Raw genomic sequence first — 57,671 nt, forward strand, 5'->3', positions numbered from 1 at the left:
TCCCGACCAATGGATCAAGGCTGCGGACAACGCACCACGCGCCGCTGACGTCGCTGCGTTCACCGCCAGGCTCACCATCGATGTGACGCCCGAACTGCGCGGACGGATCAAGATCGCCGCGTTCGGGCGCGGCGTCACCGTCGCCGACATGCTGCGCGAGCTGCTCGCGCGTGAATTCCCCTCGACACCAGGAGACCCCACATGACCGGCACTGCGGCTCCCCGCATGCGCGGCGGCCCGCTGCCGTCAGCGCTCCCCCATGACAGCATGACCCACGTCGAACTGACGTGGATCGAGAAGAAGATCGAATACTGGATCAGGTTCGGCCGTGAGGCGCATGAACAGATCCTCGACCGCCGCCGGCGTGTCGTCTCCTTCCGTCCAAACACCGTATTCGCGTTCGTGCGATGGGCGGCCAACGACTTCGGCACGATCATCTCGCGCGTCGACATCGTGCGCGCAGTCGAGCCCGGAGAGCCCTACCAGACGCTGCCTTTCGTCCGGCCGGGCGGTGAAATCCTGCTCAGGATCGACGGATGGCCAAAGGTCGAAGACGTGCTGCGCCACGTCGATGCAATTGAAGCGATCGGCACCGAGGCGGACGCCGTTTCGCCGGAACACTGGCGTCACGTCCACAACCGGATGGCGGCTGGACATCAGCCGCGCACCTATACGCTCGACCAGCATCGCGCCTTCCTCCTGCGCCGGAGGACGTGGTCGTGACGCGCGCCGGTCTCTTCCTCGTCATGGCTCTCGCGACCACGGGCATCAGCTATCCGGCGCTCACCCCGATGCCGATCAAGCTCCTGTGGAACGCATCGGCGAGCGCCCCCATCGGCTTCTACACGATCGACGTCGATGGCCCGTTCGACGTCACCGATCTCGTTGCCGTCGATGCGCCCGAGCCGCTCGCGACCTTCATGGCCGAACGCGGCTATCTTCCCAAAGGCGTCCCGCTGCTGAAGCGCATTCTCGGCGTTTCCGGGCAGACCGTTTGCCGCTCGAACCTCTCCGTTACGATCGACGGCCTCGAGATGGGCGATGCGCTGCCGCGTGATCGCGCCGGGCGTGACCTCCCGGTCTGGCAGGGCTGCCGCCGTATCCCGACCGGCGAAGTCTTCCTCATGAACTGGCAGGTCCGCGACAGCCTGGACGGTCGCTATTTCGGCCTGACCTCCACCGACCAGATCATCGGCCGCGCCGTCCCCCTGTGGACCGACGAGGACGGAACGGGCCGCTTCGAATGGCGCGCACCGACGCGATGAACACCTCGCCATCGGCGGGGGGCGGCGCCCACCGATGGCTTTCCCAACGTCGCCGCAAAGGAAGTCATCATGCCTCAGATTGGTCAATTCACGCGCCAGGACACGGGCTTCGCCGGCAAGCTGGAGACGTTCACGCTCTTCCGCGATGTCGTCATCGTGCCGGCAGAGCCCTCCGATGCCGAGAACGCGCCGAATTACCGCGTTCACGCCAGCGACGATGGCAAAGCCGAAGCAGGTCCGGAAATCGGCGCGGGCTGGAAACGCACCGGCGAGCGCGCGGGCGAATACGTTGCCGTACTGATCGACGACCCTGCGCTGCCGCAGCCGATCCGCGCCAATCTGTTCCGCGACGATGACGCCGGGAACGCCTGGTCGCTGCACTGGTCGCGCCCGCGCGACCGCGCCGGGAAGGACTGACCGATGTCCGGTCCTCGACCAACGATGAGCCGTAGGGATGCGCGCGGGCGGCATCACGCCGTCCGGCGCATGGCCTTCCTTCTCCTTTCCGGCCTGGCCCTCGCAGCAGGCGCACCGGACGCCGCTCTTGCCCAGTCCGTGTCGGCTGCGCGCACGGCCGCTGGCGATCCGCACGCCGCCTTCGTCACCGAAGCCTCGCAGCGGTTCGGCATTCCCGAACACTGGATCGTCGCCGTCAAACGCGCCGAAAGCGCCGGCGATGTGCGCGCCATATCGTCGGCTGGCGCGCTGGGGTTGATGCAGGTCATGCCCGATACCTGGGCCGCGCTTCGCGTTCGCTATGGGCTCGGGCGTGATCCCTACGACCCGCGCGACAACATCCTCGCAGGCGCTGCCTACCTGCGCGAAATGTTCGACCGCTATCGCACGATCCCCGCAATGCTGGGGGCCTACAATGCGGGGCCTGGCCGCTACGACGAATACGTCCAGACCGGCCGCGCCCTGCCTGCCGAAACGCGGGCCTACATCGCGCTGCTGGCTCCGCAGCTAGGCGCACCATCGCCGGCGAGCACGCCATCAGTTGCGCCGCCACCGCCGCCGGATTGGCGGGAAGCGCCGCTCTTCGTCGTGCGTTCCGCCGACGCTCGTTCGGCATCATCGCCATCGGAAAGCGTGCGGTCGAACGACAGCCGCTCCTCCGTCGCGGCGCGCACTCCCGATACCGCCGAAGACTCGAACGCCCCGATCGTGGTCGCTCGCTCTGACGGGGGGGCGCCCCGATGAGCTGCGGAAGTATCCTTCGCACTCTGTCGCATTCCGGCGTGACATGGAGGGCACAAGGGGGAGAGGCAGGCACAACAACCGCACGATGGCAGGATAAAAGGCCGCACATTGCGCGGCGGTCGGGCGGTTGTTTTTGCAAGAGGTTTTGGCGCGCTCCACACATTGCCGTGCTCATCGGCAATGTGCGCCTGACGCCCAATTGCCTGTATCAGCGTGATTTTTCGCACATTGCGGCCTTGCGTCATGGCCGATGACCACGAGTTTCGTGTTCGGCCTGGGCGCATCCGGTCAAACCGTGCGCAGTCGGCTCGGCCCTTCATCGCGCAGGCGCTGGCCGCCGCGAAGAAGGCGGGCGGCGGCGTCTCGCGCTCCGGGCGCGTCGCTCCCGCCAATCGCTCGCGCTTCGGCCGCGGCCAGCGCGCCAGCATCCAGGCGAACCGCCTCATCACTGCGCGCACGCGCGGCGCAGTCATCAAGGCCCGCGTCGTGCGGCACTCCGGCCGCACCGCGCCGCTCGGCACGCATCTCGATTATCTCCGCCGCGATGGCGTGACCCGTGATGGAGAAAAGGCCCGGCTGTTCGGGCCGGGAACGGAGGAAGCTGATGGCCGCGCCTTCGCCGGGCGATGCGAGGATGATCGCCATCATTTCCGCTTCATCGTCTCACCGGACGACGCCGTGGAGATGTCGGACCTCAAGTCCTTCACGCGCGATCTTGTCGGCCAGATGGAAAGGGACCTGGACACGCGGCTCGATTGGGTCGCGGTCGATCACTGGAACACCGAGCATCCTCACGTCCATCTAATCGTGCGCGGCGTCCGCGACGACGGCCAGGACCTCGTGATCTCGCGCGACTACATCAAGGAGGGCATGCGCGATCGCGCGCGTGACCTCATCACACAAGAGCTTGGCCCTCGCACAGATCTCGATATTCGCCGCACGCTCGAACGCCAGATCGAGGCGGAGCGCTGGACGCAGCTTGATCGGCAGCTTGTCCGCGACACTGGAAAGACCGGCGTCATCGATGTCGCCCCGCAGGTCGGCAGCCAGCCCGACGCCTACGCCGTCGAGAAGGTCGGCCGCCTGCGCAAACTCGCAGCCCTCGGCCTCGCCAGTGAAGTCGGCCCTGGCCAGTGGATGATCGACGATCAGGCTGAGGTGACGCTGCGCCAGATCGGCGAACGCGGCGACATCATCAAGCGCATGCACCGCGCGCTCACCGAACGCGGTATCGACCGCGGCTCGGGCAACTACGTCCTGGCAGGGGAAAGCCTCGATGTGCCGGTCATCGGCCGTCTGGTCGAGCGCGGCCTTGATGATGAGCTGAAGGGAACGGCCTACGCCGTGGTCGACGGCGTCGATGGCCGGACCCACCACATCCGCTTGCCGCATCTCGATGCGGCAGGCGACAGCGCGCCGGGCTCGATCGTCGAGCTGCGCAGCTTCGAAGATGCTCGCGGCGAACGCCGCGTCGCGCTCGCCGTCCGCTCCGATCTCGATCTCCAGCATCAGGTGAACGCCTCGGGCGCGACCTGGCTCGACCGGCAATCCATCGCCCGCGAACCCGTCGCCATGTCGGAGGGCGGCTTTGGCGCCGAGGTGCGGCACGCGATGCGACAACGGGCGGAACATCTGGTCCACGAAGGTCTCGCCGAGCAGCAAGGTCGCCGCGTCATCTTCAGCCGCAACCTGATCGAGACGCTTCGGCGCCGTGAGGTCGACGCCGTTGCCGACCGGCTCGCGAAGGAGACAGGCCACCCGTTCAAAGCGGCCGGCAATGGAGAATATGTCGCCGGCACCTATCGCCAGCGCATGACGCTCGCATCCGGCCGCTTCGCGATGATCGATGACGGCCTCGGCTTCCAGCTCGTGCCCTGGTCGCCGTCCCTCGAAAGCCAGCTCGGCAAACACGTCTCCGGGGTCGCCCGCGGCGACGGCGGTGTCGACTGGAGCTTCAGCCGAAAGCGGGGGCTCGGCCTCTAATCACCGAAGTAGAAAGGACCGCCGCAATGTCCGCGACCAAAATCCTGTGGGGCCAGATCGCCATCGTCTTCCTCATCGTACTGCTCACCACTTGGGCGGCGACGCAATATGTCGCATGGAGCCTCGGCTTTCAGGCGCAGCTCGGCGCGCCCTGGTTTTCCCTGTTCGGCTTGCCGATCTACTATCCGCCGGCGTTCTTCTGGTGGTGGTATTTCTACGACGCCTACGCGCCGGAGGTCTTCGCCAAGGGCGGGATGATCTCGGCGTCGGGCGGCTTCATCGCCATAGCCGTCGCCATCGGCATGTCGGTCTGGCGCGCCCGCGAAGCGAAAAGCGCTGCGACCTACGGCTCCGCCCGCTGGGCCGGAAAGGACGAGGTGAAAGCCGCGGGCCTGCTCAGTCCCGACGGTGTCGTGCTCGGCCGCTATGATCGCGACTATCTCCGTCATGACGGCCCCGAGCATGTGCTTTGCTTCGCCCCGACCCGATCGGGCAAGGGCGTCGGCCTGGTCGTGCCGTCCCTGTTGACCTGGCCGGGCTCGGCCATCGTCCACGACATCAAAGGGGAAAACTGGCAGCTCACCGCCGGTTTCCGCGCCCGGCACGGCCGCGTTCTGCTGTTCGACCCAACCAACCCCAAATCGTCGGCCTACAATCCGCTGCTCGAGGTGCGCCGCGGCGAATGGGAAGTCCGCGACGTCCAGAACATCGCCGACATCCTGGTCGATCCCGAAGGCTCGCTCGAAAAGCGGAACCATTGGGAGAAGACCAGTCATGCCCTGCTGGTCGGCGCCATCCTGCATGTGCTCTACGCCGAGGACGACAAGACATTGGCCGGCGTCGCCGCTTTCCTGTCCGATCCAAAGCGCCCGATCGAGTCGACGCTTGCCGCGATGATGAAGACCAGCCACCTCGGCGAGGCAGGGCCGCACCCCGTCGTCGCCAGCGCCGCGCGCGAGCTGCTCAACAAATCGGACAACGAACGCTCGGGCGTGCTCTCCACCGCCATGTCGTTTCTCGGCCTCTACCGCGATCCTGTCGTCGCCGAGGTGACGCGGCGCTGCGACTGGCGGATCAGCGACATGGTGGGCGGCAAGCTCCCGACCACGCTCTACCTTGTCGTGCCGCCGTCCGACATCAACCGCACCAAGCCGTTGATACGCCTGATCCTCAATCAGGTCGGCCGCCGTCTCACCGAGGATCTGCAAGCGAAGGCCGGGCGGCATCGCCTGCTGCTCATGCTCGACGAGTTTCCCGCCCTCGGCCGCCTCGATTTCTTCGAGTCCGCGCTGGCCTTCATGGCGGGCTACGGTCTCAAGAGCTTTCTGATCGCTCAATCGCTGAACCAGATCGAGAAGGCTTACGGCCCGAACAACTCGATCCTCGACAACTGCCATGTGCGCGTTTCCTTTGCGACGAACGACGAAAGGACCGCGAAGCGGGTCAGCGACGCGCTCGGAACCGCGACCGAGATGAAGGCGATGCAGAATTACGCCGGGCATCGGCTCTCGCCCTGGCTCGGTCATTTGATGGTATCGCGCTCGGAGACCGCGCGACAGCTCCTGACACCAGGCGAGATCATGCAACTCCCGCCGAGCGACGAGATCGTCATGGTCGCCGGGACGCCGCCGATCCGGGCGAAGAAGGCCCGCTACTATGAAGATGCCCGCTTCAAGGAACGCATCATGTCACCGCCGGGGCTGGCGCGGCCTGCTGAAGGTCGGCCCGACGATTGGAGCAAGCTGCCGACCCCCGCGCGCCCGGACATGACCGAAAACGCTGCGCCAACGACCAGCGGTGACGATGAAGAGGATTCCACCGAGTCCGAGCGTCGGCATCAGCCCGAACTCAACCGGGTGAACCCCATCGAAAAGAAGGCGCCGATCGATAATGAGTTTGAGATCGACTTGCCTGACGACACAGAGGACGCAGCCGCGCGCAACCAGCGGCTGACCCGCGTCATGCGCGGCGTTGCCCGCCAGGTCTCGCTCGATCCCAATGACGGCATGGAGTTGTAGCACCATGCCCGGACGCAAGAAGAAGGTGCCGATTTCCGTATATCTCGACCCCGCCATCATGGCGACACTATCGAACTATGCAGGCCGACGCGAACAACCGCTCTCCCTGATCGCAGAGGCCGCCATCGCGTCCTTCCTGTCGCCAGACGACGCGGAGCGGCGTGAAGCCGTGGTCGCCAAACGCCTCGACCAGATCGATCGCCGTCTCAACCGCATGGAGCGCGACATCGGGATCTCCGTCGAGACCATGGCCGTATTCATCCGGTTCTGGCTCAACACGACGCCGGCGCTGCCAGAGCCCGCAGCCCAGGCAGCGCGCGCCATGGTCGGGAAGCGCTACGAGGCGTTCATCGCGGCCCTTGGACGGCGCTTGGCCCAGGGACCGAAACTTCGGCAGGAGATCGTTGAAGATGTCGGCGAGTCGCCGTCCAGCCCGACAGAGAGCGATCCATAGGCTTCAGCGCGCGTGGATCAATCGCATCGCCCAACCGCCGTTCTCCTGTATTTGCACGCCACGCTACTACGACGACCGATACTTGTTGAATCAGCCTGATTCACGGCTCTTTTAATCACCCCGATCCGGGGACCGTCGTTTTCAGCCCCGTCAGAAAGCGGGGCCGAAATGACCACAACCAGCCAGAAGCCGGAGGCGTTCGCGCGCGGTGCGCGCATGCTTCGCACCGCGCTCGGCTCGACCATCACCCATTTTCTCGAAGACCCGGCCGTGGTCGAAATCATGCTGAACCCGGACGGTCGTCTCTGGGTAGATCGCCTCTCCGAAGGGCTGGCCGATACGGGTGAGACGCTGTCGCCTGCCGATGGCGAGCGCATCGTGCGGCTGGTCGCTCACCATGTCGGCGTCGAGGTGCATCCGCGCAGCCCGCGAGTCTCCGCCGAGCTTCCTGAGACGGGAGAGCGGTTCGAGGGCTTGCTGCCGCCCGTTGTCGCCGCACCGGCCTTCGCCATCCGCAAGCCCGCCGTCGCGATCTTCACGCTCGACGATTATGTGGCCGCCGGAATCATGTTCGCTGACCAGGCGGCGACGCTACGCGCAGCCGTGATGGCGCGCGCCAATATCCTTGTCGCGGGCGGCACTTCCACCGGCAAAACCACGCTGACCAATGCGCTTCTGGCCGAGGTCGCCAAGACGGCGGATCGCGTCGTCATCATCGAGGATACCCGCGAGCTTCAGTGCGCCGCGCCCAATCTTGTCGCCATGCGGACCAAGGATGGAGTGGCCACGCTCTCGGAGCTGGTTCGCTCTTCGCTACGCCTGCGCCCCGATCGCATTCCAATCGGCGAGGTGCGCGGCTCTGAAGCTCTCGATCTCCTGAAAGCATGGGGAACCGGCCACCCCGGCGGCATCGGCACGATCCACGCCGGGAGCGGCATCGGCGCGCTGCGCCGCCTTGAACAACTCATCCAGGAGGCCGTCGTCACGGTCCCGCGCGCCCTGATCGCCGAGACCATCGATCTTGTTGCCGTCCTTTCCGGTCGCGGCTCCGCGCGTCGGCTCGCCGAACTCGCCCGCGTCGATGGGCTCAGCCCGGACGGCGACTACGCCATCACCCCCGCAACCCTTGACCGCACAGGAGCGCCATCATGATCTGCACCAACACCATGCGCGTTCGCCGCTATGCCGCGACGGCCGCCGCCTTCACCTACATCAATTTCGTCCTCGTTCCCGCCGCCCATGCTTCCGGCTCGTCCATGCCGTGGGAAGCACCTCTCCAGAAGATTCTCGAATCCATCGAAGGGCCGGTCGCCAAGATCGTCGCCGTCATCATCATTATCGCCACCGGCCTGGCGCTGGCGTTCGGTGACACATCCGGCGGCTTCCGCAAGCTGATCCAAATCGTCTTCGGTCTCAGCATCGCGTTTGCGGCGTCGAGCTTCTTCCTGTCGTTCTTCTCGTTCGGCGGCGGGGCGCTCGTCTGATGGCGGCGGCATTCGAACAACTCGACGCGGTGCCGGGTTTCACCGTCCCGGTTCACCGGGCGCTGACCGAGCACATTCTGCTCGGCGGCGCACCGCGCGCGCTCGCCATCCTGAACGGCACGCTGGCCGGAGCCGTGGGCCTTGGCCTGCGCCTCTGGCTCGTCGGTCTGCTGATCTGGGCCGTTGGCCACATCGCAGCCGTGTGGGCTGCAAAGCGCGATCCGCTCTTCGTCGAGGTCGGCCGCCGCCACCTGCGCATCCCCGCTCATCTGTCCGTCTGAGGAGGCGTATCGTCATGATGAATCTTGCCGAATATCGCCGCACCGCAACCCGCCTCGCTGACTATCTGCCCTGGGTCGCGCTCGTCGCCGATGGTGTCGTGCTCAACAAGGATGGCAGCTTTCAGCGCACGGCCCGTTTCCGCGGCCCTGATCTGGACTCCGCGGTCGCTGCCGAACTGGTCGCCGTCGCCGGGCGGCTCAACAACGCTTTCCGCCGTCTCGGATCGGGTTGGGCCATCTTCGTCGAGGCGCAGCGGCACGAGGCGTCGATCTATCCGGCAGACCTGTTTCCCGACGCAGCCGCAGCGCTCCTCGATGCCGAGCGCAAAGCCGATTTCGAGGAAGCCGGCGCGCATTACGTCTCCGGCTACTATCTCACCATCACCTATCTGCCGCCGGCCGAGGACGCCGCGCGTACCGAAGCCTGGCTCTATGAGGGCCGCGAACGCGCAGGCATCGATCCGAAGGAAATCCTGAACACCTTTGTCGACCGCACCGATCGCGTGCTGGCGCTGCTCGACGGCTTTATGCCGGAATGCCAGTGGCTCGATAGCAGCGAGACGCTGACCTATCTCCATTCGACCGTCTCGACCAAACGGCACCGCGTCCGTGTGCCCGAAACGCCGGTCTATCTCGACGCGCTGCTCGCCGACCAACCGCTCACCGGCGGCCTGGAGCCGCGTCTCGGAACGGCGCATCTGCGCGTTCTCACCATTGTCGGTTTCCCAACCGCGACCACACCCGGCATCCTCGACGATCTCAATCGGCTCGCCTTCCCCTATCGCTGGTCGACGCGCGCCATCCTGCTCGACAAGACCGACGCGACCAAGCTGCTGACCAAAATCCGCCGCCAATGGTTTGCGAAGCGCAAAAGCATCGCCGCGATCCTGAAAGAGGTGCTGACCAACGAGACGTCCGCGCTGGTCGATACCGACGCCTCGAACAAGGCGGCGGACGCCGATCTCGCCCTTCAGGAACTCGGCGCTGACTACGCCGGCCAATCCTATGTCACCGCGACGATCGCGGTATGGGACAACGATCCCCGCATTGCCGACGAGAAGCTTCGCCTCGCCGAGAAAGTCATCCAGGGCCGCGACTTCACGGCCATGACTGAAACGATCAATGCCGTCGATGCCTGGCTGGGCTCATTGCCAGGACATGTTTACGCCAACGTGCGCCAGCCCCCGATCTCCACGCTGAATCTCGCCCACATGATCCCGCTCTCGGCGGTTTGGGCGGGGCCGGAACGGGACGAGCATTTCGGTGCGCCGCCCTTGCTGTTCGGCAAGACCGAGGGCTCGACCCCGTTTCGGTTTTCTCTCCATGTCGGCGATGTCGGTCACACGCTCGTCGTCGGCCCGACCGGCGCCGGCAAATCGGTGCTCCTCGCCGTCATGGCCTTGCAGTTCCGGCGCTACACCGGTGCCCAGATCTTCGCCTTCGACTTCGGCGGTTCGATCCGCGCCGCCGCGCTCGCCATGGGCGGTGATTGGCACGATCTCGGCGGCGATCTCACCGAGGGCGTGGACTCCTCGGTCGCGCTGCAACCGCTCGCGCGCATTCACGACACGCCCGAACGCGCCTGGGCGGCCGACTGGATCGTCGCCATCCTGATCCGCGAAGGCATCGCGATCACTCCCGAGGTGAAGGAGCACCTTTGGTCGGCGCTGACCTCGCTGGCATCGGCACCGGTCGAGGAACGCACGATCACCGGCCTCACGGTGTTGCTCCAATCGAACGACCTGAAGCAGGCGCTGCGACCGTATTGCGTGGGCGGTCCCTATGGGCGGCTACTCGACGCCGAGGCCGAACATCTCGGCTCGGCATCGGTGCAGGCGTTCGAGATCGAGGGACTGGTCGGGACTGGCGCGGCACCCTCCGTCCTCGCCTATCTCTTCCATCGCATCGGCGACCGTCTCGACGGCTCGCCGACGCTGCTCATCATCGACGAGGGCTGGCTCGCACTCGACGACGATGCCTTCTCCGGGCAATTGCGCGAATGGCTGAAGACGCTGCGCAAGAAAAACGCCAGCGTCATCTTCGCCACGCAGTCGCTGTCCGACATCGACAACAGCAACATCGCCGCGGCCATCATCGAGAGCTGCCCGACAAGGCTGCTCCTGCCGAACGAACGCGCGATCGAGCCGCAGATCACGGAGATCTATCGGCGCTTCGGTCTCAACGACCGCCAGATCGAAATCCTCGCGCGGGCCACTCCCAAGCGCGACTATTACTGCCAGTCGCGGCGCGGCAATCGCCTGTTCGAGCTGGGCCTTTCCGAAGTCGGCCTCGCGCTCGCCGCCACCTCCTCCAAGACCGACCAGTCAGAGATCGCGCGCACCGTCGCCGAGCATGGCCGCGAGGGCTTTCTCGCCGCCTGGCTGCGCCTGCGCGGCGCCGAGTGGGCTGCAGACCTCATCCCTGATCTCACGAACCTCACTCCCCAGCAGTCCCAGAAGGAGTAATGACCATGAATACGCTTCGTTCACGCCCGCGCGCGCTGTCGCTCGCGGCCTTCATCCTGGCGATACCGCTCGCCGCATCGCCGATGCTGACCGCGCCAGCGCACGCGCAATTCGGTTTCGGCGGTATCGTCTATGACCCTACCAACTACGCCCAGAACGTCCTGACGGCGGCGCGTTCCCTCGAGCAGATCAACAACCAGATCCGCTCGCTTCAGAACGAGGCGCAGAGCCTCATCAACCAGGCCAAGAATCTGGCGAACCTGCCGTACTCGGCGCTCCAGCAGATTCAGCAGAACGTCCTGCGCACCCAGCAGCTCCTCGGCCAGGCGCAGAACATCGCCTTCGACGTCGAGAACGTCGATCGGATGTTCCAGCAGCAATATGGCAGCGTCTCACTGTCGTCATCAGACGCCAAGCTCATCACCGACGCTCGCTCGCGCTGGCAGAACACCGTCGGCGGCTTGCAGGACGCCATGCGCATTCAGGCCGGCGTCGTCGGCAATATCGACAGCAATCGCACGCAGATGTCGAACCTCGTCAGCCAGAGTCAAGGCGCGCAGGGTGCGTTGCAGGCGACACAGGCCGGCAATCAGCTTCTCGCGCTGCAATCGCAGCAGCTCTCCGACCTGATCGCGCTGATCTCCGCCAACGGCCGGGCCACGGCGCTGACTGACGCGGAGCGCGCGGCGGCGGCCGATCAAGGCCGGGAGCAGCGCCGCCGCTTCCTCACGCCGGGCGCGGGCTATCAGCCCGGCAACGCGCAGATGTTCGGCAACGGCAACTGAGGTCGCGGCCATGGACGGCAAGATGCTGGCCCGGCTGGGCGCCATCGTTTTCGTATCGTTCGCCATCACGGCGACGGCGATCGAGATGACCCGAAAGGACGCGGCCCCTGAAACGGAGCACGTCCACGCTGTCGAACCCAAGCGCGATGCGCTCCGCGAAGGGCAGCGCCGGTGCCAGCAGCTTGGCCAGGCAGCGGCGAGCGATACCGACTGCATGCGTATCTGGGCCGAGAGCCGCGATCGCTTCCTCGGCCGCCCCCCGGCGCCTGCCGTCCCGACAATAGAAGGACGGTGAACCATGGGCGGCGCAGGTGTCATCGACAATTTCCTCGGGGTCTTCACCTCCTACATCAACAGCGGGTTCGGACTGCTCGGCGGCGAGGTCGCGTTCATCGCCACAACGCTGATCGTCATCGATGTGACGCTTGCCGCCCTGTTCTGGAGCTGGGGCGCGGAAGACGACATCATCGCCCGGCTGGTGAAAAAGACGCTCTTCGTCGGCGTCTTCGCCTATCTGATCGGCAACTGGAACAACCTCGCCAAGATCGTCTTCGACTCGTTCGCGGGCCTCGGCCTCAAGGCTTCCGGCACCAGCTTCACCGCACAGGATCTGATGCGACCCGGCAAGGTCGCGCAGACCGGGCTCGACGCCGCGCGCCCCTTGCTCGAATCCATCTCCGACCTGATGGGCTGGATCGCGTTCTTCGAGAACTTCATCCAGATCGCCTGCCTGCTGTTCGCCTGGGCGTTGGTGCTGCTCGCCTTCTTCATCCTCGCGATCCAGCTATTCGTTACCCTGATCGAATTCAAGCTGACGACGCTGGCCGGCTTCGTCCTCATCCCGTTCGGCCTGTTCGGCAAAACCGCCTTCATGGCCGAGCGCGTGCTGGGCAATGTCGTCTCTTCCGGCATCAAAGTGCTGGTGCTCGCCGTCATCATCGGCATCGGCTCAACGCTGTTCAGCCAGTTTACGGCCGGCTTCGGCGGCGCAACGCCCACCATCGACGACGCCATGGCGATTGTCCTTGCCGCGCTATCGCTGCTCGGGCTCGGCATCTTCGGCCCCGGCATTGCTGCGGGTCTTGTCAGCGGCGGACCACAACTCGGCGCCGGTGCGGCGGTTGGCACCGGGCTTGCCGTCGGTGGCGCAGCACTCGCAGCTGGTGGCGCGGCGGGCCTTGCCATGAAGGGAGGAGCGGCTGCGATGTCCGGCGGCGCTGCCGCCGTGCGAGGCGGGGCAGCAGCGGCAGGCGGAGCCGCCGCTGCCTACAGCGTCGGCTCGCTCGGCCAGTCCGGCGCTGCCGGTGTCGCCTCTGGTCTCGGCGGTGTCGCCCGCGCTGCCGGAGCAGCCACCGTGTCACCCCTGAAACGCGCGACGGCGCGCGCCGCCGACGGCGTCAAGTCCAGCTTCTCCGAAGGTGCGAAGGCGGGCTTCGGGGCGACGGGCGGCTCCTCGACAATGAGCACGATACCCGGCTCAGGCTCCGCAGGCGAAGCCGCCGCCGCAGCGCCCCGCGACGATCCGCCCGACTGGGCCAAGCGCATGAAGCGCCATCAGTCCCTCAGCCACGGAGCCACCCTCGCAGCGCATGCCGTCAAATCCGGCGACAGCCATGGCGGCGGCTCTTCCGTCAACCTCTCCGAAAGTAACCGCTCATGAGCCTCTTCAAACGACCCGCCGCCCACTATGGGAAATCGCCCGAACCCGAAACACCCTATCAGCGCGCCGCGCAGGTCTGGGACGATCGCATCGGTTCGGCCCGCGTCCAGTCCAGGAACTGGCGCATCATGGCATTCGGCTCGCTGTTCCTGTCGGCCGGCTTCGCCGCCGCGCTGGTCTGGCAGTCGGCGCGCGGCACCGTCGTTCCCTGGGTGGTGCAGGTCGATCGACTCGGCCAGGCGCAGTCCGTTGCACCGGCGTCGGCCGACTACCGGCCGACCGATCCGCAGGTGGCCTGGCATCTTGCCCGCTTCATCGAGCAGGTAAGGAGCATCCCGGCCGATCCGATCATCGTGCGCCAGAACTGGCTGCGCGCCTATGACTGGACCACGGATCGCGGCGCCGGCGCGCTCAACGACTATGCCCGCACCAACGATCCTTTCACCAAGGTCGGCAAACAGCAGATCGCCGTCGAGGTTTCGAGCGTGATCCGTGCATCGGCGGATTCCTTCCGCGTGGCCTGGACCGAGAAGCGCTACGAAAATGGCCAGCTCGCGGGCACAGAGCGATGGACCGCCATCCTCACCATCGTCATCCAGACACCGCGCGACGCAGACCGGCTGCGCGCCAATCCGCTCGGCATCTACGTCAACGCCATCAACTGGTCGCGGGAGATGTCCCAATGAGCACGTCTCTGCGCATGTCCGGCTCTCCGGCTTTCCGTAAATCCGCTTTGGCGATGATGCTGCTCTCGGCAACGATGCTGGCGGGCTGCGCGACCTTCAAACCACCCACCATCAGCTACGACAGTGACGTGCCGCCGCTCCCAGCCGTGCCGGCGCCAGTCACGGAACAGCCGCCGCGTCCGCTGCACACGCCTCCTGCCTGGACGGTCGCGCATGGTGGAACCGCCGCGAATACGCCGAGCGGCCGCGTGGAAAGCGCCAATGCTGCGGCGCGTGTCGAACCGCGACGCGAGGGCTATTATAACGCCATCCAGATCTATCCCTGGAGCGAAGGCGCGCTTTACCAAGTCTATGCCGCGCCCGGCCAGATCACCAACATCGCGCTCGAGCCGGGCGAAAGCCTGACCGGCGCAGGTCCAATCGCCGCCGGTGACACCGCCCGCTGGATCATCGGTGATACCGAAAGCGGTTCCGGCCTCTCGCGGCGCGTCCACATCCTCGTCAAACCGACGCGCCCCGACATCACCACGAACCTTGTCATCACGACCGACCGCCGCATCTACATGCTTGAGCTGAGGGCGGAGGCGAAACCCTATATGCCGGCCGTTGCTTGGGCTTATCCCGCGCCACCGGCATCGCAACGCGGGACGGTCCCTGCGACGCCTATCCTTCCCGCTGCCGGCGCGCGTCACTACCGCTACGGCCTCACCGGCGACACGCCGCCCTGGCGGCCGGTCGCCGTCTATGACGACGGCAGGCGTGTGTATGTCGAATTTCCACGCGGCATCGCTCAAGGCGAGATGCCGCCGATCTTCGTCCTCGGCACCGACGGCGAGCCGCAGCTCGTCAACAGCCGCATCTACCAAAACATCCTGATCGTAGATCGCATCTTCGGAGCCGCCGAACTGCGCCTCGGCAGCGGCAAGCAACAGCAGACCGTCAGGATCGTGCGAACCGATGGGAAACCTGCATCATGAACGACACCGACCACGACAATGCCGAACCGCTGGACCAATCGACGCCCGTCGTCGATACGTCATCATCCATGCGTCTGCGGGCGGAACCTCCGCGTGTCACCCGGCTGTCCCGCAAAGTGCTCGCCGGCGTCGCCGCGGTTGCCCTCGTCGGTATCGGCGGCTCTCTCATCTACGCGCTCCAGACCCGCGATCCCGGCAAGAGCGCCGACGAACTCTATTCGACCGACAACCGCACCACGGCCGACGGCCTAGCCGGCCTGCCACGCGATTACACCGGCCCGGTCCTCGGCCCGGCGCTGCCTGGAGACCTCGGCCGCCCAATCGTCAGCGCGCAAAATCAGGGGCATCCTGTCGTGCCGCCCGCCATGGCGGCGCCGGGGCCTGATCCCGAGGAACAACGTCGCCTCGCCGAATTGGAGGCCGCACGCACCAGCCGCGTGTTTTTCCAGGCCGGTCCGGCCGCAACGTCGGCGACCGCTGGCCCGAATGTCCCGGGATTTGCCGGCGTGGGAGCTGGCACACAACCTGGTGCCGAGACGGCTCAAGATCGACAACTCGCGTTCCTCAATGCTCCCGTCGACCGCCGTACCATTGCGGCCGACCGCATCATGGCGCCAGCATCGCCCTATGTTCTCCAGGCGGGCGCGGTCATCTCGGCCGCCCTCATCACCGGAATCCGCTCCGATCTGCCTGGACAAATCACCGCGCAGGTGACGGAGAACATCTACGATAGCCCGACCGGCCGCATCCTCGTCATCCCACAGGGCACCCGGATCATCGGCCAGTACGACAATAGCGTCCAATACGGGCAGAGCCGCGTGCTTCTCGTCTGGACCAGGCTCATTCTCCCGAACGGCCGGTCCATTGTGCTCGAACGTCAGCCCGGAGGCGATACCCAGGGCTATGCCGGTCTGGAGGACGGCGTCGATTACCATTGGTGGGATCTCGCCAAAGCGGCGGGGCTCTCGACGCTTCTGTCAGTCGGGTCCGAGCTTGCCATCGATGACCAGGACCGGCTTCTGCGCGCCATCCGCAATGGCGGCCAGGACACGATCAATGACGCTGGTCAGCAGATCGTTCGGCGCCAGCTCAACGTCGCGCCGACGCTGACGATCCGGCCAGGCTTCCCTGTCCGCGTGATCGTCACCCGCGATCTCGTCCTCGAACCTTACGGAGGCTGACATGACGAAATTGAAGCTCGGCCCGATCACCGAGGAAAAGCCGGTGAAGGCGACGCTGGAACTGCCCGCTTCGCTTCACCGGGATCTCGCGGCATATGCCGAGTTGCTGGGAAGGCAGACCGGCCAGCCCGTGCGCGATCCCGTCCAGTTGATTGTACCGATGCTGGAGCGCTTCATCGCCACCGATCGCGGGTTCGCCAAGGCCCGCCGCGCGAAGCCTGCGGGCGATGTTAGTTCATAAATCCACGCCCTGACGACGCGCCATCGTCTTCGCCATGCTGACAAAGCGCCTGAGCGCCGGATTGTCGTTCTTTGGCGACCACACGCCGTTGAAGGGAAGGACTTCGCCGATAATCGGCCGATAGCAGATGCCCGGCACATGGGCTGCTGTCGCCGCCTCGCTCATAACTGTAAGCCCGCTGCCGATCGCGACGAGCGTCAACAGATTGTCGCGCCCGACAAACTGCGCCTGAATCTTCGGGTGATGGCCGAGATCGGCGACCCGCTGGACCAGATAGTCATGGACTTCCTGGCCCGGCGGTACATCGCTGACGATGAAGGTCTCGTGCGCCAGATCATGCCACCTCACCTCCTCCTTCCGGGCAAGGGCGTGTGCTTCCGGCAGCACCACGAAAACACGTTCCGACCAGAGGTAGGTGGTCTCGCATCGGGGCCACTCCAACGTCCCCGTCAGAAAGGCGATGTCCAACCGGAACTGCCGGATCGCGGCGACATGCTCCGCGGGATTGCCGTCAGCAACCTCGACATGCACGCCGGGGTGCTCTGCGGCGAAGGTCCGGAGAAGATCTGGCAGAAACCCCGAGGCCAGGGACGAGAAGATGCCCACGCGCAATTGACCTTCCGTGCCGCGCCCCACCGCGTCCACGATCTCCGCGCCTTCATTGATGTATCGAAGAACCTTTTGGGCTTTCGACAAAAGCCGCTGTCCGGCAACGGTCAGGCATACACCGCCACTGTGACGGAGAAACAGTGCCGAGCCGAGCCCGTCTTCCAGGTCGCGTATCCGGCGGCTGATCGTGGACTCCTGTACGCCCAACGCTACGCCCGCCTTGCGGAAACTCCCATGCTCGGAAGCCGCCACGAAATACCGCAGATGTCGAAAATTCATACTCACACCTGGAAATCGTCCGGGGAGCCCCCTTATCCCGAATGCCTGACAAAGACGCTGCGAGGCTTGTCAAAGCGATTTCCCAGCGTGGCGACAAAGTTCGTCGGCGCTCCCCGGCCATACCAGAGAGCGCCGACCGGCTATCACTCTACGGATTTCTCTATGAATCCAAGTGTATTGGCATTCTCGACCAGCGTCCGAACCTTGGCGCGATCGAGACCCTCCGGCACTTCGGCGTCAATCTCGAGCCGGATCTTCACCTGGCTGCCCGGCAACGTGGTGAGTTGCTCGACGATTGCTTCGACGATCTGATGGATGTCTCGGGCCGGACGCTCCGGTGAGATCATCACGGCGCCGGAGAACCGCGTCGGCTTCTTTTCCGGTTGCGGAGCCGAGGGCACGTCATCCGCAGGCTGCCCATCGGGCGCCGGCGTGCTGCCGCCGGTTCCTGGGGTAGCGTCGCCGGACCCAGGCTGCACGGGAGCCGGACGATGCGCCTCGGCCACCTCAGGCCTCACAATGACGCTATCGCCGTCGATCACGACCACGGCGCTTACCGCGCGCTCGATCGCCAGCCCCAGATAGGTGTCCGACTTCTCGTCCCATCGCTCTGCATAGGCGAAGGGGCCAGGCAACATGCCGTTCACGGCAGCCTGCACAGCCTTGATCAGGACGCCCTGATCCTTGACGCGCGGCAGATAGATGTAGCGGTTGAGATATTCCCGTAGATCTTTCAGCGACAACCACGGCTTGTCGTTCCAGATATATTTCTGGAGGTCACGGTCGAGGCGCGACGGCCCCAATTCCGTGAGCAGGCCCTCCTCGGCCACCAACTTCTTGCTGGCCCGCGCCAACAACCCGTCCTGAGCCGGGATTTTGCCCGACACCCACTCCCAATCGGCCTGGGCGCTCTCCTGGGCCGGATAATGGAGATAGCACCAGGCCTCTTTCAGGCGGGTCTTCATCGTCTCGTTCGCTTCGGCCAGTTTCGTCTTGGCCAACGCGCTATCGCTCTGGGTAAGGTTCAACCGCTCGGTGTCGCGGACGATCTCCCCCCAGGCCAGCGAAGCACGAACTGCGTCTTTCAGATGATCGAGCTGACGGCTTTCCGCGGCAATGAACACCAGCATGTTGCGATAGACGCGCGGCGTGCTGCCGCGCTGCGTGAGAATGTCCTTGGCCTCGACCAGCGCGTCAGAGCCATCGCGGCCATTGTGGGGATATTTGACACCCAGCACGACGGCGCGAACACCGCCGGCTTCATCGGGAACTTCGGCCGACGAGGCTGGCGCGACCTGCACGGCATCGAAATGCCCGCGATCGGCAAGGCCGTTCACATATTTTCCGAGTTCCGCATCGATCGTCATATCGACCAGCGCTGCCTCGATCTGCGCGGCCTTATCTGCCGCGATACGATTGAGGCTCGCCGACATCGAGTACCAGTAACGGCCAAGATCGGCGTGCATGAACTTGGCCTGGTTGGTCAGCCGCCTGAGCGCATCGCCGAAGATCGTCGGGCGTTCGCCAGGCTGTACGACGCCGAGGTTGATCTGCTTGTCGTCGAGGCCGGTGTTCTGTTGCTGCGCCGTGGGCGCGGTGCCCATGAAGATCGCGCGTGCGACGCGCCGCGTCGCCGAATAGCGGTTCAGGTTGGGCGCCGACTGATCGACCTTGTAGGGCGTGGACGTCGTGCCATCGACATCGCCGGCGATGATCGCCTGCCAGCTCACGTCAAGATAATGGAGCAGTTCCGGCTCCACGCGCGGCGAACTTACCGCCACGCTGCCGGGCATGATCATCACCGACGGATCGGCATTCATCCACAGCTCGTGAATGGCCTGTGCCATCAGGCGCAGCACGCCGCGTGTGCGCTGGAATTTTTCGAGCGAACCCCAGCTCGTATAGAGCTGATCGAACAGCTCGGGATGGATTGGATATGCCTTCTCCAGCTTGCGCCGGTAATCCTCGTCCGCGCAGCCTTGCGGGAAATCGTTGGCGTTCTCGCGGTAGAGCTTGGCGAACTGCTTCAGCGTGTTGTCACGGTGATGGAACTTGTCGCCGGGGATGTCCTTGAACAGCCGCCGCCTGACGATCTCATAGCTCTCCTCCTGGCTCGCTGGCCGCCACGAGGACTCCACGCGGCTGAAGGTCTGCTTGAGACGCGCCAGCGCTTCCTGACCTCCTTCGCCGCCAACCTCGATCTGCGAGGCCGGCAAAGATGCGACCAGCAGTGTGCCGGGACTGGCCTTGACCGCCTCGGTCAGCGACTGGACGAAGGACAGGTTGGCATCGAACGACCCCGAGGGCAGCCCCTCGACCTTGTAGATCTGTCGCAGGTAAGCGACCCATTCGTCGATCAGGATCAGGCAAGGCGCATATTTTTTGAAGAGCGCCTCCAGCAGGTTCGAGCCCGGCGCGATGCCGCTGGCGTCATTTTCCGCCACCATTGCATAGGCATCGGCGCCGCCGAGCTGCCAGGCGAGTTCACCCCATGTCGTGCGAATCTTCCGATCGCCCTCGGCGTGGAGCACGTCCTGCGGTCCACGCGATGTGCCGACGAGCACGGCGCGGTTGATGGCATTCGGCACGCTGAGCCCCTGCTTCTCCAGCAGTTGATCGAGGCCGGAGAGGTCCTGGACCGGGGTCGGCCCCGCCATGTGATAGAGCGCCAACATCGAGTGCGTCTTGCCGCCACCAAAGTTGGTTTGCAGTTCGACCACGGGATCGCCGCCGCTGCCGGACAACCGCTTCGCAGCCCCGACCAGCAGGGTGCTCAAGCCCTCCGTCAGATAGGTACGGCTGTAGAACTGACGCGGATCGCGGTATTCCGGCGGCGCGCTCCCCGAATGCACCTTGGCGAGGTCGGCCGCGAACTCCGCCTGCTGGAACTCGCCGGTGGCGACATCCTGGTGTGGCTCGACGATTTCACGCCACGGCAGCAGTCCCGCCACGGTCTCGACAGAAATCTCAAGACGCTGGGTTTTCCGCCGCTCCTCGTTGCGTTGAAGCTCGGTGAACTTCGTGCGCAGGATGGTGTCGCGCATCTTGCCGAGCTGCTCGGCTGTCTCGCCGGCGCTGATCGCCTCCATCAGACGCCGCATAGAATCGAGCGCGCGTTCGGCATCGTCGTAGGTGAAGGTCTCGTTGTGCGAGAGCTTGTTGCGGACATCGCCCAGCTCGTTGACCAGCGAGCGTTCGGCGCGGCCAAGCACCGCCTTGAACGCCTCGGCCCAGAAGCGATCCATCGCGTTGAACAACGCGGCCTGGTCCCAGCCGACTTCGCCGCTGCTGTTGGGACGCAGGTTCGGCAGCTTCTCCAGCACCTGTACCTGCCAGTGCCCCTTGAGCGAGGTTTCGAGCCGCTTTTCGACGAATGGGATCAGCGCCGAAGGCAGCAGCTCCATCCCTTCAAACACATATTGGCGGGTGCTTTTTGCCACGTTCAGTTCCCCCTTAAATATCCAGCCGGATCTGACGATCGCCGCTTGTGTCGTGGATAGCCGCAGCCGCCTTGGTCAGCTCGGCCCAATCGGCGATCAGGGCGTTGTAGGCCGTGGCCTCTTTCGCATCCTTCCGCTTATTGGCGCTAATGTCGTAGAGGCAGTAGGCAAGATCCTTCACGGCCTCGGCTTGGGTGTTGATCTTCTTGAGCAGAACGGCGGTGTCGTGGGAAATGCCGTCCTTCTCATGCTGTCGGACGAGGTGCTGAAGGCACTCCCACACCGTCAGGTGGCGATCGTCCTCCGGGTCCCAATCCTCGTCGAGTTCGTCACGCACGAGGATACGGACTTTGCCGGCGGCGCTCTCGACGATGCCCGCGTGCTTAACGCTATCGACGGAAATGCCGCGCGCACGGGCAAGGTTGTCAGCGACACCGTAATCCGCCTTGCCGGTCCCGTTCTGCTCGAACCAAGTGATGGCGAACCGCGTGTCCGCGTCGAACTCACCCTGAATGCCGCCGAGATATTCGTCGAGTTCCCGATTGATGAGCTGGAGTGCGGTCTTCACGCTCATCGGATTGTCGTCCGACTCCAGCACGGCCTTGTAACGCGAGAACACACCCATGCCCGGGCCGATGGCTGATTGTGGCATATCTGCTGGTGCGATGGTGGCCGCCTGAAGCTCTGAGATCGCTGGCGGCAATTCACGTTTCAGGGCACGGATGAACTCGGCACGGGTGACGACCTCGGCCGTGCCCTCCTTTTTCCGGCACACCAAGACGACCGAATTTGCGAGAGCATTGGTGCCAGTAGCAATTGTCCGGGCTGAGCGCTCCGTGCGAACGGGCCAAGTTCCAACAATCGCGTAGCCCGCTTCAATCACAGCCTGTAGGAAGGTTGCCCATCCAGTCGAACTCAGGCCGTCTTGCTCGACCTCGCTTTGCTTAAAGGCATAGTAGATTGTCGCAGGAAACGATGAAGACGATTGACGGGCGAGGCTGGATATCGCCGCCGTCATACCCGTCAGGAAATGCTCCTCAGCATTCGCTTTCCCGCCGTGTCGATAAGGTGTCGCGACCAACTCTTCTTCTTTAGGAACAGAAATAGTGCTTCCAAGATCAGGGTAAACATCCTTGATGTTACGCCTGAGCCATACATAGAAATAATCGGACAGATCAGCGTAGCCGATATTGTCGTAGTATGGCGGGTCAGTCGAGACGACTGCTCCATTCGGCAAACGCACATTCTGCGCGTCGTGCTGAATCTCAGTGCCGGCCGCGTTTGGACTTAGCCCGGAGAGAGCCTTCCAGACCCAATCAACGGCGCCGAGATAGTTTCCGGTACTATCGCTGAAGACATTACATTCAGCGAAATCCCAAGTCATCGGGATCGCCTGCCGAGCAAACGTGAAACGGATGAACTCCGATGACGACCATGTGGCGATCGAACTGCCAGCATCCGCAAGCCGGTCAATCGCAAACGACAGATACACGCTGACAGCTTCAGCGTAGGCTTTGGCACCTATGCCGCCATCGCGCAGCGGGGTCGGATCAGAAGAGAGCCCGGCGACCAATGCGTCGGTTTGAATCTGGGTTCGCGCTTTTTGGACCAGCTCGCTGAAGGTATTCAGCGCTACCAATTGTCGGTCCGTGAACAAGTCACCGAAGGTCGCCAAACCGTAGTCCACAGTCCAGAAATTCCGTGGATCGTTCGGCAAACTGGTTCCCGGTTTCCACTCCGGTTTTGCCGAAAAGGCCAGACGCTCGTGCGCCTCTTCAGGTGTGACATACGCCCGGCCACGATTGCCTTCCGCAACAATCGCGATCAGCGTCTGACCCATGTTGCCAGCGCGGCCATTGCTTTTCACATAGTCAGGAGTGATCGCCGTATCCGACATAAGGCAGCGGAAATTCGCACCGCGACCGGCCTTGGTACCGTCCTTGGCAGCAGAGAGTTCGGCCTTTGTGCCGCCGCGCCTGATGCGATAGGAGATAGTCTTCGCCTGCTTGTTGACAATCGGCTCTACCCACGTTTCCTTCCCGGCCTTGGTGCTGAGCAGGAAGCTCGATGCGATCGGGACCTGCACGTTGGAGAAGGCAGGATCGGGGCTAGGCACCGTTCGTGCCCAGATCCAGGCGATCACCGTCCCCTTGCCGCCGCCATGCTCCTTCGGCAAGTCCACCTGCGGGTAGAGATGCCCGATGCGTTCCCACGCCTTCTCGCGCATCCACTCGCCATAATATTTGACGTCCTCCGCTAGGCCCTCAGCGTTGCGATAGAATTGCCGATCCTTCACGCCGGGATGGATCGGCTCCTTGTCCTTGAACTTCGGCGGGATCTCGATCATCGCCTTGCCGATCATCACCGCGACCGGGTTCAGGTCCGAACCATAGGCAGGCAGGCCGAGGCGCTGCGCCTCCAGCGGGATTGACCCGCCGCCCGAGAACGGATCATAGACCGGGGGCAGTTCGCCGCCGCAGCTCTTGCGGATTTCAGCGCGGGCGCGTTCCAGTACCTCCTCGTTGGTCGAGTTCTCCCACTTCACCAGGTCCTCGATGATGGCGAACAACCGCTTGCGCTCGGCCTCCTGCGCCTCGGGCGTCGGGAACTTTTCAAGGTCGCTCGACGGATCATCGACAAGCTGAGCGAACAACACGGCCCGGCACGCAGCCAACGGCCGTCGCGCCCACCACAGATGCAGCGTGGACGGGTGTCCATGTCGGATCGATTTTTCGCGTGCGGAGGCGGCGTTGATCGCTTCGAGCGGGATCGCAACCTCGATCAATTTCTTCTTGGTGTTAGTCGTCGAGGTCATAAACAAGCCTGTACGTTGCGGGATGAATGGTCAGTTCGCCGCCGTCGCGCAGTGTGCGCAGGCGAGCGCCCGTCATCTCGACGGGACCACCCTCCGGGTTGATGAGAATGAATGAGTAGAGTTCCGGCTTCTGGTCCAGCAGGCCCCAGACGTCGGCTTCGAGCTGGAGCGGTTCGTGCTCCAGGCAGTGGTCCTTGGGGTAATAATGCCGCAGGATCTCGCCACCGGCCGAGCGACGCTCCCACGGAAAGCGCGCGCCATTGGCGCGGCCTATCCAGCTTCCGTCCGCATGGAAGAAACGATCCTCGCCATCGGCCTTATAGCCCTGGGCCGCCGCAAATCTCGCCATGACGCTCGGACGGGGCGGTTTGGGCGCGGCGCGGGGCCTGGTCGCCAGCTCCGTTTCGATCAGTTTACGGTCGGGCTCCCCCGTGGGCAGCGTGGGTACAGGCTGCGGCGTGGCTTCGTCTTCCGCCGTGAGTAGATCAGCCACGCCTGTCAGCTCGGCATCACTCTGCGCGTCTTCGGCAACCTGATCGACGCCGTCGTCATCGCCGGGTTCAGCAACGGGCTGCGTCGCCACCGTCGGTGCGACAACAATATGCTCCGGACTAAGCGTGAAATTCTCTTTGAGATATTCCCTGATGTCCTCCGGCGAGCGCTCGAACGCATAGGCCAGCGCCGCGCGAATATCCGAACTCAGGTTCCTGCCGATCTCTTCCGGCACCCGCTTGGCGAGCTTGGCCTTGGACAGCGGGCTGACAAACAGCTTGCGCTCGAGCCATAGAATGTCGGTGAGCCGCGCGGTGCCAGCCGGGACTCCATCGAGATACGGAACGACCTCCAACTTTGGGGTCTGGACCCAGCTCGTCGCAGCGATCGCCTCCGCCAGCGCCCGCACACGCTCGGTCTCGCCGGCGTCGGCAAGCTCAATCCGTCCGAGTTGATTTCCGAACGCGGTGAGCCAGGCGCGGCGATCTTCCATGCCGGCCAGCAGCGACGGCTGATTGAAGTGTTCCTCGACAAGGTCCGAAAGCGCCGGCAATGCCGAGAATGGCGGCGCCTGCACGACTTCTCCCGATAGCCGTTGAAAATCGGCGGTCTTGCGCTTGACCCATTCGTGCAAGTGGCTCCACCGGAACAGGGTCTGCATGCTCAGGCCATAGGCGAGCGTCTCGACCGGCGCCCACTCGCCCACGAGGTTCAGCCAGTGTCCGCACTCATCCCAGATGCGCGTGGGGTAACGGACCAGCAGGGTGCGAACCCGCCGGGCGTCGTCGGCCGACAGCCCCTTTCCCGAGGCCAGTGTCCCGAGCCATTGCAACGCCAGATCCGCCGATGGGCGATCGGCGACACCGACACGATGCCACAGGCTGAGATCGAGCACCGACGCGCGCACGACCGCAGCGCCGGGAACATCCTCCTCGTCCGCTGTCAGGAATACACCGCCGGACGTCACCCACGTCCCGTCCTGGGCGAGGATCAGCTTCTCCGTCTTGAAGGCGGCTCTGATGTTCTGTGCGTCGGCGGTCGAGCACCCGTCGAGCATCTGATCGAGGCGGCGATACCATTTCTCAACCTCATAGGCCGGAGCCTTGTCGGATTTGGCCAGGGCGCGCAGCCGGTCGAGCAGACGCCCGGGACCGCTCGGGGTGCTGCGGACGCCGAGAAGGTCGAGCAGCGGGCGGGTGGTTTCGCGATCGACCAGCCCATGCACAAAGGGCTCGACATCGATCAACGCCTCCGTTTCCGGCGTCCTGCGCACGAGATCCGCCGGAAGCTGGACCATGTTGCGGGTATCGGGAAGGCAGGGCTTGGCCCGCAGCTTCAGCAACCAGTCGGTCAGTAGGCGCTCTGATGAAATCGATCGCGTGGACCCGGTGGTCGCAACCTGCAACAGCCGAGCGCTGACGGCCCGCGACCAATAAGTGTCGCGCTGATCCAGTATCTTGCCGACGATCTTCGTCCAGATGCCTGCGTCCGTCTTCGCCAGCACCTCCCAATGCCGCCAATAGTCCGCAGGGAAATCCCAGTCCTCAATAACGAACTGGTTGGTGACATAGGGATAGTAGAGCGCGCTGCGGGCGCCGCGCGCCTGCGCTTCCGCTGTGAGTTGCTGTCGCCCGTAAAGGCTCTGCCGCTTCTGGACCAGGGGTGCCATCGTCTGAAGCCCCGAACGGCCAGACGACACCCAGCGCAACCAATCCTCCCGCGTGCAGGATTTGAAACTCGCGACATAGTCGCCATGCAGAAGTTGCGTCTTTCGGACCGCCTCCGGCAGCAACTCCTCCAGCGCGCCATTTTCGTCGAACAACACGCTCTTACTGATCACCCGCAGTGTTCGGTCAGCGCAGGCATATCGGAAAGAGTCGCCGATCGTGACACCAAGCTTGGCCGCGATCTGGGCAAGCTGGACGCACTCGACGAGTTTCGCCTGACCGGAACCGAAATAGTCGGCGGCGACCCGCTCGATCACCGCGTTGACGTCGCTCGTCCCGTCGAGACCGATCTCCTCCAGCACCGCGAAGGCCGCCTCGACGGGATCGTTGCGGCTTCCGCCCTCCGCCTTGTCCCGGCGCTGATCGGCGAGGAATCGAGTCCAGTTCTGGTTGAGGACGATCAGATGGCTGGCAAGGAATTCCCAATCTTCCTCCGATTGAAGCAACTTCTTTTCACCGAGCCGGACGATCTCCGACGTCGCGTAGAGCACCTCCTTGCCCTGCACGGGCACGATCCGCAGGGCGTCGGCATCATGGCACTGCCAGCCCGTCACCTCTGGCGCGATATAGGTCCACAGGTTCAGAAGATGGCGCCAGGTCGCAGGTTTCGGCAGATGCTTGCTGCGCAGACGCTCAAGCAAGTCCGACTTCGAGAACTCCTCGATCAACCCCCAGTGAACGAGCTTGGTCCGGTTCTTGGCTGAGACATGTTGGCAAAGCGCCGGCCGGGACTTGGTATCGAGCAGCGCCATCGCTTGGTCCGCCGGCCAGATGTCAAAGATCTGCCGTGGTACGGTGATCGCGGCCTTGGCCTCGACCAGGCCCCCCTCCTCGGTCAGGAGGATCGATTTGCCTTCTACGGCGGCGTCGAACGCCAATTCGACGATCGCGCCACATGCCCCCTCGAGCGTAGCGGCCTCTCGATCAACGTCCGGCAGCAGACCGTAGGCGTCCGCCCGGTCCTGCGAGCCGGTCTTCGTCTGCTCCAGCCACTCCATCATAGCGCTGGCGGCTAACTCTCCAGCGCGGTTCAGGAGCCAGCGATTGGTTGGCGAGGTCTCCGGATCCTTGATCTTGAGACGTGCCGGATCCTGGATGAAGGGCGCATTGCAGGCGAAAGGCAGCGCCGTTTCGACGCCGGTCGGCAGCACGACATAGAGGCGGCCCTTCGCGCCCAGCACGATCTCCACCCGGCAGGGCGGGAAATCACCACCATCCTCGGCCCCCAGCATCCGCTCCTGGCGGATCTCGCCGAGCGCTTCCGACGGAAAGGATTCCTCTCCCGAACGCACGAGGAGCAAGGGATCTTCGGCTTTCTGATCCAGGGCCATCCATTCGCTCTCCGCGATGGGGCCGGGTCCGAGACTCTGCCAATGCACCTCACTATCGCCGATCTGAAGGCGACGGATCTTCTTGAAGAACAGCAACGACACGGGGCTCTTCTGGGCACCATTTGTTCTCCCCGGCTTAGTCCGGGGAGATCCAGCAAGCGGCTGGTTTTACAGCATAAAATCATCGAAAATCGCTGGCAACCGTCCGGGTTGATCCAGCCGTATTCAGTCAAAGAGACACGAAAAGAGTCTCTTTTTGTGACTGCTGGATCGCCCGGGGAAATCCGGGAACACGATGATGCTGACACAACTCAAGATCACCTCCGCGAAACCCAAGGCAAGCCCCTACAACCTGTCTGATGGCCAAGGGCTGGCCCTCGTCATTCAGCCCACTGGCTCCAAGCTGTGGCGCTTTCGATATCGGTTCGCCGGGAAGGCGAAGACCCTGCACCTTGGGCCATGGCCTGGCACTTCGCTGGCCGATGCCCGGGAAAAATGTCGCGAGGCGCGCAAGTCCATAGATACGGGCCTGGATCCGGTCCTGGAGAAGAAGCGTGCGAAGGTCACTGCCCGGTACGCCAATGCCACGACCTTCAAGGAAGTCGCGCAGGAGTATCTGGAAAAATGCGAGCGAGAGGGACGCGCAACCGTAACCCTCGACAAACTTCGCTGGCTGTTAGGGTTGGCATATCCGCTGATCGGTACACACCCCATCAGTTCCATCACACCGACAGAGGCACTTGCCGTACTGCGGAAGGTCGAGGGGACAGGCCGTTATGAGAGCGCGCGCCGCATGCGGAGTGTCCTGAGCCGTGTGTTTCGGTACGGTATCGCGACCGCGCGTTGCGATCGCGATGTCGCCGCCGATCTGCGCGGTGCGTTGACGACCCCAAAGGTTCAGCATCACGCGGCTGTCACCGACCCCCTAGAGGTCGGCCTCCTGCTCAGGACTATCGACACCTATACAGGCCAGGAAGCCACACGAATGGCTTTGCGACTATCTGCGCACTTGTTCGTCCGTCCGGGCGAATTGCGTCAGGCAGAATGGAGCGAGATCGACTTCGAGAAAGCGGTCTGGATCATACCGATCGAGAAAATGAAGATGCGCCGCCCGCACAAGGTGCCGCTGTCACGTCAGGTGCTGGCGATGTTCGAGGAACTGCGCGAAGTTTCTGGCCACCGACAGCATCTGTTCCCCTGCATGGGTAGTCCAAGGCGCCCCATGTCCGAGAATTGTGTCAATCAGGCCCTTCGCCGATTGGGCTATGCCACCGATGAGATGACAGCTCACGGATTCCGCGCGATGGCGGCAACCCTTCTCAATGAGATGGGGCAGTGGAACCCCGACGCGATTGAAAGGCAACTGGCACATCAGGAAGCATCGTCGGTTCGCCGAGCTTATGCCCGCGGTGAATATTGGGACGAGCGCGTTGCCATGATGCAGCACTGGTCCGACTATCTCGATGACCTGCGGCAGGCTGCCGATACGGTCAGAGAGCCGAGGCCTGTCCGCAAAAAGCCCGGCACGCGGAAATCGAATGCCGGGCGTCCTCGTGGTCGGCCGAGGAAATAAGAAACTCACATCCTGCAAGGCGCGCGACATATGTGTCGCCTTGCAGGATGTGCCCGCTTAGATCATTCGTTCTGAGACGTCAGCGCCTTCAGGCTCGCATATTGTATCAATGTTGCCCGGCCGACTTTCACGACATCGAGATCGCCGGACTGGATGAGTTCGTAAATGCGGGATCGGCTGATGCCCGTGATGCGAACGGCGGTGGCGATGCGAACCGTCAGTGGCTCGAGCTTTTTCTCCCAGCCGCGCTTTATCATTTTTGCCCCCGAAGCGCCGCTTCACGGGCGCGGACAAAGTTGCGGTCGCCTTCAAGGAAGGCCGTGAGCATGGCAGGAACGAGGTCGGCAACCGGCTCCTCGACGCCATAGGTGCTGGCGTAAAGGCCCGCATAGGCCTGAAGAGCCGACTGCAGGTCGGGCGTGATGATGATCGTCAGCTTGACCGGGGTGCGGTCGGGCAATCTTGCCAGTTTCAAATCTGCCATAATGCCTCCTTCATTGGCGCCAAGGCGCGAGGATCAGATCCTTGTGAACCACCAACCGCACGGTCGCGCCGGGCCGGATGGTTATCGTCGGCTGGATGTTGAGGTTGCGCGACGTGAGTTGATCTCCGGCCCGCGACACGTTCTGCTGCGTCGATTGCCGGATCGCCTGGACGAGATCGCTCTCGCCTGTGATGGTCAGCTCCGATCCCACCCCGAGCAGGCTCGCCAGAGCCACGCCCTTGAGCAGCGCCCAAGTGTGGAAATCCACCTTGTCCTGAAGCCCGGCATAGCCAGAAGCGTCAGTGGCCGGGACATTGTCGATCCGCAGCGAACTGCCGTCTGGCAGCATGATCCGCTGCCAGACGACCAGTGCCCGCTTCTGTCCGAATGCGACGACGCTATCGTAGCTGCCGATGAGACGCGATCCCTGCGGAATGAGCAGGATGCGGCCTGTAGGGCTGTCGAATACATGGGCCGTCACCTGTGCCGTCACCAGCCCGGGGAGATCGGACCGCAGCCCGGTAATGAGGCTTGCCGATATGACGCTGCCAGCGGAAAGCAGATAGGGCGAAGGCGCGGCGGTAAGCTGATGCGGGTTAGTGTCGCCACTTTTGTCGAGCGTGCCGACGAACGCTGCCTTGCGGCCCTGCGCGTTCGGATCACGGTCGAGATCAAGCTGCGTCGTCGTAGCGGTCGCCTCGGTGGGCGCGGCAGTCTGCAGTGTGATCTGCGCATCACTGCCAGCTGGCGTGGTCCGTCCTTGCACCAGCAGACCGGACTCCCGTGCTGCCTTCAGCTCGGAGAGCTGACGTTCACGCTCCTGCGCCGCATGCTGGGCATTGGTATCCGCTTCGGTGCCGACACCGGCTTCGGTCGCCATCGCTCTCTGATGGGCGAGGATCGGACGTCCCAGATCGCCGGGCAATGGCGGGCCGAGCCGAGGCGCCTCACCATAGCTGGCGGGCAGACCATTGAGAGCATCGGTCGAAGGGCGATTGCCCAGCTCCGACAGTTCCCGGGGCTCGGTCATCGCCGAGAAGACACGCGGCTTCAGCGCGACCCATGCGACCGCCATCAGGCTGACAGAACCCAGTGCCGCGATCGTGATGATAACGCCGCGACGAAACCGGATCGCGCGCGCGGGCTTGGCACGGATGGCCAGTGTTTCCGGGTCGATCTTGGCGGTGGGAGAGGTGACGGCCTCGCTCATGAGCGCTTGCCCTTCCGACCCACGCTCCCGTCAGCAACGCGATCGATCCTTACGATCTGGGGCTTTCTCGTCCCGAGCCGCAGTTCGGCCACGTCGAAGATGCGGTCGATGACATAGAAGCGCCCACGCACACGGTAGTTGACCAACTCGGCTTCGCCGGACGGCCCGATGATGAACAGCGGCGGGGCTTCGCCGACCGCGATGCTGGCGGGAAACTCCACGAAGGTCTGCCGACCATCGTCGAACGCGCGCAATGGTCGCCATGCGGGTCGGTCACCGCTGACCGCATAGTCGAAGTGGAGACTGTCGACCGCCAGGCCTTCGGCGACCGGCGCCGTGGCGGCGGATTGCTCGGCCGCCTTGCGCAGGGCGATCAGCTGGTCGGCCGGATAGGTCCAGGAGAGCGCGGCCATTGCCGTGCGGGATGTCGCGGTCAGCTGGAGGTGATAGCTGCGGCGGTCGGTCGTTACGACGAGGTTGGTCGCAAGGCCGGCGGCAAATGGCTTCACCAATATATGCGTGCGCTTGTCAGCCCCTGTGCCGCTGGTGGTATCGCCGATCACCCAGCGCGCCGTATCGCCAGCTGCGACCGCGATCAGCGTTTCTCCCGCCTGCAAGGCGATATCGGTCACGGCGCCGGGCGCGGTATAAACCTGATAGATCGCGCCATCGCTGAACGGGAATAGCTGAACCGCGTTCACAAAGGCCTGTGCCTGCGGCTCCTGCGTCGCCGCGCGGTTGGCTGCAGCTACGCGAGCGACATTGGGGCTCACCGGCTTTCGGAGGGCCACACGGCGAACAGGCCGCTTCGGCGTCGGAGCCGTGATAACCGGAGCAACCATCGTTGCCGGAGATGGCGGCGCTGCCTGTTGGGCCGCTGCTGAAATGGGCGCAAGGGCGATAGCCAATGCCGCGAGGATGATTTTCATAGGCGTGCCTCCTTGGCGGGCTGCGCTACGGCAGCGTTGTCGGGATCAAGGGGTGAGCCGAGCGGCAGCGCGGTCGGGGCCGCTGGCGCGATCGGCGCGGAGGGCTTCATCTGCGCGGGAGGATCAAGCTCGCGGCTCCAGTCGATCGCATCGACATAGACACCGAGGGGGTTCTTCCTGAGCGTGTCGGCATTAACCGGTGCCTTGATCATGACGGTCAGGATCGCGGTCCAGCGCGAAGTCCCCGCCTCGGCCCCGCGCTCATAGGCGGTCTCGGTCCATTTCACCTGAAAGGATCGGTCCGACGCCCGCACCACGCTCGTTACCTGCACCGACACGGTTCGCTCGCCGATGGCGGCGAAGGGATTGGCCCCGCGCGCATAGTCACCGAGAAACTGACTGCCCCGCTTGGTGGTGAAGTCATAGGCTTCAAGCCAGTTCTGCCGCACCAGCACCGGGTCGAGCGATCGGCCCCGGACATTGGCGATGAACTTCGAGAGGTGCCAGGCGACCTGTGGGTCGGTCGGCTGGTATCCTGCTTCGGCTTCGGTGATGGCGCGGGCCTCGCCGAGCCGGTCGACCTCTATGACATAGGGCGTGACCCGGCTCTGGAGGGACTGGCAGACGAGGCCAGCCGACAGTCCGCTGGCGAGAGTGAGGCACCCAAATGCCATCAGTCGCCAGTTGCGGGCCTGCACCCGCGCAGACCCGATCCGCTCATCCCAGAGTTGCCCGGCACGCTGGTAAGGCGTCTCCGGCTCCGGGGTCTGCCCATAGCGCTGGGTAGCGCGCTTGAAGATCATCTAGTCGTCCCTTTCCTTGATGTCGGGGGTGGCGGAAGCGCCGCCACGGTCGCCTTGCTGGATCGTATGCAGCGCGATCTGGCGGTGATGACGGGCGGTCTGCTGGCCGCGCATGGCGCGAGCCCAGGCGGGCACAGCGCCGTCGTCGCCCGATGGTGCTGACTGGCTACCGCTATTGCGATTGAGCGCGTTCCAGGCTGCGGCCCGGCCTTGCGATGCGGCTTCACCAAGCCCGAGGGCGCTCGAAGCCCGGTCACGGGCCGCATTGCCTGCGGCGCGCGCCACGCCGCCAAGGCCAGCAGTCATCGTCGGCTCCGGCGCGGCTTCCTTGCCGAGCGAATACGCCGTCGATGCTGCCGACCCCATCGACGTCCCGGCCCGCACCGCGCCAATCGCCGTGCCGCCCAGAGCACGCGCGCCACCAATGGCCGCGCCGCCAGCCACCATGCCGATCCCCGCCGCGCCAACGGCGGTGCCGAGCGCAGCGCCCGCGCCAAGTTGCGGAGCGCCAGCGACCAGCCCGGAGGCTATACCGGGAGCAAAGATGCCAAGGCCGAAAATGGTGAGGCTGGCGAGCATCAGGCTCATCGCCTGTCCAACGTCGGGTTCCTGCCCCTGCAGTGCAGTCGTGAATTCGGTGAAGAAGTTCGAGCCAATGCCGACGATGACGGCGAGCACCATCACCTTGATGCCCGATGACACGACGTTGCCGAGTACCCGCTCGGCGAGGAAGCTGGTGCGGTTCCACAGCGCGAACGGCACGAGGATGAAGCCGGCCAGCGAGGTCAGCTTGAACTCGATGATCGTCACGAACATCTGCACCGCGAGGATGAAGAAGGTGATGATGATGATCGCCCAGGCGAACAGCAGCACCGCGATCGTCAGGAAATTGTCGAAGAAGGTCGTGAACCCCATAAGTTCGGAGACTTGTTCGAGCAGCGGCCACGCTGCCGAAAATCCGGTGCTTGCGAGATGGCCGGGCTTCAGCAGGTCGGCGGCCGACAATGTGCCGCCACCAGCGGTCAGGCCCGCCTGCGCGAAGGACCGGAAGATGATGTCGGCGAGCGTCGAGAAGCTGTTCAGGATGAAGGCGAATGCGCCGACATAGAGGATCTTCTTGAGAAAGCGGCCGATGACATTGTCTTCGCCGCCCATCGCCCAGAACAGCCCGGCCAGCGTGATGTCGATCGCGATCAGCGTAGCCGTCAGGAAATGCACATCGCCACCGAGGAGGCCGAAGCCGGCATCGATGTAGCTGATGAACGCCTGCATGAAGCGGTCGATGACATTGAGATCGTTCACGGGCTGGGATGTCCTGGCAGAGGGAAAGTTGCCGCGAGGCGGAGCCGGGGAGTGAAGCCCCGCCCCGCGGCGAGCAACGACGGCAAGGCGAAGCCGTCGTCGCCCATCCGGCGGCGCTATCGGGGCGTGTAGGCCGAGCCGGAACCGAGGAACTTCGTGGTGGCGGCGCGGGCATCGATCTGGGCCTGCGCGCGGCGGGCCTGCTCGATCGTCTCGGCGCGATATTGCGCGGCCATCATGTTCTGAATCTGGAACTGCTGCTTGGCCGTCAGCGCCAGCAACTGGTTGGTGGCCTGCTGAGCCTGCAACGATCCTTCAGCGCCCTGGCTCTTGGCCACGATCGCCGACAGGGTCTGGGCATCGGCAGCGACATTCTCGACGACCTGCGCCTGCACCGTCATGGTCTGCTGATAAGCGGACATTGCCGTATCGAGGCGACTGCGCGCTGCGATCACCTGCTCATTGGTGCGCAGCGCAGAGGAGAAGGCTTTCGGGAAAAGCTGGCTGAACTGCTGGTCGAGGCCAGATACCTGGAATCTTATGCCCTGAGCCTGGCCCATCAACTGGTCGACCTGCCGGAGGGTCTGGGTCAGCACCTGCAACTCGGGGAAATCGATGGTCGTCAGATTCTTTGCCTGATTGATCAGGCTGTTCGCTTCGTTCTGCAGGGACTTGATCTGGTTGTTGATCTGCTGAAGTGTGCGCGCGGCGGTCAGGATGTTCTGGCTGTAGTTGCTCGGATCGAACACAGTGAGGGCCTGAGCGGGCGTCGCTGGCAATGTCAGGCAGAGGGCCAGCGAACCGCTGGCAGTGAGGGCGAGGGCACTCGCGATAAGATGTTTGTTGATTGAAAATTTGCGATGGGCGAACACAGGAAGACTCCTCGATCAGGGAGCCATATTTTTCTTCATTTGAGAGACTGGCGGCAGAACCTCTCTGGTGACGCCGTGTACTGTTTCAGTGCCACAGGCACAAATAGCCCGATCAGCGGGCATGACTTGGTCGGAGACACAACTGCCGTTCTTAGGACATTTTCCGAACCGCAGTTTTGTCAGGCGAGTAAGCATGTCCTCATCGTCGATCCGTCCAGCGCGGCAATTTCCGCTCCGAACTATCTGCTCCGTTGCGTGGGGGCGCCGTTTGGCTATGTTCCCTTGAGAGAGGGGGAGATATGCGCATCGATTTCGTTGAGGTTGCCAATTTTCGGAAGCTGATTTCGACAAGAATTGGACTGTCGCCTGAAAAGACTGTGTTCGTTGGTGCGAACAATAGCGGGAAAACCTCCGCTATAACCGCGCTTCGTTACTTCCTTGTCGATTGGGAGCGCTCGAGTTTCTGCTTCAACGACTTCACTCTTTCGCACTGGCCGGCCATTAATGCGATGGGCGAGAGCTGGGAGGATGCGCATGTCGCGGAAGCGGCGCTGCCGGCGCCAGCTTGGGACGAAGTCCTGCCATCGCTGGATGTCTGGCTCCACGTCGAGGAGCATGAGGTTCACTACGTCCAGAAGATCTTGCCCACCCTTGATTGGGCAGGCGGGCGCCTGGGCGTCAGATTGCGCTATGAGCCGAATGGACTTGTAACGGTTTTGCGCCGGTCACCTGAGCGATTAGAGCTCGCAATAGGAGACCGACGAGATGATCAAGCATACAGAAGAGTTCAAGCATGAGGCGGTGCGTATTGCGCTAACCAGCAGGTTGCCTCGCGACCGGGTCGCATCGGATTTGGGGATAGGGAAGTCGACGCTGGGCAAGTGGGTGTCGCAGTATCGGCCCAGTGATCTGGTTTCAGCGCCGCAGGCAGATCTGGCACGTGAGAATGAACGCCTTCGCCTTGAGAACCGTGTGCTGCGGGAGGAGAGGGAAGTACTAAAAAAGGCCACGCAGTTCTTCGCGAGCCAAAGGCCGTGAAGTTCGCTTTTGTGCATAGCTGGCGGCACCGGTGGCCCGTTGAACTGCTCTGCCGTGTCATGCTTGTCAGTGAGCGCGGCTATCGATCCTGGCGCTCGCGACCGATCAGCCAACGTGCGCGCACGGATATGAAAGTGCTGGCACATATCCGGGAACAGTATCGCCTCAGCCTTGGCAGCTATGGTCGTCCGAGGATGACGATGGAGTTGAAAGAGGTGGGGCTTTATGTTGGCGAACGCCGTGTCGGGCGCCTAATGAAGATCAACGGGATCAAGCCCGTTCGCACACGCAAGCACAAGGTTACGACTGACAGCCACCATCGTCTCGGCGTCGCGGCAAACTGGCTGGACGGTAATTTTGCCGCCGATGCCCCCAACCGGAAATGGGCGGGCGACATCACCTATATCTGGACGTCGGAAGGCTGGCTCTACCTTGCCGTCATTCTCGACCTGCATAGCCGTCGCGTCGTGGGCTGGGCAGTCAGCGACAGGATGAAGAAGGACCTGGCAATCAGGGCGTTGGATATGGCGGTGCGCCTGCGCCAGCCTCCAGAGGGCTGCCTTTTCCATTCGGACCGCGGCAGCCAATATTGTTCTTACGATTATCAGAAGAAGCTGCAGGCCTATGGCCTGCGTCCATCGATGAGCGGCAAGGGTAATTGCTATGATAACGCCTCTGTCGAGACGTTCTTCAAAAGCCTGAAAGCCGAACTCATCTGGCGCCAGAGCTGGCCAACGCGGCGTCAGGCAGAAGCTTCCATCTTCCAGTACATCAATGGCTTCTACAACACCCGTCGCCGCCATTCATATCTGGGCGGCATCAGCCCGCTCGCGTTCGAAGCCAAGGTGGCATAATGAGATAGGTGACCGGCACAAAACCGTTACAAGTCCAGAAGGATGGGGAGCAGCTTCAGAAAGACTATCTAAGTGCCCGCAGCGACGCGCGTAAGCTGCAAGCCGCCGGAGCAGCACTCGCGCAGGAGAAAGGCGAATCGCCGGAAAACTTCCAGGTCGCTATCTGGCCCCAGTCTCTGGTCGAATTTCTGCAGCGTCGTGTCTCGAGTTATTTCGGGGTCAAAACCTATGTTCTCGACCCGGCAGCCTGCGTCGAACCCGAACACGGGCTGGCACGACCTCAGCAGCTCCTAGGTGCCGACCCGATCGACGGTGACCCCTTCAAGGGCCTGATCCGTATTCACGAGATCAGTGCCCAACGCGGTTTCGGGCATGCAGGTGAGCAGGTGAACACAGAGGGCGAGACGAGCGCGAGCAGCGCGACCTCGCGGCGGCTGTCGGTGCAGCTACGCCAATATTACTCGCGTCATCTTGACCCGTATGAAAATCCGGATGCTCAGGATCTGCTGGCGCTGAGGGCAATCGAGGAAGCGCAAAAAGCGTTCAACCTGCGGCTGACCGACGGTTTCAAGAATCCCCTCACCGAGATGGACACGCTTGGATATCCGGGGGTCACCGACCCGAAGCTCAGTATTTCGACGCGCATCCGACCCGTCGAGGGCTTGAACCACGACGCAGCGGTGCAGTTCGTCGTTCCGATGCAGGACGGCGACAATTCGGTCGATCTTTTTCTGCCCGAGGATTCGAATGGCCTCGGCTACCAGAACCTGATCTCGATGGTCTTCAGACTGATGGCGTTCCGCGACAGCTGGATGCGGGTCGGCAAGGCGCAGCACAAGGCTGCCGAAGACGACATTATCGCCCCGTTGCACCTCGTCCTGATCGAGGAGCCCGAGGTGCATTTGCACACGCAGGTCCAGCAGGTATTCATTCGGCAGGCGTATAAAATCCTGCGCAACCATGAGCTATTGCGTGCCAATCCAAATTTTGTGACCCAGATGGTCGTAAGCACGCACTCAAGCCACATCGCGCATGAATGCAAATTCGAGTCGCTCCGGTATTTCCGGCGACTACCCGGAGGGCAAAAGACGATCCCAACCTCCTGCGTCATCAATCTGGAAAACGCGTTCGGCGGTGACCTGGATACCAAGCGGTTTGTTACACGTTATCTGAAGGTCACCCACTGCGACCTGTTCTTTGCCGACGCCGCGGTTTTGATCGAGGGACCAGCGGAGCGTATCCTCGTACCCAGTTTCGTGAATTCCCATGCCGAGTTCGCGAAGCTGTCGGAAAGCTATATTACTTGGCTGGAAATCGGCGGCAGTCATGCGCACAAGCTGCGCAGTCTGATCGAGAAGATCGGGCTCACCACGCTGGTCATCACCGACATCGATTCCAAGGATGCCGATGGTGACACCGCGGCGCCTGTGCGCGGTGCTGCGCACACGTCCGGCAACTACACCCTGCGCAACTGGTGGCCGGCCATCAGCGATCTAGACGCCCTTCTGGACAAGCCCGAGGCTGAGAAGGAAAAAGCCTATGACGCCGAACGCTTCAAGCTCAGAATTGCTTATCAGTGCCCGGTCGAAGTAGAATTCAAGGGAACGACGACCGAGGCTCTTGCCTACACCCTCGAGGATGCGATCGTGGTCAGCAATCTCGACCTGTTCGCCGACCTTCCCGGGGCCGGGCTGATTGCGAAGTTTCGGGGAGCGATCGCCGATAGCGCCGATTTTGCTGCGCTCAGCGCCGCAATGAAGCAAGCGCTGAAGGGCGGGAACAAGGCTGAATTCGCGCTGGACTTGCTTGAGATCGAGGACCCCAGCGACCTTAAGCCGCCGCATTACATCCGAGAAGGCCTCCTCTGGCTCGGTACGCAGCTCGAACGGAAAAAGGCCGAACTGGGCCTTGCCCAAATCCTCACGCTCGATCCCCCGTCGGATGAAGCGCCGGCACCCGAGATGCCAGAATGACCGATAGCACTGCCTTCTCGAACGTCACGCTCGATGACGATGTCGAGAGCCAACTCGCGACCTATCTCGACCTGGATCACCCACAGAGCTTTTTCATGTTCGCGGGCGCGGGCTCGGGGAAGACGCGGTCACTGGTAAATGCGCTTCGCCATGTCGCGGACAAGTATCGCGACGTCCTGCGGTTGCGGGCGCGCCATGTCGCTGTAATCACTTACACCAATGCGGCTTGCGATGAGATCACGCGCCGGCTCGAATATGATCCGCTGTTTGTGGTGCGCACGATCCATAGCTTCGCATGGATGCAAATTCAGAACTTCAATGCCGACATCCGTGTGTGGCTTCGGACCAATTTGCAGACTGACATCGAAGCCCTGATGATCGAGGAGGAGAAGGGGCGCGCCGGCACGAAAGCTTCGGCCGCGCGCCAGATCCAGATCGAATCGAAACAAAAGCGGCTCGGTCGTTTGGACGAGATCAAGGTCTTCACCTACAATCCGAGCGGAGACAATCGCGAACGAAACGCCCTGAATCATGCTGAGGTCATCAAGATTTTCTCGGCATTCCTGCTCGAAAAATCACTTATGCAACGCATGTTCGTGGAAAAATACCCGTTCCTGCTGATCGATGAGAGCCAGGATACGAGCAAGACGCTGATCGAAGCGCTGTTCGCGGTCCAGCAGGCGCATGCCGATCGCTTCTGCCTCGGGCTCATCGGCGACACCATGCAGCGCATCTACCTCGACGGGAAGGAGCAGATCGAACGAGATATCCCGGAAGGCTGGGCGTTTCCAGAAAAGCGCCTCAATCACCGAAGCTCACATCGCATCGTTCGCCTTATCAACGACATCCGTGGTGGCGCCGATACGCACAAGCAGGAACCGCGCGACGATGCCGGTGAAGGTTGGGCTCGGCTGTTCGCCTTCTCCAGCGACCTTGACGACAAACCTGCCGCCGAGGACCGAGTTCGCGCCTATATGGCGTTGCTGACCAATGACGATGCTTGGAATGACCCGGCAGCATGCAAGGTTCTGACGCTTGAACATCACATGGCAGCTAAGAGGATGGGGTTCGAGCCGCTGTTCGAGGCACTCGCCTCGGTTGACGAGTTTCGTACCAGCTTTCTGGACGGCAGTTTTCCGGCCACGCGGTTTTTCACGCATTATGTGCTGCCACTGGTCTCTGCCCACCAACGTAACGACAAGTTCGCTATCGCGAAACTTGTCCGCGACGCTTCTCCTCTGCTGAGCAAGAACAATCTCAAGGGATCTGCGAGGCCCCTGGATCAGCTTCGACTGGCGCAATCCGCGATCGACAGTCTTCTAGCGCTCTGGACACCCGGAGAGCCCAACTGCGCTGCCGTGCTCGATAATGTTGCGGGCACCGGCTTGTTCCAAGTTCCGGAAAGCCTGAAAGCCGCGCTTGCCGCCCAGCGCATTGACGATATCGCGGAAGCCGAGGATGAGGCGGCCGATCCGGTCGGCCGGAACCTTGAGGCGATACTGAACTTCCTCGACTGCCCCTTTTCGGTCATTGCGCCCTATGCCGCGTATGTCGCGAAAGAAGCGGCGTTTGACACGCATCAAGGGGTGAAGGGGCTAGAGTTTGATCGCGTCATGGTACTGATGGACGATGGCGATGCCCGGGGGTTCCTGTTCGGCTATGAGAAGCTGCTGGGCGCGAAGGCACCCAGCGCGACCGATCTCAAAAATGCAGAAGAGGGCCGAGATTCGGCGATCGATCGAACGCGGCGACTATTTTACGTGACCTGTAGTCGCGCCAAATCTAGTCTGGCGCTGGTTGCCTATTCGGCTGATCCAGCGGCCGTAAAAGCGCATGTCGTCGCGGCCGGCTGGTTTCATGAGGACGAGGTCGTTCTTGCGTTGCCTGAAAATCCGCGGTGATCGAAACTAGACGTTCACTGACGTCGGGGTGAATGACAGGGTTTGGTCGCCACCTGCCTCCGCCTCGAACGCGCTGAAGTGATACAACGCGGTCTGGTGTCGATCAGTAGGTCATCCTACTATTATGCGCCTGTGGCCCCAACGGCCTGTTCGACAGCTTCACGATCAACATCGGCCGCCAGTTCGGCCTCAGCGCCACACGCCGTTTCTAAGGGAAGAGAACCAGCCCATGAGCTTCTGCGACACGATCTGGCAGGACGTCGCCCCGCTGCGCCGCGCGATCCTCGCCCAGCCCTTCCTTGCGGAGCTTGCCGATGGCTCGCTTCCGCCCGAGAGCTTCAGGCATTACATGCTGCAGGACAGCCTCTACCTTGCCGAATACGCTCGCGTGCTGGCGATCGCGGCCGCGAGGGCGCCCACAGCGGCGGGACGCCTCGAATTCTCGGACGGTGCCAAGGTCGCGGTGCAGGTGGAAGAGGCGCTGCACCAGGCCTTCTTCGTACAGTTCGGTGTCACCCCCGAAATGGGTCGGGAGGCCGAGGCGACGCCCGCGTGCCTTGGCTACACCAGCTACCTCGCCAGCCTTGCCGCAACGCGCAGCTACGAGGAACTGATCGCGGGCATTCTCCCCTGCTTCTGGGTCTATTGGGAAGTCGGCTGCGACATCAAGCCGCGCGCTGCCTCGCCCAATCCGTACGCAGCATGGATCGACACCTACGCTGCACCCTCCTTCGGCGAGGCAACCGATCGCGTTCGCGCACTGGTGGACGAAGCCGCCGACAATGCCACCCCGGCAACCCGCGCCGCCATGGCAACCGCCTTCCGCAACGCCACGCGCTACGAATGGATGTTCTGGGATTCCGCCTACCGGCGTGAGGTCTGGCCGATCTGAGCGGCGCCTTCGAGACTTCCGTTCAATTGGTATGTGTGGCCCAGGTCACCGGGCCAGTCGCCATTCTAACGTGACTTCCCATGGCGGAACCATCCACGACGGTCTCGTCACAACGACGAGCCACAATGGTCGCTTCTGTCACAAGCGGCCATTGGGGACGGGCGGACGAACGACCGAGATATGGTCGGAAATGCCTGAAGCACCTACTCAGGCGAAGCGAGCTATGCTGCTCTCAGAGGGACACGCTTTCACTCGTTTCGGTGGTTGGGATATTCTTGGCGCCTCCTACGCCAGTGAAATCCGCCAGCAGATCGGCGGCCCAGTCGAGATCAGAGGCGGTCAGGAGCCGCGCCGCGAAATCCGCCTGGCCGCCTTCGGTAAGCAGGCCATCTATCCGGGTCTGGCTGGCAGGATCAGATGCGCCGCACAGCGCGAGCGCGATCGGGCCAAGCCCAAGTTCGAACAGCCGGTTGCCGCGCGCTGATTGCAGATAATATTGCCGTTTGGGCGCAGCACGGCTGACCAGTTCGATCTGGCGATCGTTCAGGCCGAACCGCTCATAGGCTTCCCGGCTCTGCGGTTCGATCGCGCGATCGTTGGGCAGCAGGATGCGTTGCGGGCAGCTCTCGATGATGGCGGGCGCGATGCTGCTCGATGCAATATCGGCCAGGCTCTGGGTCGCTAACAGCACCGCGACATTCTTCTTGCGCAGCACCTTGAGCCATTCCCGGATCCGCGCCGCGAACAGCGGGTGGTCGAGGAAGATCCAGGCTTCGTCGAGAATCAGCAAGGTCGGCCGACCGTCGAACCGCTCTTCCAGTCGGTGGAACAGATAGGTCAGCACCGGGGCGACCACGCCCGCCTGATTCATCAGCGCCTCTGTCTCGAAGCATTGGACATCGGCAAAGGCCAGATGCTGCTCGGCCGCGTCCAGCAACCGGCCGTAAGGGCCATCAAGAGTGTAGGCTCCGAGAGCGGTACGCAGCGCATTGGACTGGAGTAACAGGGTGAGGCCGGTCAGCGTTCGTTCTTCCGGCGGCGCGGATGCCAGACTGCCCAGCGCCGACCAGACGGCATCCTTTATCTCGGGCGTGACGATGACCTTTTCATGGGTGAGTAATGCGGCGATCCATTCCGCTGCCCAGCTTCGTTCGGTAGCATCGTCGATCCGGCGCAGCGGCTGGAATGCCAGCGTCTCACCCGCGTCGGCGCCGAGCCCCAGCGCATGATGCGCACCGCCCATCGCCAACACGGCTGCCCGCGCGGAGAAGCCTTTGTCGAAGATATAGACCTGACTGTTCGCGTAGCGCCGGAACTGGAGTGCGATCAGTGCGAGCAGCACCGATTTGCCAGCGCCGGTCGGCCCGACGACCAGTATGTGCCCGACATCGCCCATATGGGTGGACAGGCGAAACGGAGTCGATCCGGCCGTGCTGGCATATAGCAGCGGCGGGCCGTTGAGATGGGCATTACGGGTCGGCCCGGCCCATACCGACGACAATGGCATCAGATGAGCGAGATTGAGCGTGTGGACCAGCGGCTGCCGGACATTGGCATAGGTCTGACCGGGCAGCGATGACAGCCATGCCTCGACCGCGTTCACCCCTTCACGGATGGTGTTGAAGCCCAGCCCGTTGATGATCCGCTCGACCTGTCGGACCTTGTCTTCCACCCTGGCGCGATCCGTATCGGAGACCGTGATCGTCGTGGTCAGATAGCCGAAGGCGACATGATCGCCGCCCAGCACCTGCAGCGCTTCGTCGGCATCGACCACTTTGTTGTCGGCGTCGCTGTCGAGCAGTTGCGACGGCTGGCTATACATCACTTCGCGCAGCAATGCGGTGATCGATTTGCGCTTGTTGAACCACTGGCGGCGCAGCTTCGTCAGCGCCTTCGTCGCATCGCTCTTGTCGAGCGCAATGAACCGCGTGACCCAGCGATAGCCGAAATCCTGATGATTGAGGGCATCAAGGATGCCGGGCCGGCTCATGTTCGGGAAGCCCATGACCGTCAGTGTGCGGATATGCGTGTCACCAAGACGGGGCTCCAGCCCGCCGGTCAGCGGCGTGTCTGCGAGCAGTGCATCAAGATAGATCGGGCTTTCCGGAACCGCGACTACATGCGGACGCGGAGAGATTGTCCCGTGGAGAAAGGTCAGCGTCTCACTGTCGTCCAGCGCCCGCACTTCCGGCATGAAGCTGGCGAACAGGTCCAGCGCGCGGTTGCTCGTCGCGACGAAGCTCGCCAACGCACCGCGCCAGTCGCGGCCGTTTTCTGCATCAGGCCGTTCGACCAGTGACCGGCCTGCCGCTTCGGCGGTGTCAGGCGTCGGCAGCCAGGTCAGCGTCAGATGGTAACGGCTCTCATAATGCTCACCTTCCTTAAGGAAGGCCGCGCGCCGCTCCTGATCGACCAGCCAGGAAGCCGCGTCCGGGAAATCGCTTTCGGGATAGGCATTGGCCTCCCGCCGCTCGGCATCGAAGAACAGCGCCCAGCCAGTGCCGAAGCGCTTGAGCACGTTGTTGGCACGGGCGCAGGCGGATACCAGTTCCCCTTCTGTGGCGGATTCAAGGTCGGGACCGCGAAATCGCAGCACCCGCAGGAAGCTGCCATCCTTGCTGAGGATGACGCCGGGCGCGACGAGCGCGGCCCAGGGGAGATGATCCGCCAGCCGGTCGGAGCGACGACGATATTCTGCGAGGTTCAGCACGCGAGATGGCCTTTCTGGCGAAGATGGCGGATCAGGACGGGCGCGAAGTCCGGATCACGGCGGGCGGCGAATACGGCGATGCTGTGCCCGATGGCCCACAGGGCGATGCCTGCGATCCACTGCTGTAGCCCGAGGCCAACGGCGGCGGCGATCGTCCCGTTCACGATCGCGATACCGCGCGGGGCGCCGCCGAGGAGGATCGGCGAACCGAGGCTCCCATGGATGGGAGCCTCGAAACCGGCCATATGGCCGCTGTTATGGTGCCCGCTGCCGGTCACGCGATCAGTGCCCCGCCGCCAAAGCTGAAGAAGCTCAGGAAGAAGCTCGAGGCCGCAAAGGCGATCGAGAGGCCGAACACGATCTGGATCAGGCGACGGAAGCCACCGCTGCTTTCCCCGAATGCGAGCGTGAGGCCGGTGGTGATGATGACGATCACAGCGACGATCTTGGCGACCGGCCCCTGGACGGATTCCAGCACCTGCTGGAGCGGCTCCTCCCACGGCATACCGGAACCGGCGGCCTGGGCAGTGGTCGCGAAGGCGAGGGTCAGGCCGATCGCGGCGCCGATGAGAAAGGTGGAGGCGCGATTTGGAATTCTGGCAAGCTGCATGGTCATTCTCCTTTGGGATGTGAGGGAGCGAGGAGGTCGGCGAGCGCGTAGTTGCCGGTATCGGGATCGAGACCGGCGACGCGCGTGATGCTGGCGATGCGGCGCTGAAGGCCCCGGCCCGAGATGAACACGATGATGTCGATCGCCTCGGCGATCAGCCGGCGCGGCACGGTGACGACCGCTTCCTGCACCAGCCCTTCGATCCGGTAGAGCGCGGACATCGCGCTGTTGGCATGAACGGTCGCGATGCCACCGGGATGCCCTGTGTTCCATGCCTTGAGCATGTCGAGCGCTTCGGGGCCGCGCACCTCGCCGACTATGATGCGATCGGGACGGAGACGCAGCGTCGAACGCACCAGATCGGCCATGGTGACGGTGCCCTGCCGGGTCCGCAGCGCGACCGTGTCGGCGGCCGGGCTTTGCAACTCCCGGGTATCCTCGATCAGGATGATGCGCTCATCGACCCAGGCCATTTCGGCCAGCAGGGCATTGGCGAGCGTCGTCTTGCCCGAACTCGTGCCCCCGGCGACGAGGATGTTGTAGCGTTGCGTGACGCAGGCTTTCAGCCGGTCGGCGGCTGCCTGTGCCATGATGCCATCGGCGACATAGTCGTCGAGGCTGTAAAGGCGTGTTGCAGGCTTGCGGATCGAAAAGCAGGGTGCGATCGAGACGGGCGGCAGGACGCCTTCGAACCGCTCTCCGGCACGGCCCTCGATATGCGGGGGCAGTTCGGCCGACACGATCGGCGCATCGCCATGGACCTCGGCGCGGGCGTGAGACGCCACGAGGCGGATGATCCGCTCGACCTGCGCGGCATCCATCCGGATATCCGTGTCGCTGCGCCCTTCGCCAAGCCGGTCGAGCCGCAGCGCGCCATCGGGATTGACCATGATCTCGATCACGCGGGGATCGGCCAGCGCCTCGGCGATGGCCGGTCCCATTGCCGTGCGCAGCATGGCCCGGCGGCGACTTTCCGATAGCTTCGCGTCTGAGTTGCCTGCCGTCACTGGCCGGACTCCGGCGCGGCGCTCATCTGATCGGCCAATGTCCGGCGACCTGAAGCGATCTGGCGTCCGACCTGCGCGATGAAAGCCTCGAACCGTTTGGCGGCGATGGCCCGACCGGCATGGTCATTCTCGGCGAGCGGCGCCTGTATCGCCAGTTCGTAGCGGACGAACAGGGCGATGGTTTCGAGCTGAATATGCCCGTCGCGCTCCAGCCTGCCGATGGCGGCCGTAAGGCGATCAAGGCGGATGCCGAAACGATCCTCCAGTTCGGAGGCGCCGCGCCGGTTGAGCCATGCGGTGACCGCATCGGTCAGGATCGCTGATTTCGATGCGCCGGGCTTGGCCGCGAGCGCTTCAAGGCGATCGCTGACCGACCGGGGCAGGAATAGCTGGTGGCGGACCTTTTCGGCGCTCATGTCAGAACCCCAGTTGCAGATCGTCAGGACGGCCAGTGCCGGCATCGATCCCATAAACAGCGCGGGCTGTGCCCAGCGCGCGGGCCTGATCCATCGCGCGCTGGTCGGCTACGATGTCGCCATCGTCTTCGCCAAGGCCGAGCGGGTCGGCGGTCACCGGGTCAGGAGTGAGAGGCTGCTCGATTTCCTGCCCGGGATGCCGGGCCTGTTCGAGGCCACCGCCGGTGTCGTCGGTTTCCGCATCGGCTGTCGCTTTCAGCAGAGCGTCGGTGCCCCGAACAATGCCGGTCCAGTCATCGGGACGGGGCGCCGGACGATCGGCATATGTGCCATCGGCCAGTACGGGTGGAGGCAACACCCGCGATTTGAACGTCGAATCCTCGAAATAGCGCAGCTTCGTCGCGCGGATCGGCGGGGTTCCGGCAACGAGCACCAGTTCGTCGGTCGCGGGAAGCTGCATCACCTCACCGGGCGTCAGCAATGCGCGGGCGGTTTCCTGCCGACTGACCATGACATGGGCGAGCCAGGGTGCGAGCCGATGCCCGGCATAGTTGCGCATGGCGCGTTGCTCGGTCGCGGTGCCGAGCGCGTCGGAAATGCGCTTGGCAGTCCGCTCGTCATTGGAGGCGAAGGCCACGCGGACATGGCAATTGTCGAGAATGGCATTGTGCTCGCCATAGGCTTTCTCGATCTGGTTGAGGCTCTGCGCGATGAGAAAGGCCCGCACGCCATAGCCAGCGAGAAAGGCCAGCGAAGTCTCGAAGAAATCCAGCCGCCCGAGCGCCGGGAACTCGTCGAGCATCATGAGGAGCTTGTGGCGGTTGGCCGCGCTTGCACCATTTTCGGCGTGCAGATGCTCGGTGAGGCGGCGACCGATCTGGTTGAGGACCAGACGGATCAGTGGCTTGGTGCGGCTGATGTCTGATGGCGGCACGACCAGATAGAGCGAAACCGGCGACTTGCCTTCGACCAGATCGGCGATGCGCCAGTCGCAGCGCGATGTCACGGTCGCGACGGTCGGATCGCGATAGAGACCGAGGAACGACATGGCGGTCGAGAGCACGCCGGAGCGTTCGTTTTCCGACTTGTTCAGCACCTCGCGGGCCGCCGATGCGATAACAGGATGGACCTTGGGCGCATCCGCCGTACCGAGATGATTGGTGGTCATCATCCGCTTGAGGGTCGCGGTGAACGGACGCTGCGGATCGGAGAGGAAGGATGCAACGCGCGCCAGCGTCTTCTCTTCCTCGGCATAGAGAATGTGGAGAATCGCGCCGACCAGCAGCGAGTGGCTGGTCTTTTCCCAGTGGCTGCGCCGTTCCAGCGCGCCTTCGGGGTCGACCAGAATGTCGGCGATGTTCTGGACGTCGCGCACCTCATCGGTGCCGCGTCGTACCTCCAGCAGCGGATTGTAGCGCGCGGAGCGAGCGTCGGTCGGGTTGAACAGCAGGCAATGCGAGAAACGCGAGCGCCAGCCTGCGGTCAGTTGCCAGTTTTCGCCCTTGATGTCGTGAACGACCGCCGAACCCGACCAGCCAAGCAGCGTCGGCACGACTAGGCCGACGCCTTTGCCCGAGCGGGTCGGGGCGAATGCCATGATGTGCTCGGGACCGTCATTGCGCAGATAGCGGGGACCGATCCGGCCGAGAAAGACCCCGGCATCCTCGAACAGCTTTGCCGCACGCATGTCCCTGGCTGTCGCCCAGCGCGCAGAGCCGTAGGTGGTGATATTCTTGCGCTGACGGGCGCGCCAGAGTGACCCGAAGATTGCCGCTCCGCAAGCGATCAGGCCGCTCGTGGCCGCAATGCCTCCAGCCTCATCGAAGATTTCCGGCGCATAGGCGTCGAAGGAGAACCACCACGGAAAGATCGACCAGGGATGGTAGATCGGTTTACCGAACGCAACGAACCAGGGCGGGCCGAGTTCTGGCTGATAGGCCAGCTGTATCGCTGCCCACTGGGTCGCAGTCCAGATACCAGCGCTCACTACTGCGAGCACGACAAGGATTTGGCCAATCAGGATTTTTGTCGGTGTCATGAGACCCTCCGCCTGCACTCGACAAGGTGGTGCGGGCGAAGATCAAGATGACGACTTAACGAATTTTTCTACAGTCACTCTCGGGTGACACAGAGTACCTTTCCAGGGTTCCCTGACAAAGCTGTGTTCGAGCCTAAGAATGAAACTCGTAGCGTTTCAGTGCATGTTGCCAAGAGCGCGAGAAAACTGCCTTGCGGCTGCCTTCAATTTTTCGGCGGTAGGGCCGTCAACAGCGATATCGAGAAACTGTTCATGGCCCACGACTCCAATTACCGCTGCCACATTGTCAAAAGCGTCCATTACGGGAGCAGCGATGGCATTGACGCCCCTGACCAATGCGTCTGACAGCGCAGCCACGCCATCAGCCCTGATTTTCGCCGCGAGATCGTCAGTCCAGAAAGGTGGTGGTTCAGCCACATCCCTTATCTGCACGGCGCTCTTGTTCGCGGCGAACGCACGACCAGCGGCCGTGTGGTACAATGGCAACGTCGATCCGACGCGAACGTTCAGGAACACCGGGCGAGCGCTCTCCTCGAGGCGCATCACGACGGGCCCGTTCTCGGTCCAGATCGACATCATGGCGGTTTCCCCTGTCGCATCGCGCAGGTCGGCGAGGATAGGGGCGGCGCATGAAATGACATTGAGATTTCGCAACCGTCCAAACGCCAGTGGTATCGTCAACGGACCGGGTCTGAAGCGGCCCGTACTTGGGTCTTGCTCGATCAGTTGCGTGCGCATCAAACTCGCCAGATAGCGGTGCATTTTCGCCGGGTGCATGCCTGCGATTTTAGCGATTTCCGTCAGGTTAACAGGGCGTTGCGCTTCAACGAAAGCATTCAAAATCGCGCCAGCAACTTCCACCGACTGCACGCCGCCGCAGTCTCGGCTTGAAGGGCTTTGTTCGTCCTCGTCCATGCGGCTTTCTCGCTCAGTCCCTTTCATTTGTCGAGGTCAGAAGGTTACGGCCTGCATAAATTTTATTGCCTGCCGTAAATTACGATTTGCGTAAATAATAACGTTATGCGTAAAAGCGAGTCGTAATCCGTTAGGGCGAGCGATGTGACGTGATGGAAAACTGGACTTACGATGCGCTGGAAAGCCGGGCGTGCTTTGGCGCTGGGGTGGCTGGTCAGGCAGCTGATGAATTGATCAAGCTCGGCGCGAAGCGCGTCATGGTGATCGCAAGCGGTGGTGCGTTACGGCGACACGCTTCGGTCGTGGGGGCGCTTGGAAGTCTTCACGCGAGCACCTTCGATGGCGTTCTTCCCCATTGTCCGATCGAGACAGTCGAGGCGGCAGCTAGCCAATTGAAAGCTGTCGAGGCGGACTCGCTGCTGACTATCGGTGGTGGCTCGGCAATTGGTGTGGCCAAGAATCTACGGCTGCAGTTTGGCGTAAGCAGCGTGGTCATTTCGACCACCTACTCAGGCGCGGAGATGACGCCGATTTATGGGGCCAAGAGCAAAGGGGAGAAACGTACCGGCCGGGATCCCAAGGCAAAGCCGCAGGTGGTGATCTACGATCCCCTGCTGACGCTATCTCTTCCGCATGTAGAAACTGTCTCTACCGGTATGAACGGTCTCGCTCACTGTGTCGAAGCGTTCTATCCGAAGGCGCCACATCCATTCGCTGCGGCGCTGGCGACCGCCGGCATAGAAGCCTTTTTCGACGGCCTGCCGCGCAGCGTGGATGCGCCGGCAGATATCGGCGGTCGGACACGTGCACTTGAAGGCGGCTTTTATGGCGGCCTGCTCGTCCAGCAAGTCGGCATCGGGCTCCATCACAAGATCTGCCACATCCTGGGCGGCCGCCATGATATTCCGCACGGCGTCTCCAACAGCGTCGTGTTGCCGCATGTGGCGCAGTTCAACAAGCAGGCGATCCTCGACGCTGCCCCGCATCTCATCGAGCGGTTTAGCGGGTGGCCGGGCAAGGCGATTCAGAACCTCGCGCACCGTATCGGCGCGCCATCCGATCTTCGATCGCTCGGCCTGACACGTGAAGCGCTGCCAGCGCTCGCCGAAGAGACTGTAGCTGGCTCGGTCTACAATCCGCGCCCCTACGATGTCGCCGATATCCTCGAGATCCTGGAAGCCGCCTGGGAAGGGCGCGCTGTCGAAGGCTGATTTTTCAAACGGCACAGCGATCCAAAGATGGTCGCGCGCAAGGAGGGATGGGAATGGCTACTGTTGAAATATCTCGATTAATCGATGAACGGAAGGTCAGCGGCCTTCAATGGCGGGCAATAGGCTTTTGCGGCCTGGTCGCCCTGCTCGACGGCTTCGACACCCAATCCGTCGCCTTTGCTGCGCCGGCGATCGCAAAGGACTGGGGCATCAATGTCGCCTCGTTCGGTCCTGGATTTGCCGCAGGTCTCGCCGGTCTCACCGTCGCTGCGCTTTCGCTTGGCGTGGTCGGCGATCGGGTTGGGCGCAAACGCATCATCATCGTGTCGCTCGCCATGATGGGAATCTTCTCGCTCCTGTGCGCAAGGGCAGGATCGCTGCCACAGCTTGCGATCGCACGCTTCTTTGTTGGGCTGGGGCTGGGCGGCGCGATGCCGAACATCATCGCCTTGACGGCGGAATATTCGCCTGCCCGCATTCGCTCCACGCTCATCACCTGCATGTGCATCGGCATCCCAATGGGCGCAGTGATCGGCGGTGCTGCCTCATCGCCGCTCATTAGCGCCTTTGGCTGGCAGTCATTGTTCATAGTCGGCGGTATCCTGCCGCTTGCGCTGATCCCGCTGATCATGATTGGCATGCCGGAATCGGTCCGGTATCTCGTCAGCGTCGAGCGCCACAAAGCCAAGGTTCGTTCGATCATTGCCCGGATCGCTCCTGACCTTCCATCCGACGTCATCGTCACGCGCCAGAACGCTGACGTCGCAGCGCGTGGTTCGATCGCGCAGCTGTTTTCCGATCGCCGGGCGGCCACGACGCTGACGCTGTGGTTCGTGTTCTTCTGCAACCTGCTGGTGATGTATCTGCTCATCAACTGGTTGCCGATCGTTCTCACGACGGCAGGCATTCCGCACACGCAGGCGATCTTCGGCACCGTTCTGTTCAATCTTGGCGGTGCGATCGGCGGCTATTTCATCGCACGCAGCCTCGACAAGCGGCAAAGCGACAATGCCCTCCGTTTCGCATTCTTCGGCGCCGCCGTGTTCATAGCACTGCTCGGTTTCGCCATGACGGACGTTCGTTTGGCGCTGGCGCTGACCTTCCTGTCAGGCTTCTGCGGGATGGGCGCTCTGTTCGGCATGAACGCGCTAACCGCAAGCTACTACGAGACCGAAATCCGCTCGACCGGCGTGGGTTGGGCGCATGGCATCGGCCGCATCGGGTCGATCATCGGTCCCGTCGTCGGCGGCGCACTGATCGGGATGGGCGCTGAAACCCAGACCATCCTGCTGATCGCCGCTGTCCCCATGCTCGCCTGCGTCGCTGGTCTGCTGATGCTGACCCGTATCGGCGCGCGGCAGGCCGACTTTTCACCCTCCAAACTGACAGGAGCGCATTGATGTCCCAATACACCCACGAGCCGGCGCGCGTTGCGACGGCCCTCATCGAAGGCTCCGACCAGCTCTATCCCGTTCGTCGAATCTTTTGCGTGGGCCGTAATTATGCGGCTCATGCGCGGGAAATGGGCCGCGACCCCGATGCCGAGCCCCCGTTCTTCTTCACGAAGTTCCCCGAAACCATCGTGCCTAGCGGCAGCGAGATCGCATATCCGCCGGGCACCTCCAACTATCACTACGAAATGGAGCTGGTCGTCGCGCTGTCGGGGCCGCTGCACAATGCGGGGCTGGACGATATTCCCGGTGCCGTGTTCGGCTACTGCACCGGCCTCGACATGACCCGCCGCGACCTGCAGCTCGCAGCGCGCGAGACTGGCCGTCCGTGGGATCTCGGCAAGAATTTCGATGAGTCCGCCGTGCTCGGCAAGATCGTGCCGATGGGCGACACGCTCTTCACTGAAGGCGCCATCACGCTGAGCGTCGGCGACGATGCCAAGCAGAGCAGTGACATCTCGTCGATGATCTGGTCGGTCGCCGAAATCCTCGTCGAGCTTTCGAAATATTACGACCTTGGCGAAGGCGACCTCATTTTCACCGGCACGCCCGAAAAGGCGACGAACTATCGATCGGGCGATGAACTCGCTGTCGAATACCTTGCCGCTTACCATCTGCCCAGGAATGTGCGCCTTGGCATGCAGGGCTCCTATTACAAGCAGCTGTCCGACGACCGCATCAATGACATTTCGGTGCCCGGCGGCAATCGCGGCGAAGCGGCCTCGATCGGCCCGATGATCAGCTTCCCGCTGGGGAAGGTCTTGGTCGCATTCAAATATCAAGGTGAGGTGATGGCGCGGAACCGGCCGAAGGGCGACCGGATCTGGCTGCAGACTGTCAACAAGCTCTGAGGAAAGGACCGAGGGTGCAAGAGAATGTTGTCATTGTCGGGGGTGGGCAAGCGGCCGCACAAGCGGTGACGAACCTGCGAAGCGATGGCTTCGAAGGTTCGATCACCCTCGTGTCCGACGAAGCCTATCATCCCTATCAGCGTCCGCCGCTGAGCAAGAAGATGCTGGCGGGTGAAGTAGCGGCTGATCGCCTGCTACTGAAGCCGCCACGCTTCTACGAACAGAATGGCGTCGACGTCCGCCTGAACACGCGCGCCACGGCGATCGATCGCGAAAACCATATGGTCGTGCTTGCCGACGCGCCCGCCATCCCGTTTGGGAAGCTGCTGCTGGCGACCGGATCGCGTCCGCGACCGATCCCGGTGTCTGGCGCTGACTTACCTGGCATATTCTATCTGCGTTCGCTAGCCGACGTCTCTGCGCTGCGGCCTGAACTGAGCGCCGGTAGCAAGCTCGTTATAGTGGGCGGGGGATATATCGGCCTCGAAGTTGCGGCCATTGCCCGCTCGCTCGGCGTCGAAGTCCATCTGGTCGAGGCGGCCTCCCGGCTGCTCGCCCGTGTGGCAAGCCCGGCAATCTCTGACTTCTATCTGGAAACCCATCGCGCTCGCGGCGTCGAGATTGCTCTCGACATGGCTGTGCATGGATTCTGGGGCACTGGACGCGTTGAAGGTGTCCAGCTCGGTGACGAACGAACGGTGCCCGCCGATCTCGTTCTCGTCTGCATCGGAGCAATCCCGAACAGCGAGCTGGCCCAAGAGGCTGGATTGACTGTCGAGGGCGGCATCCTCGTCGACGATCATGCCCGCACGTCTGATCCCGACATCTACGCCGTCGGCGACTGCGCTGCACATCGCTCGCCGATTTATGGCAGCGTCATCCGCCTCGAATCCGTGCACAACGCGATCGAGCAAGCCAAGGCCGCATCTGCCGGCATGACGGGCAAGCACCGCCCCTATCATACGACACCGTGGTTCTGGTCGGACCAGTATGAGTTCAAGCTCCAGAGCGCTGGTCTGCTGATCGGCGCCGAACGATCCGAGGTCATCGGTTCGCTGGCCAGCGGCAGTTTCAGCGTTCGCCACTTCATTGGTGATGCGCTGCGTGCGGTCGAATGCGTCAACGATCCGGCGACCTTCATGACATCGCGCGCCGCGCTGAACGAGGCGCTGGTCTGCACCGGCGCGACAGCCCCCACTTTCACGGAGTAACTACAGTGACGAAAGTAACTTTTGTCGAGTCCGACGGAAATGTTCATGAGCTTGAGGTCGAGAATGGCCTCACCCTCATGGAAGCCGCCGTCGACAATATGATCCCCGGCATCGATGCGGAATGCGGAGGTGCCTGCGCCTGCGCGACCTGCCACGTCTATGTCGATGCGGGATGGGCAAACAAGATCGGCGAGATCGGTCAGTCCGAGACGATCATGCTAGAACATGCCGCCCATCGCAAGGGCAACAGCCGGCTGAGCTGCCAGATCGTCATCTCCGACGCGCTCGACGGCCTGCGGGTGACCATCCCCGAAAGCCAGTTCTGACACCCGATCTCACATGCCCTCAACGCGGACGATTTCCCATGGCCAACAATGACAAACTGACCACATCGGTGCAGACGGCGGTCCCCGCCGATGCGAAGAGCATCAACATATTTGCCCTGCCCGATAGTTATTTCGCGGACCCGACGCCGTGGTTCAAGAAGCTGAGGGACGAAGACCCGATCCATCAGAATGCCGATGGCAGCCTGCTGCTGACGCGCTATGGCGACGTGAAGGCACTCTGGCGCGACCTGACCGGCCTTGTCGACAAGCGCGAGCAGTTCGAGCGCCGCTTCGGCAATGGTCCGGTGTTCCAGCATCATACGTCCGGTATGCTGTTCCGCGATCCGCCGGCTCATGACCGCCTGCGCCACATCGTGAACCCGTTCTTCACGCAATCTTCTATCGAACGCCTGTCAGCTTATATCGACACCCGCGTTGACGAACTGCTGGCCAATGCCACCGAGATGCGAGAGCTGGATTTCGTCAAGGATTTCGCCTTCGGCCTGCCGATCTCGGTGATCTGCCGTATTTTGGGAGTGCCGAACGAGGATGGCTACTACCTCCACACATTGGGGGCGAAGATCCTTTTCGTACTCAACCCCCATGTGTCGCAGGACGATATCGATGCGGGCCATGCCGCGACGACGCAGTTCATGGACTACCTGCGGCCGTTCATCCATTTAGCACGCGCCCGTCCCGACCTCGATCCGACCGACAACATCATCTCGGCCATGGTGTATGCCGAGAAGCAGGGTGACGAAATCTCGGAAGACGAGATCCTGCATATGTGCATCCTCATGCTCAATGGTGGGCATGAAACGACGACCAACCTCATGGGCGTTGGCCTCAACGGGCTGCTCGATCATCCCGATCAGATCAGCCGATGGCGCGATCAACCCGAACTGCTTCCCTTCGCGATCGAGGAACTGATCCGTTTCGTCTCTCCTTTGCAGTTGCAGGGCCGCCGCACGACCCGCGAGGTGAAGGTGCCCAGCGGCGTAATCCCCGCCGACACCGAGGTCGTCATCAGCCCGGCCGCGGCGAACCGGGACGAACGTGTTTTCGACAATCCCGATGGGCTGGATATTGGCCGTAAGCCAAATGCACATCTGGCATTCGGCGCGGGTATCCACGTCTGCATCGGCCGCCCCCTGGCGCGCCTGGAGGCCAGCATCGCCCTGCCAAAAATTCTCAAGCACTTCTCGCGCATCGAACGCAGTGGGACGCCCGAGTTCAACCGCAACGCCCGTTTTCGCGGCCTCGCGCGACTGCCGGTTCGGCTCGAACCCTGAACGCGCTGCCGTTTCCACCATATTGAGGAACCACAACATGACTGCTACGTCGATCAAACACGCCCCGTCTGACGTTGAGGAAGTGCGGCAGGCGTTCTACAAAGATATCGCCAGGGACGACCTTGCGGCGCTCTGGAACGTCATGGGTAATTTCGTAAAGCCGGAGCCTGATGGGCCGGCGAAACCAGCCCTTTGGAATTACTCCGTGGTGCGTGAGCACCTGCGGACTGCGGGCGAGCTTATCACGGCAGAGGAAGCGGAGCGTCGCGTCCTTATCCTCCAAAATCCGGGCCTTCCGGGATCATCGCTTATCACGCGCAGTCTCTTCGCAGCACTTCAGCTCGTCCGGCCCGGGGAGATAGCTCCGTGTCACCGTCATAGCCAAAACGCACTGCGTCTCATCATCGAGGGAGGGGGCGCGTTCACCGCTGTCAACGGCGAGAAGGTTTATATGGAGCCGTTTGATCTGATCCTGACCCCGGCGATGCACTGGCACGATCATGGCAATACTACCGAACAGGACGTGGTCTGGCTCGATGGCCTCGATCTCGGTATTGTTCAGCTTTTCGAGGCGAGCTTCGCCAATCATTTCGACGGGAAAGTCCATCCGGAGACTCGTCCGGCCGGCGATGGCTTCGTGCGTTTTGGCAATCACGCGCGTCCGTTGACGGGAATTTCGGACTACGACACCACCCGCTACGGCCTCTATCATTATCCCTATAAGCAGTGGTGTGCGACACTCGAACAGATGCGCAGTGACGCACCGGACCCGCGCCATGCTCACATGATTGAATTTACTAACCCTACCGATGGTGGGCCGGTTCTCGACACCATCTCCTGCTTCGCGCAACTGGTGCCGGGCGGGATGTCAACAAAGTCAGCGCGCTCTTCCGACGGTATGGTCGGCACCGTGGTCTCTGGCAGTGGGGCGGCGATTATCAGTGGCGAACGCTTCAAACTTACCGAGAAGGACATGTTCATTGTGCCATCCTGGATGCCTCTTGAACTAAAGGCCGAAGCAGATCTGACTATATTCTGGTTTTCGGACCGGGCAGCTCAGAAGAAACTGGGCCTTTGGCGTAGCGCGTGAATTAGGTAGCCGAAATATTTTATCGGGATGGGCGGTGCTGGCAGCATGTTCCATCTGGCCGATGATTTCATCAGGGAAGTGCGGGCCTTGCAGCAATTGGCAGGCCTGCCTTTCGTGATGCACGCGATTACTCATGAACTTGGTTTCCGTTTCTTCGCGCTCATACATCACGATGAGCTGGAGCCCGCGAAGAGTGGCACCATTGATGTCTCCGAATATCCCGATGCCGTGAGGGAGCGTCTTTTCCGTCAGCGCCTGTTTCGTCGCGATCCGATCATCAGGGCTTGTATTTTCGCCGATGGTGCCTTTCTCTGGTCAGAGCTTCCAAACATCATAAAGCTGGATCGCCATGATAGAAAAAGCCTCGATCATGGCCGGACAGTAGGATTGAACGAGGGAATAACCGTTCCTTTCGTCAGGATCGGTGAACGTATTGGCTCATGCACCCTCGCGGGCATAAAGCAGCCCGACCATGCGGGCCGGTACCTGGGCCTGGTACAACTTATCGGCATCTTCGCATTTCAAGCAGCGCGTCGTCTGACACGGTCGCAACTGTCGCTTCCTGCTGATCCTCCCCGTCTGCATCCCCGTCCGCGCGATTGTGTTGTGCTTGCGGGTCGGGGCTATTCGAATAAGCGGATTGCCCGCGCCCTCGACCTGACACCGCGCACCGTCGACAGCTATCTGACTGAAGCCCGGCGTCTCTTTGACGCTCATGATCGTACCGAACTGGTCGTCAGCGCCGTCCTCGCGGGAGAGGTCGATCTCCACGAGCTGCGACGTCAACCCGAGTAATTGCTCGGTCTATTTTGGGTGCGCTCCGGCTGCTCCTTTCGTGCGTGAAAACCACGAACGGAGATCCCCATGATCCATGTCATCGATAACCATCTGGCGGCGGATTGCCGCGCTCTGCTCCAGTCCATGTTCGCAGACCGCAAGCGGCTGTTCGTCGATCTTTTCGGTTGGGATGTGCCGGTGGTCGATGGGCAATATGAGATCGACCAGTTCGATACCGCACATGCCATCTATATCGTAATCGCGGATGGCGACGGCGAGCATGAGGCTTCACTCCGGCTGTTGCCGACTGTTCAGCCGCATATGATCGACACGGTCTTTCGTGACCTCTGCCCGATCGGCGTGCCGAGCGGCGAGGCGATATGGGAAAGCACCCGACTCTGTCTGCCACAGCGCCATGGGGCGGAACGCCGCCGCGAACTGCGCAACATGCTCATCTCCGCCATGGTTGATGTGGCATTGGAACGGGGTATCGACGGTTATACCGGCGTCCTGCCCGATCCCTTCCGCAAGGAAGTGCTGGCCATGGGCTGGCGCGCCGAGC

52 protein-coding genes (2 of these 52 running past the window's edge) are annotated in these 57,671 nt (G+C 62.9%); 34 read left to right on the forward strand and 18 right to left on the reverse strand.

The window, feature by feature from the left end:
- The 19 genes from CMV14_RS12885 to CMV14_RS12975 all read left to right on the forward strand — a co-directional run.
- Positions 1–205, forward strand: the 3' portion of a protein-coding gene (locus tag CMV14_RS12885) for a hypothetical protein (protein ID WP_066967660.1). The gene continues 47 nt to the left of window position 1, outside the view; 205 of the gene's 252 nt are visible here — the last part of the coding sequence; its start codon lies beyond the left edge, outside the window; the stop codon is at positions 203–205.
- Entirely contained in the window at positions 202–723 is a 522-nt protein-coding gene (locus CMV14_RS12890) for a DUF2840 domain-containing protein (protein WP_066967658.1), read from the forward strand. The genes CMV14_RS12885 and CMV14_RS12890 overlap by 4 nt, the downstream gene beginning before the upstream one ends.
- Positions 720–1,265 (forward strand): S26 family signal peptidase, encoded by a 546-nt coding sequence (locus tag CMV14_RS12895; protein WP_083216057.1) that lies wholly within the window; start codon positions 720–722, stop codon positions 1,263–1,265. Before CMV14_RS12890 ends, CMV14_RS12895 begins: the two co-directional genes overlap by 4 nt.
- A gap of 69 nt (positions 1,266–1,334) precedes the next feature.
- Positions 1,335–1,682: a DUF736 domain-containing protein gene (locus tag CMV14_RS12900; protein WP_066967655.1), complete on the forward strand. Its 348-nt coding sequence runs from the start codon at positions 1,335–1,337 to the stop codon at positions 1,680–1,682.
- A 69-nt stretch (positions 1,683–1,751) separates the two neighbouring features.
- A complete protein-coding gene (locus CMV14_RS12905; protein ID WP_238147026.1) occupies positions 1,752–2,465 on the forward strand; it encodes a lytic transglycosylase domain-containing protein in 714 nt (237 codons plus the stop codon).
- A gap of 243 nt (positions 2,466–2,708) precedes the next feature.
- Positions 2,709–4,448 carry a relaxase/mobilization nuclease domain-containing protein gene (locus CMV14_RS12910; RefSeq protein ID WP_066967651.1) on the forward strand — a complete coding sequence of 580 codons (1,740 nt, stop codon included), beginning with the start codon at positions 2,709–2,711 and terminating at the stop codon, positions 4,446–4,448.
- Positions 4,449–4,474: 26 nt separating this feature from the next.
- Positions 4,475–6,466 carry a conjugal transfer protein TraG gene (locus tag CMV14_RS12915; RefSeq protein ID WP_066967648.1) on the forward strand — a complete coding sequence of 664 codons (1,992 nt, stop codon included), beginning with the start codon at positions 4,475–4,477 and terminating at the stop codon, positions 6,464–6,466.
- A 4-nt stretch (positions 6,467–6,470) separates the two neighbouring features.
- Positions 6,471–6,920, forward strand: a complete 450-nt coding sequence (locus CMV14_RS12920) for a hypothetical protein (protein WP_047821001.1) — start codon at positions 6,471–6,473, stop codon at positions 6,918–6,920.
- A 168-nt stretch (positions 6,921–7,088) separates the two neighbouring features.
- A complete protein-coding gene (trbB, locus tag CMV14_RS12925) occupies positions 7,089–8,072 on the forward strand; it encodes a P-type conjugative transfer ATPase TrbB (RefSeq protein WP_047821002.1) in 984 nt (327 codons plus the stop codon).
- Positions 8,069–8,404 (forward strand): TrbC/VirB2 family type IV secretion system protein, encoded by a 336-nt coding sequence (locus CMV14_RS12930; RefSeq protein ID WP_047821003.1) that lies wholly within the window; start codon positions 8,069–8,071, stop codon positions 8,402–8,404. Before trbB (CMV14_RS12925) ends, CMV14_RS12930 begins: the two co-directional genes overlap by 4 nt.
- The gene (locus CMV14_RS12935; protein WP_047821004.1) at positions 8,404–8,685 is read left to right on the forward strand and encodes a VirB3 family type IV secretion system protein; all 282 of its coding nucleotides are present in this window, start codon (positions 8,404–8,406) and stop codon (positions 8,683–8,685) included. The genes CMV14_RS12930 and CMV14_RS12935 overlap by 1 nt, the downstream gene beginning before the upstream one ends.
- A gap of 14 nt (positions 8,686–8,699) precedes the next feature.
- Positions 8,700–11,150 (forward strand): conjugal transfer protein TrbE, encoded by a 2,451-nt coding sequence (gene trbE / locus CMV14_RS12940; protein ID WP_066967645.1) that lies wholly within the window; start codon positions 8,700–8,702, stop codon positions 11,148–11,150.
- The gene (gene trbJ / locus CMV14_RS12945; protein WP_202820849.1) at positions 11,150–11,935 is read left to right on the forward strand and encodes a P-type conjugative transfer protein TrbJ; all 786 of its coding nucleotides are present in this window, start codon (positions 11,150–11,152) and stop codon (positions 11,933–11,935) included. The genes trbE (CMV14_RS12940) and trbJ (CMV14_RS12945) overlap by 1 nt, the downstream gene beginning before the upstream one ends.
- Positions 11,936–11,945: 10 nt before the next feature.
- A complete protein-coding gene (gene trbK-alt, locus CMV14_RS12950; RefSeq protein ID WP_066967642.1) occupies positions 11,946–12,230 on the forward strand; it encodes a putative entry exclusion protein TrbK-alt in 285 nt (94 codons plus the stop codon).
- Positions 12,231–12,233: 3 nt separating this feature from the next.
- Complete coding sequence (gene trbL, locus CMV14_RS12955; RefSeq protein WP_066967638.1) at positions 12,234–13,595, forward strand: P-type conjugative transfer protein TrbL; 1,362 nt, start codon at positions 12,234–12,236, stop codon at positions 13,593–13,595.
- Entirely contained in the window at positions 13,592–14,281 is a 690-nt protein-coding gene (gene trbF, locus CMV14_RS12960) for a conjugal transfer protein TrbF (protein WP_047821007.1), read from the forward strand. The genes trbL (CMV14_RS12955) and trbF (CMV14_RS12960) overlap by 4 nt, the downstream gene beginning before the upstream one ends.
- Entirely contained in the window at positions 14,278–15,258 is a 981-nt protein-coding gene (trbG, locus tag CMV14_RS12965) for a P-type conjugative transfer protein TrbG (RefSeq protein ID WP_066967635.1), read from the forward strand. The genes trbF (CMV14_RS12960) and trbG (CMV14_RS12965) overlap by 4 nt, the downstream gene beginning before the upstream one ends.
- Positions 15,259–15,326: 68 nt before the next feature.
- A complete protein-coding gene (locus CMV14_RS12970; RefSeq protein WP_202820917.1) occupies positions 15,327–16,439 on the forward strand; it encodes a TraB/TrbI/VirB10 family type IV secretion system protein in 1,113 nt (370 codons plus the stop codon).
- A 1-nt stretch (position 16,440) separates the two neighbouring features.
- Entirely contained in the window at positions 16,441–16,680 is a 240-nt protein-coding gene (locus CMV14_RS12975) for a DUF2274 domain-containing protein (protein WP_047821010.1), read from the forward strand.
- Here CMV14_RS12975 and CMV14_RS12980 read toward each other — a convergent pair.
- The 4 genes from CMV14_RS12980 to CMV14_RS12995 form a co-directional block, all read right to left on the reverse strand.
- Positions 16,675–17,568, reverse strand: a complete 894-nt coding sequence (locus CMV14_RS12980; protein WP_066967631.1) for a LysR family transcriptional regulator — start codon at positions 17,566–17,568, stop codon at positions 16,675–16,677. The genes CMV14_RS12975 and CMV14_RS12980 overlap by 6 nt on opposite strands.
- A gap of 143 nt (positions 17,569–17,711) precedes the next feature.
- Positions 17,712–21,008, reverse strand: a complete 3,297-nt coding sequence (locus tag CMV14_RS12985; protein WP_066967630.1) for a DUF499 family protein — start codon at positions 21,006–21,008, stop codon at positions 17,712–17,714.
- A gap of 13 nt (positions 21,009–21,021) precedes the next feature.
- Positions 21,022–23,823 (reverse strand): DUF1156 domain-containing protein, encoded by a 2,802-nt coding sequence (locus tag CMV14_RS12990; protein ID WP_066967629.1) that lies wholly within the window; start codon positions 23,821–23,823, stop codon positions 21,022–21,024.
- Positions 23,807–27,475 (reverse strand): ATPase, encoded by a 3,669-nt coding sequence (locus CMV14_RS12995; RefSeq protein ID WP_238147027.1) that lies wholly within the window; start codon positions 27,473–27,475, stop codon positions 23,807–23,809. The genes CMV14_RS12990 and CMV14_RS12995 overlap by 17 nt, the downstream gene beginning before the upstream one ends.
- A 196-nt stretch (positions 27,476–27,671) precedes the next feature.
- On the opposite strand from CMV14_RS12995, the gene CMV14_RS13000 reads away from it, so the two are divergent.
- Entirely contained in the window at positions 27,672–28,946 is a 1,275-nt protein-coding gene (locus tag CMV14_RS13000; RefSeq protein ID WP_083216056.1) for a tyrosine-type recombinase/integrase, read from the forward strand.
- Between the two features lie 62 nt (positions 28,947–29,008).
- Here CMV14_RS13000 and CMV14_RS13005 read toward each other — a convergent pair whose 3' ends face one another.
- The 7 genes from CMV14_RS13005 to trbJ (CMV14_RS13035) form a co-directional block, all read right to left on the reverse strand.
- Positions 29,009–29,203, reverse strand: coding sequence for a helix-turn-helix domain-containing protein (locus CMV14_RS13005; RefSeq protein ID WP_066967625.1), 195 nt, complete (start codon positions 29,201–29,203; stop codon positions 29,009–29,011).
- Positions 29,200–29,430, reverse strand: a complete 231-nt coding sequence (locus tag CMV14_RS13010) for a DUF2274 domain-containing protein (protein WP_066967622.1) — start codon at positions 29,428–29,430, stop codon at positions 29,200–29,202. The genes CMV14_RS13005 and CMV14_RS13010 overlap by 4 nt, the downstream gene beginning before the upstream one ends.
- A 10-nt stretch (positions 29,431–29,440) precedes the next feature.
- A complete protein-coding gene (locus CMV14_RS13015) occupies positions 29,441–30,640 on the reverse strand; it encodes a TraB/TrbI/VirB10 family type IV secretion system protein (protein ID WP_066967619.1) in 1,200 nt (399 codons plus the stop codon).
- The gene (gene trbG / locus CMV14_RS13020) at positions 30,637–31,431 is read right to left on the reverse strand and encodes a P-type conjugative transfer protein TrbG (protein WP_238147028.1); all 795 of its coding nucleotides are present in this window, start codon (positions 31,429–31,431) and stop codon (positions 30,637–30,639) included. Before trbG (CMV14_RS13020) ends, CMV14_RS13015 begins: the two co-directional genes overlap by 4 nt.
- A gap of 134 nt (positions 31,432–31,565) precedes the next feature.
- Complete coding sequence (gene trbF, locus CMV14_RS13025; RefSeq protein WP_066967614.1) at positions 31,566–32,372, reverse strand: conjugal transfer protein TrbF; 807 nt, start codon at positions 32,370–32,372, stop codon at positions 31,566–31,568.
- Positions 32,373–33,674, reverse strand: coding sequence for a P-type conjugative transfer protein TrbL (trbL, locus tag CMV14_RS13030; RefSeq protein WP_066967612.1), 1,302 nt, complete (start codon positions 33,672–33,674; stop codon positions 32,373–32,375). It lies immediately after the preceding gene.
- Between the two features lie 116 nt (positions 33,675–33,790).
- Positions 33,791–34,546 carry a P-type conjugative transfer protein TrbJ gene (gene trbJ / locus CMV14_RS13035; RefSeq protein ID WP_238147029.1) on the reverse strand — a complete coding sequence of 252 codons (756 nt, stop codon included), beginning with the start codon at positions 34,544–34,546 and terminating at the stop codon, positions 33,791–33,793.
- A 299-nt stretch (positions 34,547–34,845) separates the two neighbouring features.
- Between trbJ (CMV14_RS13035) and CMV14_RS13040 the strand changes: the two genes are divergently transcribed.
- From CMV14_RS13040 to tenA, 5 genes are all read left to right on the forward strand, one after another.
- Positions 34,846–35,343, forward strand: a complete 498-nt coding sequence (locus CMV14_RS13040; RefSeq protein ID WP_083216052.1) for an AAA family ATPase — start codon at positions 34,846–34,848, stop codon at positions 35,341–35,343.
- Positions 35,312–36,438 (forward strand): IS3 family transposase gene (locus tag CMV14_RS13045; protein ID WP_202820850.1). Its coding sequence is split into 2 segments (ribosomal slippage): positions 35,312–35,543 and positions 35,543–36,438, totalling 1,128 coding nucleotides; the frame shifts between segments, so codons are not numbered across the junction. Before CMV14_RS13040 ends, CMV14_RS13045 begins: the two co-directional genes overlap by 32 nt.
- Positions 36,439–36,446: 8 nt before the next feature.
- Positions 36,447–38,411 carry an ATP-dependent nuclease gene (locus CMV14_RS13050; RefSeq protein WP_083216051.1) on the forward strand — a complete coding sequence of 655 codons (1,965 nt, stop codon included), beginning with the start codon at positions 36,447–36,449 and terminating at the stop codon, positions 38,409–38,411.
- The gene (locus CMV14_RS13055; RefSeq protein WP_066967606.1) at positions 38,408–40,312 is read left to right on the forward strand and encodes a UvrD-helicase domain-containing protein; all 1,905 of its coding nucleotides are present in this window, start codon (positions 38,408–38,410) and stop codon (positions 40,310–40,312) included. The genes CMV14_RS13050 and CMV14_RS13055 overlap by 4 nt, the downstream gene beginning before the upstream one ends.
- A 229-nt stretch (positions 40,313–40,541) precedes the next feature.
- Complete coding sequence (gene tenA, locus CMV14_RS13060; RefSeq protein ID WP_066967603.1) at positions 40,542–41,204, forward strand: thiaminase II; 663 nt, start codon at positions 40,542–40,544, stop codon at positions 41,202–41,204.
- Between the two features lie 232 nt (positions 41,205–41,436).
- On the opposite strand, the gene trbE (CMV14_RS13065) is transcribed toward tenA, so the two are convergent.
- The 7 genes from trbE (CMV14_RS13065) to CMV14_RS13095 form a co-directional block, all read right to left on the reverse strand.
- Positions 41,437–43,914 carry a conjugal transfer protein TrbE gene (trbE, locus tag CMV14_RS13065; RefSeq protein WP_066967599.1) on the reverse strand — a complete coding sequence of 826 codons (2,478 nt, stop codon included), beginning with the start codon at positions 43,912–43,914 and terminating at the stop codon, positions 41,437–41,439.
- On the reverse strand, positions 43,908–44,159 hold the full coding sequence (locus tag CMV14_RS13070; RefSeq protein ID WP_066967597.1) for a VirB3 family type IV secretion system protein: 252 nt from the start codon (positions 44,157–44,159) through the stop codon (positions 43,908–43,910). Before CMV14_RS13070 ends, trbE (CMV14_RS13065) begins: the two co-directional genes overlap by 7 nt.
- Before the next feature lie 29 nt (positions 44,160–44,188).
- Entirely contained in the window at positions 44,189–44,530 is a 342-nt protein-coding gene (locus tag CMV14_RS13075) for a TrbC/VirB2 family protein (protein ID WP_524539026.1), read from the reverse strand.
- On the reverse strand, positions 44,527–45,480 hold the full coding sequence (trbB, locus tag CMV14_RS13080; RefSeq protein WP_066967593.1) for a P-type conjugative transfer ATPase TrbB: 954 nt from the start codon (positions 45,478–45,480) through the stop codon (positions 44,527–44,529). Before trbB (CMV14_RS13080) ends, CMV14_RS13075 begins: the two co-directional genes overlap by 4 nt.
- Positions 45,481–45,527: 47 nt before the next feature.
- A complete protein-coding gene (locus CMV14_RS13085; protein WP_066967591.1) occupies positions 45,528–45,947 on the reverse strand; it encodes a YlcI/YnfO family protein in 420 nt (139 codons plus the stop codon).
- A gap of 1 nt (position 45,948) precedes the next feature.
- Positions 45,949–47,985, reverse strand: a complete 2,037-nt coding sequence (locus tag CMV14_RS13090) for a conjugal transfer protein TraG (RefSeq protein WP_066967588.1) — start codon at positions 47,983–47,985, stop codon at positions 45,949–45,951.
- A gap of 156 nt (positions 47,986–48,141) precedes the next feature.
- Positions 48,142–48,900, reverse strand: coding sequence for an IclR family transcriptional regulator (locus tag CMV14_RS13095; protein WP_066967676.1), 759 nt, complete (start codon positions 48,898–48,900; stop codon positions 48,142–48,144).
- A 152-nt stretch (positions 48,901–49,052) separates the two neighbouring features.
- On the opposite strand from CMV14_RS13095, the gene CMV14_RS13100 reads away from it, so the two are divergent.
- From CMV14_RS13100 to CMV14_RS13140, 9 genes are all read left to right on the forward strand, one after another.
- Positions 49,053–50,111 carry a maleylacetate reductase gene (locus tag CMV14_RS13100; RefSeq protein WP_066967586.1) on the forward strand — a complete coding sequence of 353 codons (1,059 nt, stop codon included), beginning with the start codon at positions 49,053–49,055 and terminating at the stop codon, positions 50,109–50,111.
- Positions 50,112–50,164: 53 nt separating this feature from the next.
- Positions 50,165–51,511, forward strand: a complete 1,347-nt coding sequence (locus tag CMV14_RS13105; RefSeq protein WP_066967584.1) for an MFS transporter — start codon at positions 50,165–50,167, stop codon at positions 51,509–51,511.
- Positions 51,511–52,413 (forward strand): fumarylacetoacetate hydrolase family protein, encoded by a 903-nt coding sequence (locus CMV14_RS13110; protein ID WP_066967582.1) that lies wholly within the window; start codon positions 51,511–51,513, stop codon positions 52,411–52,413. Before CMV14_RS13105 ends, CMV14_RS13110 begins: the two co-directional genes overlap by 1 nt.
- 65 nt (positions 52,414–52,478) lie before the next feature.
- Complete coding sequence (locus CMV14_RS13115) at positions 52,479–53,624, forward strand: NAD(P)/FAD-dependent oxidoreductase (RefSeq protein WP_238147030.1); 1,146 nt, start codon at positions 52,479–52,481, stop codon at positions 53,622–53,624.
- Positions 53,625–53,629: 5 nt separating this feature from the next.
- Entirely contained in the window at positions 53,630–53,950 is a 321-nt protein-coding gene (locus tag CMV14_RS13120) for a 2Fe-2S iron-sulfur cluster-binding protein (RefSeq protein WP_066967578.1), read from the forward strand.
- Between the two features lie 227 nt (positions 53,951–54,177).
- Positions 54,178–55,242, forward strand: a complete 1,065-nt coding sequence (locus CMV14_RS13125) for a cytochrome P450 (protein WP_202820851.1) — start codon at positions 54,178–54,180, stop codon at positions 55,240–55,242.
- Between the two features lie 37 nt (positions 55,243–55,279).
- On the forward strand, positions 55,280–56,332 hold the full coding sequence (locus tag CMV14_RS13130; RefSeq protein ID WP_066967576.1) for a cupin domain-containing protein: 1,053 nt from the start codon (positions 55,280–55,282) through the stop codon (positions 56,330–56,332).
- A 45-nt stretch (positions 56,333–56,377) separates the two neighbouring features.
- Positions 56,378–57,127, forward strand: a complete 750-nt coding sequence (locus CMV14_RS13135; protein ID WP_238147031.1) for a helix-turn-helix transcriptional regulator — start codon at positions 56,378–56,380, stop codon at positions 57,125–57,127.
- A gap of 69 nt (positions 57,128–57,196) precedes the next feature.
- A protein-coding gene (locus CMV14_RS13140; protein WP_066967571.1) for an acyl-homoserine-lactone synthase crosses the window boundary here: on the forward strand, positions 57,197–57,671 show its 5' portion. The gene runs 131 nt beyond the window's last position; only the first 475 of its 606 coding nucleotides appear in the window; it begins with the start codon at positions 57,197–57,199; the stop codon falls past the right edge of the window.

Source organism: Rhizorhabdus dicambivorans, assembly GCF_002355275.1.
Taxonomy (GTDB): domain Bacteria; phylum Pseudomonadota; class Alphaproteobacteria; order Sphingomonadales; family Sphingomonadaceae; genus Rhizorhabdus; species Rhizorhabdus dicambivorans.

Bases quoted from the DNA above. Each gene is read 5' to 3' on its own strand.
- tenA (WP_066967603.1), top strand. From the start codon at position 40,542: ATGAGCTTCTGCGACACGATCTGGCAGGACGTCGCCCCGCTGCGCCGC.
- trbE (WP_066967645.1), top strand. From the start codon at position 8,700: ATGATGAATCTTGCCGAATATCGCCGCACCGCAACCCGCCTCGCTGAC.
- CMV14_RS13130 (WP_066967576.1), top strand. From the start codon at position 55,280: ATGACTGCTACGTCGATCAAACACGCCCCGTCTGACGTTGAGGAAGTG.
- CMV14_RS13090 (WP_066967588.1), bottom strand. From the start codon at position 47,985: ATGACACCGACAAAAATCCTGATTGGCCAAATCCTTGTCGTGCTCGCA.
- CMV14_RS13075 (WP_524539026.1), bottom strand. From the start codon at position 44,530: ATGACCATGCAGCTTGCCAGAATTCCAAATCGCGCCTCCACCTTTCTC.
- trbG (WP_066967635.1), top strand. From the start codon at position 14,278: ATGAGCACGTCTCTGCGCATGTCCGGCTCTCCGGCTTTCCGTAAATCC.
- CMV14_RS12975 (WP_047821010.1), top strand. From the start codon at position 16,441: ATGACGAAATTGAAGCTCGGCCCGATCACCGAGGAAAAGCCGGTGAAG.
- CMV14_RS13015 (WP_066967619.1), bottom strand. From the start codon at position 30,640: ATGAGCGAGGCCGTCACCTCTCCCACCGCCAAGATCGACCCGGAAACA.
- CMV14_RS12990 (WP_066967629.1), bottom strand. From the start codon at position 23,823: ATGACCTCGACGACTAACACCAAGAAGAAATTGATCGAGGTTGCGATC.
- CMV14_RS12910 (WP_066967651.1), top strand. From the start codon at position 2,709: ATGGCCGATGACCACGAGTTTCGTGTTCGGCCTGGGCGCATCCGGTCA.
- trbK-alt (WP_066967642.1), top strand. From the start codon at position 11,946: ATGGACGGCAAGATGCTGGCCCGGCTGGGCGCCATCGTTTTCGTATCG.
- CMV14_RS13040 (WP_083216052.1), top strand. From the start codon at position 34,846: ATGCGCATCGATTTCGTTGAGGTTGCCAATTTTCGGAAGCTGATTTCG.
- CMV14_RS13110 (WP_066967582.1), top strand. From the start codon at position 51,511: ATGTCCCAATACACCCACGAGCCGGCGCGCGTTGCGACGGCCCTCATC.
- CMV14_RS13085 (WP_066967591.1), bottom strand. From the start codon at position 45,947: ATGAGCGCCGAAAAGGTCCGCCACCAGCTATTCCTGCCCCGGTCGGTC.
- CMV14_RS12935 (WP_047821004.1), top strand. From the start codon at position 8,404: ATGGCGGCGGCATTCGAACAACTCGACGCGGTGCCGGGTTTCACCGTC.
- CMV14_RS13135 (WP_238147031.1), top strand. From the start codon at position 56,378: ATGTTCCATCTGGCCGATGATTTCATCAGGGAAGTGCGGGCCTTGCAG.
- trbF (WP_066967614.1), bottom strand. From the start codon at position 32,372: ATGATCTTCAAGCGCGCTACCCAGCGCTATGGGCAGACCCCGGAGCCG.
- trbF (WP_047821007.1), top strand. From the start codon at position 13,592: ATGAGCCTCTTCAAACGACCCGCCGCCCACTATGGGAAATCGCCCGAA.
- CMV14_RS13095 (WP_066967676.1), bottom strand. From the start codon at position 48,900: ATGGACGAGGACGAACAAAGCCCTTCAAGCCGAGACTGCGGCGGCGTG.
- trbB (WP_066967593.1), bottom strand. From the start codon at position 45,480: ATGCTGCGCACGGCAATGGGACCGGCCATCGCCGAGGCGCTGGCCGAT.
- CMV14_RS13005 (WP_066967625.1), bottom strand. From the start codon at position 29,203: ATGATAAAGCGCGGCTGGGAGAAAAAGCTCGAGCCACTGACGGTTCGC.
- CMV14_RS12905 (WP_238147026.1), top strand. From the start codon at position 1,752: ATGGCCTTCCTTCTCCTTTCCGGCCTGGCCCTCGCAGCAGGCGCACCG.
- CMV14_RS13010 (WP_066967622.1), bottom strand. From the start codon at position 29,430: ATGGCAGATTTGAAACTGGCAAGATTGCCCGACCGCACCCCGGTCAAG.
- trbB (WP_047821002.1), top strand. From the start codon at position 7,089: ATGACCACAACCAGCCAGAAGCCGGAGGCGTTCGCGCGCGGTGCGCGC.
- CMV14_RS12915 (WP_066967648.1), top strand. From the start codon at position 4,475: ATGTCCGCGACCAAAATCCTGTGGGGCCAGATCGCCATCGTCTTCCTC.
- CMV14_RS12970 (WP_202820917.1), top strand. From the start codon at position 15,327: ATGCGTCTGCGGGCGGAACCTCCGCGTGTCACCCGGCTGTCCCGCAAA.
- trbL (WP_066967638.1), top strand. From the start codon at position 12,234: ATGGGCGGCGCAGGTGTCATCGACAATTTCCTCGGGGTCTTCACCTCC.
- CMV14_RS13000 (WP_083216056.1), top strand. From the start codon at position 27,672: ATGCTGACACAACTCAAGATCACCTCCGCGAAACCCAAGGCAAGCCCC.
- CMV14_RS12920 (WP_047821001.1), top strand. From the start codon at position 6,471: ATGCCCGGACGCAAGAAGAAGGTGCCGATTTCCGTATATCTCGACCCC.
- CMV14_RS13100 (WP_066967586.1), top strand. From the start codon at position 49,053: ATGGAAAACTGGACTTACGATGCGCTGGAAAGCCGGGCGTGCTTTGGC.
- CMV14_RS13055 (WP_066967606.1), top strand. From the start codon at position 38,408: ATGACCGATAGCACTGCCTTCTCGAACGTCACGCTCGATGACGATGTC.
- trbJ (WP_202820849.1), top strand. From the start codon at position 11,150: ATGACCATGAATACGCTTCGTTCACGCCCGCGCGCGCTGTCGCTCGCG.
- CMV14_RS13070 (WP_066967597.1), bottom strand. From the start codon at position 44,159: ATGGCCGGTTTCGAGGCTCCCATCCATGGGAGCCTCGGTTCGCCGATC.
- CMV14_RS13105 (WP_066967584.1), top strand. From the start codon at position 50,165: ATGGCTACTGTTGAAATATCTCGATTAATCGATGAACGGAAGGTCAGC.
- CMV14_RS12900 (WP_066967655.1), top strand. From the start codon at position 1,335: ATGCCTCAGATTGGTCAATTCACGCGCCAGGACACGGGCTTCGCCGGC.
- CMV14_RS12930 (WP_047821003.1), top strand. From the start codon at position 8,069: ATGATCTGCACCAACACCATGCGCGTTCGCCGCTATGCCGCGACGGCC.
- CMV14_RS12890 (WP_066967658.1), top strand. From the start codon at position 202: ATGACCGGCACTGCGGCTCCCCGCATGCGCGGCGGCCCGCTGCCGTCA.
- CMV14_RS12980 (WP_066967631.1), bottom strand. From the start codon at position 17,568: ATGAATTTTCGACATCTGCGGTATTTCGTGGCGGCTTCCGAGCATGGG.